The sequence below is a fragment of the Streptomyces sp. N35 genome, from assembly GCF_016464295.1.
GTDB lineage: Bacteria > Actinomycetota > Actinomycetes > Streptomycetales > Streptomycetaceae > Streptomyces.
This window is the reverse complement of sequence record NZ_JAEIMH010000013.1, coordinates 73,076-125,702: the sequence shown is the minus strand read 5'-3', so window position 1 is coordinate 125,702 and position 52,627 is coordinate 73,076. Positions and strand designations below refer to the sequence as shown.

Sequence of the window (52,627 nt, the reverse complement as noted above, 5' to 3'; positions counted from 1 at the left end):
CCCCGTTTGGGGGAGGGGGGGGGGGGGGGAAAGGAAAGGCCCCCCCCCCCCCACGGGGGGAAACGGGCCCCCCGGGCCGAGCCCGGGACGCCGACCTACCGCAGCCGAGCCATCAGCGCATGCTCGACCAGCGTGATGAGCGCCGACTTCGCATCCGCACGATGCCGCGCATCCGTCGTGATGATCGGAGTGTCCGGCCCGATCTGCAGCGCCTCACGCACCTCGTCCGGCTGATACGGCTGCTGGCCGTCGAAGCCGTTCAGGGCGATGACGAACGGCAGACCCGAGTTCTCGAAGTAGTCCACCGCCGGGAAGCAGTCCGCCAGACGACGGGTGTCCACGAGCACGATCGCACCGATCGCACCGCGCACCAGGTCGTCCCACATGAACCAGAAGCGGTCCTGACCGGGCGTACCGAAGAGGTACAGGATCAGGTCCTGGTCGAGCGTGATACGGCCGAAGTCCATCGCCACGGTCGTCGTCGTCTTGTCGCCGGTGTGCGTCAAGTCGTCGATCCCCGCGGACGCGGACGTCATCACGGCCTCGGTACGCAGCGGGTTGATCTCCGAGACGGCGCCCACGAACGTGGTCTTGCCCACGCCGAACCCGCCCGCCACCACGATCTTCGCGCTGGTGGTGGAGCGGGCCGCACCGCCGCTAGAGCTTTCGAAGTCCACTGAGCACCCTTTCGAGCAGTGTCACATCAGGCTGGCCGCCGGCGTTCTCGTCGCCGCCGGGCTGGTGAATGGCCACAAGACCGGCCTCCGCCAGGTCGGCGACGAGGATCCGGGCCACGCCGAGGGGGATGGAGAGAAGTGCCGAGACCTCGGCGACCGACTTGATCTCGTGGCACAGATTGCAGATCCGCTGGTGCTCGGGCAACTGGCCCTGGAGCTGGTGCGGCTGCGCGGTCGTGTGCACCAGGGCCTCGATGGCCAACTGGTACCTCGGCCGCGTCCGGCCGCCCGTCATCGCGTACGGGCGGACCAGAGGGTTGTGCGCGGCGCGGCCGGGCGCTGCCTCGGGCGAGCGGGGCGTGGGCTGCACCGGCTGGATCCGGGGCGCCCGCTGCTGCTCGTAAGGGTCACGCGGCCGCTGCGGCGGTGCGTACCGCTCCTGGTGGCTGGGCGCGGAGGGGAAGTTGTAGCGGTTGGGCGAGTTCTCGCCCTGGTCCTGGCCGTACGACCAGTTACCTGAAGACGAACCGTCTCGCGGTGTGGGACCTGCCACGTGCTTCCTCCTCCGAATTACCCGGAACCATCATGTGGAGCCGCGTCCCGAAACTTTAAGGCCCCGGGACGCGAATTCGCACTGCCTGTCTGTTAGTTGAGAAGGCTCCCCTGGAGCTCCGCACGCAGGTCCGGAGTGAGAACCGTGCCCGCGCGGTCGACCAAAAGGGCCATCTCGTACCCAATGAGGCCGATGTCCGCGTCAGGGTGTGCGAGAACGGCGAGCGACGAACCGTCCGAGATGGACATGAGGAAGAGGAATCCTCGCTCCATCTCCACAACGGTCTGGTTCACCAGGCCGCCTTCGAAGATCCGGGAGGCCCCCGCGGTCAGCGAGGTCAGACCGGAAGCGACGGCCGCCAGCTGGTCGGCTCGGTCGCGGGGAAAGCCTTCGGACATCGCCAGAAGGAGTCCGTCGGCGGAGACCACCACCGTGTGCGACACCCCGGGGGTGTTGTCCACGAAGTTGGTGATCAACCAGTTCAGGTTCTGCGCCGCCTGGCTCATCGGGCTCACACTAACGCTCCTGGTTGTAGTTGCTGCTGCCGGAGCCGAAGCCCTGGCCGTTCTGTTCTGGGGTGCCACCCGCGTCACGACCGCGCTGAACGCCGCGGCGCAGGTTGCTCAGCCTGCCCCGTACTTCCTCGGGGTCGCGGGAGACCTGGGGGCCGCCCTGCGGGGTCTGCTCCGCGGTGCCCTCGACCAGATTGGCCCGGGGCACCCGGCGCGGGAGGCCGGACTGGGTGACCCCGCCCGCCCTCGGCTGCTTGAGCTGCTCGGCCCGCTGCCAGCGCGCGTCGTTGGCGGACTGCCAGTCGTCGGAGCCGTTGCCCTCGGCGCTGTTGCCGTTGGCCGACGGACCGTCGGTCGGCGCGTTGCCGGCGAGCGGACGCTGCGGCAGCCCGCCCTGGCCCTGGCCCGAACTGCCCGGCCACTGCTGACCGTTGCCGCCGCCGGCGGTGCCGCGGCGCGGAAGGCCGGCGTCGGTGGTCTCGTGGACGGCGCTCGGGGACGGGCCCTGGGAGCTCTGCCGGTCGAAGCCTACGCGGTCGCGGTCGCCCGCGTCAGCGCCCGGAACAGATTCCGGTTCGGCCTGGTAGCCACCCTCGTACGGCTCCTGGTAGCCGCCCTGGTTCTGCCAATCGCCCTGGCCGTTGTAGTCGCCGTAGCCGTCCTGCTGCGCGCCCGCCGGGTCGGCGTAACCGGGTTCCGTATAGCCGGAGTCCTGGTAGCCGTCCTGGTTCGGGTACGCGCCCTGCGGGACCGGCTCGTAGGCGTCCTGCCGGCCGTAGCCGTTCGGGTCCTGGGCGTAGTTCTGGTTCTGGTCGTACGACTGGTCGTAGTCACCGCTTTGGTCGTACGCGCCCTGCTGCTCGTACGCGCCGTCGACCTCGTCGCGGAAGAGCGGTCGGCCACCGTCGCCGGCCGACGCCTCGAGCGCCGCGCGGCGCTCCTCGCGCATCAGCGAGCGGCCCACCGGGTCGAGTTCGCGGACGGCTTCCTCGGTGAGGGCCCCCGGGTCGTAGCGGGTGTCGTCGAAGCCGAGCTCCGCGGCGGTGCGCAGCGGAGCGGCCTCGTAGGACTGCTGCTGCGGGATCATCTGCGAGACGGTGAACTCGCTCTCGGGCAGCTGGGAGCCACCGCCACCGTGCGTGATGATGTCCGGCAGCATGACGAGCGAGGTCGTGCCGGCCTGCTCGCCCGAGGGGCGCAGCTGGACACGGACACCGTGCCGGTCCGCCAGCCGGCCGACCACGAACAGGCCCATGCGCTGGGAGATCGCGGCGTCCACGGTCGGCGGGTTGGCCAGCTTGTGGTTGATGTCCGCGAAGTCCTCGGCGGTGAGGCCGATGCCCTTGTCGTGGATCTCGATCATCACGCGGCCGTCGGGCAGACGGGTCGCGGTGACGCGGACCTTGGTCTGCGGCGAGGAGAACGTGGTGGCGTTCTCCAGGAGCTCGGCGAGCAGGTGCACGAGGTCGGTCACGGCGCGGCCGTGGATCTCGGCCTCCGGGACGCCGGTGAGCTCGATGCGCTCGTACTGCTCCACCTCGGAGGAGGCGGCGCGCAGCACGTCGACCAGCGGGACCGGCTGGTCCCAGCGGCGGCCGGGCTCCTCGCCGGCGAGGACCAGGAGGTTCTCGCCGTTGCGGCGCATACGGGTCGCCAGGTGGTCCAGACGGAAGAGGTTCTCCAGCTGGTCCGGGTCGGCCTCGTTGTTCTCCAGGTCCGTGATCAGGGTCAGCTGGCCCTCGATCAGGGACTGGTTGCGGCGCGACAGGTTGGTGAAGATCGCGTTGATGTTGCCCCGCAGGAGCGCCTGCTCGGCGGCGAGCCGGACGGCCTCGCGGTGCACCTGGTCGAAGGCGCGGGCGACCTCGCCGATCTCATCGGTCGTGGTGATCGGGATGGGCTGGACACGGGTGTCCACCCGGCCCGGCTCGGTGCGCGAGAGCTGGTCGACCAGCATCGGTAGACGCTGCTCGGCGACGTCGAAGGCGGCGGTGCGCAGGCGGCGCATCGCGCGCGACATCTGGCGGGCCATGAGCCCGGCGATGATGAACGCGGCGAGCAGGGCCACGACGACGATCGCACCGTTGATGTAGGCGTCGCGCTCGGCGTCGGAGGAGATCTGCGAGGCGTCGTCGACGGCCCGGTTGATCAGGTCGTCCTCGATGGCGCCGTAGCCCTCCATCTTCGCGGTGGCGAGCTTCTGCCAGGACTCGGCGCTGACGCCTGCCTTCTTGAGCGTACTGGCGGCCGTCTCAGGGGACTGAAGGGCCGTAGCCATCGCACCGAGCTGGAAGTCCATCACCGGCATGGCGCTGTACTGCCGCGACTGCTTCTGTCCGGCCTCGGCGCCGGGCGGCAGCTCGATGCCGGTGGACTTCTGCTGCTTCGTCATCTGCTCTTTGAGGGCCTTGGCGTCGGCCTCCGTACCGCTGGAGTTGTACTCGCCGATGGCGATGCCCTCCAGGTAGCGGTACGTGCTCAGCGACTGCAGCTGGCTGCGCAGGTCGGCCGGCTTCTGGCTCGGCCGGACGAGGATGTGCGTGCCGATGGAGCGCTGCAGCGAGGCGGAGGCCTTGGCGAGCGAGACGGCGTAGACGGTACGGCCGTAGCTCGTCACGTTGCCGGTGCCCAGGCTCAGCTCGTTGGCGAACTCCATCAGGAAGTGCTGGATGTCGGTGTACGCCTCTTCGGTCGTCAGCGGGTCCTGCGACCGCGTGTAGGCCTTCTTGCGTACGTCCTCGAGCTTGGACTCGTTCGCCTTGAAGAGCTTCAGCCGGCGCTCGAGGCCCTGGTTCGCGGGCATGTCCGCGACGGCGAGGTCGAACTTCTTCTTGGCCTCGGCCGTCTTGTCCCGGAGCTCCTTGACCTGAGCGGAGTCGCCCTCGCCGAGCAGCAGGGGAGCCGCGCTGAGGTCGCGCTCGTCGAGCAGCGCGTGGCTGTACTCGGCGGCCGCGCGCACGATGAGCGCCGTCTTCTCCGCGTCCTGCGCCTCGCTCCACGTGTCAATGGAGCCCTTCACCTGGAAGCCGCCCATGACGAGGGCGACCAGGGCGGGTATGAGGAGGATCGCGTTCAGGCGTACGGGCACACGCCAGTTGCGCGGGGACAGCCGTCCCCCGCCGCCGGCCGGCGCGGGGTCGGGGCCCTGCGTGGGCGCGGGAGCCATGACTTCCCGCTGGGGCGGGGTGAAGTTGCCCCGTGCCGACGGCTCGGGACTGCTCTTGCTTCGCCTCACTCGACCAACAACCTCTCGGCGTCGGCACGTACGTTGTGCCGCTGTCGTCTTCCAGCCCGGGTTCGGGGCAGTGCGTCCGGCCCGGTACTACTGGGCAGTTCAGCGCATTCCAGCACGTCAGCGCAGGCGATTCCAAACGTTCGGAAGAAATGATTCCGGGTGACCTGCGCCTCAGATAAAACGGTCATAAAGAGCGAGCCCCGCCAAAAGGCGGGGCTCTTGTGAGCGCAGCGATACCGAGTGACAGCAAGCGGTGTCGGTGGGCCCGGAATTCTCTGTCGAAACGTTATGAACACAGGGGCGGATCGTGTCAAAGGACACAGGGTGCTCACACAAGCCTCTAGACAACTTACGACAACTTCCGTATGTCCAGGACGACTTGATGCCCGTACGTGACTACTTCAGACGCGCCATCAGTGCGTGCTCGACGAGCGTGATGAGCGCGGACTTCGCATCCGCACGGTGGCGCGCGTCGGTCGTGATGATCGGGGTGTCCGGTCCGATCTGCAGCGCTTCGCGCACTTCGTCCGGCTGGTACGGCTGGTGGCCCTCGAAGCCGTTCAGGGCGACGACGAACGGCAGCCCGGAGTTCTCGAAGTAGTCCACGGCCGGGAAGCAGTCCGCGAGGCGGCGCGTGTCCACGAGGACCACGGCACCGATCGCACCCTTCACCAGGTCGTCCCACATGAACCAGAAGCGGTCCTGACCGGGCGTACCGAAGAGGTACAGGATCAGGTCCTGGTCCAGCGTGATGCGGCCGAAGTCCATGGCGACCGTGGTGGTCGTCTTGTTCCCGGTGTGCGTGAGGTCGTCGATCCCGGCCGAGGCCGAGGTCATCACGGCCTCGGTACGCAGCGGGTTGATCTCCGAGACGGAGCCGACGAACGTGGTCTTGCCCACGCCGAAGCCGCCCGCCACCACGATCTTCGCGCTGGTGGTGGAACGTACGGCCTCGCCGCTAGAGCTTGCGAAGTCCACTGAGCACCCTCTCGAGCAGTGTTACGTCAGGCTGGCCGCCGGCGTTCTCGTCGCCGCCGGGCTGGTGGATGGCCACGAAACCGGCTTCGGCCAGGTCGGCGACCAGGATCCGGGCCACGCCGAGCGGCATGGAAAGAAGCGCCGAGACCTCGGCGACCGATTTGACCTCACGGCACAGATGGCAGATGCGCTGGTGCTCGGGGAGCAGACCCTGCAGCTGCATCGGATCGGCCGTGGTGCTGACCAGGGCCTCGATGGCCAGCTGGTAGCGCGGCCTGGTCCGGCCGCCCGTCATCGCGTACGGGCGTACCAGCGGCTGCTCGGCCTCCATGCCGTAGTCGGTCTGAGCACCGTACGGATCGTGAGAGGCGGTGGGCGGGGTCATGAATCCTCCGGGCGGGACAGCAAGTTGTCGGTGCCGTCTGAAATGTGGCCGGTGGGGGGATCGCGGGGGCGGCCGGACGGAATCGGTTCGTTTGTACGCGGCCGTTAGTGCAGCAGGCTGCCTTGCAGTTCCGCGCGCAGGTCCGGGGTGAGGACCGTGCCCGCGCGGTCGACGAGCAACGCCATCTCGTAGCCGACCAGGCCGATGTCGGCGTCCGGGTGGGCGAGTACGGCGAGCGAGGAACCGTCGGAGATCGACATGAGGAAGAGGAAGCCGCGCTCCATCTCCACCACGGTCTGGGCGACGCTGCCGCCCTCGAAGATCCTCGACGCTCCCGCGGTCAGCGAGGTCAGACCGGAGGCGACCGCCGCCAGCTGGTCCGCGCGGTCACGCGGGAAACCCTCGGACAGAGCGAGCAGCAGTCCGTCGGCGGAGACCACCACCGTGTGTGACACCCCTGGGGTGTTGTCCACGAAGTTGGTGATCAACCAGTTCAGGTTCTGTGCCGCCTGGCTCATCGGACTCAACTATCGCTCCTGCTGGTGAGAGGGGCTGGGGAAGCTGCCGGTGTCACCGGAGCCCGCCTGCCGGCCCTGCTGAATGCCGCGCCGCAGATTCGTGAGCCGCCCGCGAACGTCGTCGGGACGGCGGGAGACCTGCGGGCCGCCCTGGTGCTGCTGCTGTTCGGCCGTGCCCGCCACGAGGTTGGCGCGGGGCACACGGCGCGGCAGACCGGAGGTGGTGACGCCGCCCGCGGAGGGCTGACGCACCCGCTCGGCCTGTCGGCCGAGCTCGTCATTGGGGGAGTTGCGCCAAGCGGTGCTCTGCGCCGGTGCCTGCTGGGGGCGCGGGGGCACAGGGGCCTGCGCCTGGCCCTGCTGCGGAGCCTGCGGCTGCGCCTGCTGAGGAGCCTGGCCCTGCTGCTGGCTCTCGCGGAACCAGTTCGTCTCCAACGTGTCGTACAGCGGAGTACGGCCGTCACCCGGACCGCTCGCCGGCGGCAGTGCCCAGGCGTCGCTGTCGGCCTGCTGCTGCGGCCGTGCGGGCGCCGGAGGCTGTACGGGCTGCTGCGGCTGCACCGGACGCGGGGCCGGCTGACGCGGCGCGGGAGGACGCGGTACGGCGAAGTCGGCGGTGTCCCGCTGACCCGCGCCACCGCGCGGCGCCTGCGGCCGCTCGGGCCCCGAGGGCTGACCGGGCTGCTGCGCGAACTGGCCGGTGGAGCCGGGACGCTGGAACTGACCGGTGCTGTCCTGGCCCTGGGGACGCTGGAACTGACCGGTGCTGTCCTGCCCCTGCGGCCGCTGCTGGGGGGCGGGGTTGGGCGGGTTGGGTATCCCGGCCGGACGCGGACCGTTGAAGTCCGGACGGTCGAACTGGGCCGTGGAGCCCGGTCCTTGCGTGTGCTGCCGGTCGTCGCGGCCCGCTCCGGGGCGCCCGAAGAGCCCGGTGGATTCCGGCTCCTCGTGTCCGCGCGGCTGCTCCTGCGGAATGTCCTTGCCCCAACTGGGCGTACGCGCCTGGGGGTTGCCACCGGGCAGCTCGGCACGCGGCCCGCCCATGGGCGGCAGCTGACGGCCGTCCTGGGGGCGGCCCTCGCCACGAGCGCGCTGGGGCTGCTGCTGGGGAGCGGCGGGCTGCTGCGGAGCGTTGCCGCCGCGGCCGGCCGGAGCACCACCGCGGGGCCCGCCGAAGCCGTTGCCCTGCTGCGGGTTGCCCTGCGGGGCGTTCGGCCGAGGTGCGGCCGGTCCGCCGTCGCGGCCGGGCAGGGCCGCCCGCGGGGCCGGGGCCGGGGCCTGGCCGCGCCGGCGGGGGGGGGGGGGCCGGCCCGGGGGCTGGGTGGGGGGCCGGCCCGCCGGCGCGGCGGGGCAGGCCCGCCCGCGGGCCGGAGCCCGCGCCCTGGCCGCGCGGCGGGGGAGCGGCGAGCCGTCCCGCGGACTGGTTGGCAGCCTGGTTGCCGGCCGTCTGCTGCCGCGCGGCCGCGGCACCGGCGGCCGCCTGGGCGATACCGCCGCCCGCACCCGCACCGGGAGAGGACGGGGCCTTCTTGCCGCCCTGGGCGACATCGACGGGCAGCATGACGAGCGCGGTCGTACCGCCGGAGTCCGAAGGACGCAGCTGGATACGGATGCCGTGACGCTGCGACAGACGGCCGACCACGAACAGACCCATGCGGCGCGAGACCGAGACGTCCACGGTGGGCGGCGACGCGAGCCGCTCGTTGATCGCCGCGAGGTCCTCGGGCGAGAGGCCGATACCGGTGTCGTGGATCTCGATCAGCACGCGGCCGTCGGGCAGCGCGTGACCGGTCACCTTGACCTTGGTCTGCGGGGAGGAGAACGAGGTGGCGTTCTCGAGCAGCTCGGCGAGCAGGTGCACGAGGTCGTTGACCACGCGGCCCGCGACCTCGGTCGCCGGCACGGAGGACAGCTCGATGCGCTCGTACTGCTCCACCTCGGATGCGGCGGCGCGGAGCACGTCGACCAGCGGGACCGGGCGGGTCCAGCGGCGGCCGGGCTCTTCACCGGCGAGAACGAGGAGGTTCTCACCGTTACGGCGCATGCGGGTCGCGAGGTGGTCGAGCTTGAACAGCGAGGACAGCTGGTCCGGGTCGGCCTCGCGCGACTCGAGCTCGGAGATGAGCGAGAGCTGACGCTGGATGAGGCCCTGCGAACGGCGCGAGAGGTTGGTGAACATCGCGTTGACGTTGCCTCGCAGCAACGCCTGCTCGGCGGCCAGACGGACGGCCTCGCGGTGCACGTCGTCGAAGGCCGCGGCCACCTGGCCGATCTCGTCCCGGGAGTGCACACCGACGGACTCGACGGAGGTGTCGATGTCCTGCGGGTCGGACTCGGACAGCTGCTTGACCAGCTCGGGCAGCCGGTCCTGGGCGACCTTGGTCGCGGTGTCCTGCAGGCGGCGCAGCGACCGGATCATGGACCGGGCCACGACGAAGGCGCCGACGAGGGATATGCCGAGGACGAGGAGGATCAGCGCACCGTTGAGGATGGCTTCCTGCTCGGAGTCCTGACGGAGCTCACGGGCGGTCTGCTCCATGTCGTCGAGCAGCTGCCGCTCGATCAGGCCCATGGCCACGATCTTGGTGCTGGCGTCGTCGCTCCAGTCCTTGTAGGAGCGAAACTCCTCGTTCTTGAGACCGTTCCCCGGCGCGAGGACGCGCCCCGCGTACTGGTTGGTCTCCTTGACGATGGGCTTGTTGTCGATCGGAGCGAGGAGTTCGACCGCGTCCTCGCCGGTGGCGGCGTATTCCCGCTTCACATTGCCGAGCGCGAGATCCTCGCCCTCGAGCGCCGCCTGGCCGTAAGCGCGGTCGGTCTCGGAGAGCTCGCCGCGCTCCTTGTTGCTGTCGGGCAGGGCGGCCGAGATGATGGCCCGCTGGATCGACGCGTACTCCTTGGCGGCGGAGAACGACGAGAGGATGCGGGTCCGCTCGATGATCGCCGGGCTGCTCGTGGCGAGCGCCATGTCGCGCGACAGGTCGAGCAGCTGCTCGATGAGCCGGTTGTACGCGCTGACCGTCTGCGAGCTGGAGGTGTCGTCCTGGTATGCGTCGTTCCGGATGTTCTTGATCTTGTTGAGCTGGCCCGCGATACGCGTGAGGTTGCTGCGGACCGTGTCCAGCGCCTTGTCGTCGCGATTCTCCTCGAACCCCTGCGTCGCCGACAGGAACTGCTTCTGAGCGGTCTCCGTCTTGTCGTAGAGGCCCAGGATCTCCGGCGATTCCTTCGGTGACCCGGTGGACAGCGGACCGGCCGTCTCGTCGCGCTCCTCCTGGAGCGCGTTGGCGAGCTCGGTCGCTTCCTTCGTCATCTCGGTCAGCAGCTTCATGCTGTCGAGCTGCTCGATCTCGTCCATGGACGAGTTGATGCGCAGCGCGCCGAGCGACGTGGCCGCGACCACGGGCAGCGCGAGCAGTGACACCAGACGCGTGGAGATACGCCAGTTGCGCAGGGCGATGCGCGGGCCGGGGCCCTTGCGCGCGGCGGCCAGGGCAGGTGTGGTCGCACCGCCTGCCGCGGCACCTCCCGCGGAGCGCTCGGCATCACCGGCAGGTGAGGAACCCGAGGCGTGCGGGGGTGCGGAGTTGCCTGTGGTGGGGCCGGTCCCGGCGCGCAGCTCCGGCTCGGCCACCCCTCCGGTCTGGCGGCCCTGGGCAGAGCCCGAGCCATCCCTCTTGAAACGTCCCTGCACTAGCGTCGCAACCTCTGGACCAGGCGTCCCTCCGCGCAAACGGCGGGACGGTGTCGGCGTTTTGGGGCGAGAAGGCCCCGGTGGTCGTCAGTGACCGGCGCGTCTCCCCCTTCTCCCGCCGCTGCTCGACGCTGCGTTGCGCCATGCGCGCCGGCTCATATCTGCGGCGGTCCCGGGAATTCCAGCACAGTGCAGGATCTCCAACAAGGGCCGGGTATCGGGCCGTGACCTGCGTGACGCCATGTGAGGACGGTGTCACCAGGTGTAGAGCGGGATCCATGGGATAGCGGACATTTCCTTAGGAACTGCTTACGGGGAGGGGGTGTCCCAGTCGCCATGATCAGAATCGGAATGATGGGTTCAGCTATGTAATGTCCGATCTTCGCTGGACAGTTGACACTCCGTTATGCCCGATTCATCCGCTCCCTGGTGAGCAAACTCACACGCTGATCAAGGCGGGAACCCGGCGGCGGGGGGAATTCGCATGTTTAGCCTGACGCTTTACAGGGATGGCCTGTTCGTCAAGCGGCCGCACAGGCAGCCGCATCCAGTAGAGACCCGAGGTCTGTTCAGCCGTGAAGAACGTGAAGACGACGCCGATGTTCCGTATAGCCAATCCGCGCCGCACGACCCTGATGCACCTCACGGACGCGTCGGATCTCGACACCGCCGCACTGCCGGCCGACCAGGCCGTCGAACTGCCCGCGAACACGGCCAACCCCCGCCGCACCATGCTGCACAACGCCCCGGCCACCCCGGAGCCGGTCGTGATCACTGTCGCGGGCGCGGTCGCGGCGAAGTAACGGACGCGGGCGCGGTCGCGGCGAAGTAACGGACGCGGTCGCGGTCGAGTAGACGTAGCCTTGTGGGGCTGCCGCCCCGCACCCCGCCCGGATTGTGGCGGCCGGCTGCGTTTTCAGTGCTGTGTGCGTGGCGCGCCCGTGGGGGCTGCGCCCCCACACCCCGCCAAGTCAGGAATCAAGAGGCTTCCGTGCGCATCGCCAGATTCTCCATCGACGGCAATGTCGCCTTCGGCGCGGTCGAGGAGGGCCCCGAGGGCCCCGTGCTCGACATCATCAAGGGCATCCCCTACGCGGACTTCGAGCTCAGCGGCGTCAAGGTCCCGCTCGGCAAGGTCCGCCTGCTGCCGCCGGTGATCGGCAACAAGATCATCGCGTTCGGCCGCAACTACGCGGACCACGCCAAGGAACTCGGCAACGAGCCGGCCGACGTCCCGTGGGCGTTCTTCAAGCCGACCACGTCGATGGTCGGCGACGGCGACCCCATCGAGTACCCGTCGTTCTCGAACGAGCTGCACCACGAGGCCGAGCTCGCCGTCGTCATCGGCCGCATGTGCCGCGAGGTCCCGCGCGAGCGCGTCAAGGACGTCATCTTCGGCTACACCTGCGCCAACGACGTCACCGCCCGCGACGTACAGAAGCGCGAGAAGCAGTGGGCCAGGGCCAAGGGCTTCGACAGCTCGTGCCCCATCGGCCCCTGGGTCGAGACCGAGCTCGACCCCGGCGACCTCGCGATCCAGTGCACGGTCAACGGCGAACAGCGTCAGCTCGGCTCGACGAGCCAGATGATCCATTCCATCGAGGATCTGATCGTCAACATCAGCGAGGCGATGACCCTGCTCCCGGGCGACGTCATCCTGACCGGCACCCCCGCGGGCGTCGGCCCCCTCAACGTCGGCGACGAGGTCGCCGTCACCATCCAAGGCATCGGCACTCTCACCAACAAGGTGATCAAGCGTGGCTAACTCCGCAAACGAAGCAGACGCCAACGTGCGCGTCCGCTTCTGTCCCTCGCCGACCGGCAACCCGCACGTGGGCCTGGTCCGCACCGCCCTGTTCAACTGGGCCTTCGCCCGGCACAACGGCGGCACCATGGTCTTCCGTATCGAGGACACCGACGCGGCCCGTGACTCCGAGGAGTCCTACGAGCAGCTCCTCGACTCGATGCGCTGGCTCGGCCTGACCTGGGACGAGGGCCCGGAGGTGGGCGGCCCGCACGCCCCGTACCGCCAGTCGCAGCGTATGGACCTCTACAAGGAGGTCGCGGCCAAGCTCATCGAGGGCAAGTACGCGTACCCCTGCTACTGCACCACCGAAGAGCTGGACGCCCGCCGCGAGGCCGCCCGCGCCGCCGGCAAGCCCTCCGGCTACGACGGCCACTGCCGCGACCTCACGGACGAGCAGAAGCAGGCGTACGAGGCCGAGGGCCGGAGCCACATCGTCCGCTTCCGCATGCCCGACGAGGCGACCACCTTCACCGACCTGGTGCGCGGCGAGATCACCGTCCAGGCGGAGAACGTCACGGACTACGGCATCGTCCGCGCCAACGGCGCCCCGCTCTACACCCTGGTCAACCCGGTCGACGACGCGGCGATGGAGATCACGCACGTCCTGCGCGGCGAGGACCTCCTCTCCTCGACCCCCCGCCAGATCGCGCTCTACAAGGCGCTGATCGAGCTGGGCTTCGCCAAGACGACCCCGGCCTTCGGCCACCTCCCGTACGTCATGGGCGAGGGCAACAAGAAGCTCTCCAAGCGCGACCCGCAGGCCTCCCTGAACCTGTACCGCGAGCGCGGCTTCCTGCCCGAGGGCCTCCTCAACTACCTGTCCCTGCTCGGTTGGTCGTTCTCGGCCGACCAGGACGTCTTCTCGGTCCAGGACCTGATCGAGAAGTTCGACATCGCGGACGTCAACGCCAACCCGGCCCGCTTCGACCTGAAGAAGGCCGAGGCGATCAACGCCGACCACATCCGCATGCTCGACGTGAAGGCCTTCACGGCCGCCTGCGAGCCCTGGCTGAAGGCCCCGCACGCCAACTGGGCGCCCGAGGACTTCGACCAGGCCAAGTGGGAGGCCATCGCCCCGCACGCGCAGACCCGTGTGCAGGTCCTCTCGGACATCACGGCCAACGTGGACTTCCTGTTCCGCCAGGAGCCGGTCGAGGACGAGGCCTCCTGGACGAAGGCGATGAAGGGCGACCCGGTGGCCCTGCTCACCACGGCCCGCGCCAAGCTCGACACCGCCGACTGGTCGGACCCGGAGTCCCTCAAGAACGCGGTACTCGCCGCCGGCGAGGAGCACGGCCTCAAGCTCGGCAAGGCCCAGGCCCCGGTCCGCGTCGCCGTCACCGGCCGCACGGTCGGTCTGCCGCTCTTCGAGTCCCTGGAGATCCTGGGCAAGGACAAGAGCCTGGCCCGCATCGACGCGGCCCTGGCGAAGCTGGCCGCGTAACTCCTTCTCGTACGCGGCGCTCGTACGTGAGCCCCGTACGCGAGGCGCGTACGCGCGTCCCGTATGCGAGCGAAAGGCCCGGAACCATCACGGTTTCCGGGCCTTTTCGCGTACGTTCGGGCCTGGACCGACCGACGAAGGAAGCCACGGGGAACGCATGATCAAAGCCATCGTCTGGGACATCGACGACACGATCTTCGACTACGCCTCGGCCGACACCGTCGGCATGCGGGCCCACCTCACCGCCGAAGGCCTCACCACCGGCACCCTCGACGACTGGAAGCGGATCACCCGCGAGCACTGGGCCCGCTTCGAGGCGGGCCTGGTCGGCTGGGAGGGCCAGCGCCGCGACCGCGTCCGCGACTTCACCGGGCGTACGCTCACCGACGCCGAGGCGGACGAGTGGTTCGAGCGTTACCTCGGTCACTACGAGGCCGCCTGGGCGCTCTTCCCCGACACGGTCCCCGCGCTCGACGCCCTGGCCGACATGTACCGGCACGGGGTCCTGTCCAACTCCTCGCTGCTCAACCAGGACCGCAAACTGCGCACCCTCGGCGTACGCGACCGCTTCGAGGCCGTCCTGTGCGCGGCCGAACTGGGGGTCGCCAAGCCGGAAGCCGCCGCGTTCCACGCCGCCTGCGACGCGCTGGGCCTCGCCCCGCACGAGGTCGCGTACGTAGGGGACCAGCCCGACACGGACGCGCGCGGAGCGGTCGAGGCGGGTCTCAAGGGCATCTGGCTGGACCGCTCAGGACAGGGCGGCCGGCCCGAACTGGTCCGGATCACCGGCCTCGACCAGCTCCCGGCCGTACTCGCGGGCCAAACCCGTTTTGGAGCGCCGGACACCTTCGGGTAATGTTCTTCCTGCGCCGCTCGCAGGGGGAAAGCCCGGCGGGAGACGCACACCACAGAACAAGATCCCTGACGGGGATTGCGTTTTGTTGGCCTATGGTGTAATTGGCAGCACGACGGTTTCTGGTTCCGTTAGTCTTGGTTCGAGTCCAGGTAGGCCAGCTCGCAGAGCTCATCTGCACCCGCGGATCATCGATCCGCAAGGCCCCCGTTGTGTAGCGGCCTAGCACGCCGCCCTCTCAAGGCGGTAGCGCCGGTTCGAATCCGGTCGGGGGTACGCAAACGAAAGGCCCTCCCTCCGGGGAGGGCCTTTCGCATTCCTGAATGCGGGCAATTTCGCGGAATCCAGCCATTTCGCTACGTATTCATAAAGCGGCGCCCCGATTCATCGGTCTCCGCGAGCCGGCGCAGACTGAGGAGTACCGGTTCATAGAGGACTGTCAGGGCGACCGCCGCCTCCACCCGCTCCTCCTCGGGGAAGCGTGCCACCAAGTCCAGCTCGTTCACCGAGAGTTGGGACACCGCGCGGGCGTACGGCAGCAACTCCTCGACCCCGCAGGGGTATCCGAGCCGGGTCAGCGCGGCGACGGCGGTCACCAGGGTTCCGTACGACGGTGAACTGGGCCCGGAGCCACGGGAGTCGTCCCAGTCGAGGCGCTCGAAGAGCTTCGCCACCTCGTGGCGTGCGTGCTCGGTCGCCGGATCGTCCTCGGCGGGCAGGGGTGCGTGGGGGAGTGCCTCGACCGCGACGCCGATCCGGCTGTGCTGGTCGAGGGAGTCGTCGCCAAGTGCGGAGAGCACCTCGCGGGTCGTGCTCACCGGGACGCGGCCCACCTGGATCAGCGCGCGCACGAGCCGCAGCCGGCGCAGGTGCTCCTCGCCGTACTCGGACTGGGTGGCGGTGATCCGGCGTCCTGGCTGCAACAGGCCCTCGCGCAGGTAGTACTTGATCGTGGCCGTCGAGACGCCGCTGCGCTCGCTCAGTTCCGCAAGTCTCATGAAGCCGTCGCGCCCTTCCGTAGCCCTTGCTACCCCCCTTGGAGAGTGGCACTATCTAAGCATGGATAGCGGCACTATCCGATGGGGTGATGCCGCCGGGCTTCATCGAGTGGCAGGGGGATGTCATGAGTGCCGAAGTGATCCAGGAGCGCAGGACCGCCGCCGCGGAGGGCGATGTGGTCGTCTTCCTCATCGGTATGCGGATCAACAAGCTGCGTCGGCTGAGGAGTTGGCTGCCGGTTTTCCGTGCGATGCCGCGCATGCTCCGTGAGCTTTCCCAGGACAAGGAGTCCGGGCTGCTCCACTACCGCCTCGTGCTCGGCGGGCCGAGGCTCTTCACCGTCATCCAGTACTGGGAGTCGAAGGAGAAGCTCCTCGCGTACGCGACGGATGCCGGAAAGGAGCACCGGCCGGCCTGGACCGCGTACAACCGCAGCGCGCGCAACGCCGGGGGAGCGGTGGGCATTTGGCACGAGACCTGTCTGGTGCCGGGGGGCCGTTACGAGAACGTCTAGGTGAACATGCCGGAGTTCGGTCTGGGTGCCGCTCACGGCACCCAGCCGGCCGCCCGTCGCGGGGACCGCGCGGCCGACCGGCTGAAGGTGGCTTGAGGGTTTTCGCTTGTAGGGGTCGTACGGGAAGCAGGGCGCCCCATGGACGGTGGGGCATCACATCGGAGGGTCCGCCGCGGCGTTGAGGCGGACCTTCCGTACGGACAGGGGTGGGCTCAGCCCGAGCGGCGCAGAGCTTCGCTGAGGCGGCCGGCCGCGTCGATGACGGCCTGGGCGTGCATACGGCCCGGGTGGCGGGTCAGGCGCTCGATCGGTCCGGAGACCGAGACGGCCGCGACCACGCGGTTGGACGGCCCGCGCACCGGCGCCGAGACCGAGGCGACGCCCGGTTCGCGCTCGCCGATCGACTGGGCCCAGCCCCGGCGCCGTACGCCGGAGAGTGCCGTGGCCGTGAAACGGGCGCCCTGCAGGCCGCGGTGGAGGCGCTCGGGCTCCTCCCAGGCCATCAGGATCTGCGCGGAGGAGCCGGCCTTCATGGTCAGCGTAGAACCGACCGGGACGGTGTCCCGAAGGCCGGACAGGCGCTCGGCCGCGGCGACGCAGATGCGCATGTCGCCCTGGCGGCGGTAGAGCTGGGCGCTCTCGCCCGTCACATCCCGCAGGTGGGTCAGAACCGGGCCCGCGGTCGCGAGCAGGCGGTCCTCACCGGCCGCCGCCGCGAGCTCGGAGAGCCGGGGGCCGAGAATGAAACGGCCCTGCATGTCACGCGCCACCATGCGGTGGTGTTCAAGGGCCACGGCAAGGCGGTGTGCCGTGGGTCGTGCGAGTCCGGTGGCCGCGACCAGCCCTGCGAGGGTGGCCGGACCGGACTCCAGAGCGCTCAAGACCAGAGCCGCCTTGTCGAGAACGCCGACGCCGCTAGAGTTGTCCATGCGTCGATATTCGCGTCTCACTCTGTGAAACGCAAGTTCAAATTTTCCGGGAACTTGCCACCCTGTACGGACGACGGGCCGGAAAGCACGGGCCCGGCGGTGGACGTCCGGTACGTGGGGAACGGACGTAGCCGCCACACATCTCTAGTTGAGCCGGGCGCTGATGGCCGGCCGGAGGGAAAGCGATGGGTAGGACACTCGCGGAGAAGGTCTGGGACGACCACGTCGTCCGGCGCGCCGAGGGCGAGCCCGACCTCCTCTACATCGATCTGCACCTGCTGCACGAGGTGACCAGCCCCCAGGCCTTCGACGGCCTCCGCAAGAGCGGCCGGCAGGTGCGGCGCCTCGACCTCACCATCGCGACCGAGGACCACAACACCCCCACCCTCGACATCGACAAGCCCATCGCGGACCCCGTCTCGCGCATCCAGCTGGAGACGCTGCGCAAGAACGCGGCCGACTTCGGCGTACGGCTGCACTCGCTCGGCGACGTCGAGCAGGGCGTCGTCCACGTCGTGGGACCGCAGCTGGGCCTGACCCAGCCGGGCACCACGGTCGTCTGCGGTGACTCGCACACCTCCACCCACGGTGCCTTCGGTGCCCTGGCGTTCGGCATCGGCACCTCGCAGGTCGAGCACGTGCTCGCCACGCAGACGCTGCCGCTCGCCCGCCCCAAGACCATGGCCATCACGGTCGAGGGCGACGAACTGCCCGACGGTGTCTCCGCGAAGGACCTGATCCTCGCCATCATCACGAAGATCGGCACCGGCGGCGGCCAGGGCTACATCCTCGAATACCGCGGCCCCGCCATCGAGAAGCTCTCGATGGAAGCCCGCATGACCATCTGCAACATGTCGATCGAGGCCGGTGCCCGCGCGGGCATGATCGCCCCCGACGAGACCACGTTCGACTACATCAAGGGCCGCGACCACGCCCCCGAGGGCGAGGACTGGGACGCCGCCGTGGCGTACTGGAAGACCCTGAAGACCGACGACGACGCGGAATTCGACGCCGAGGTCGTCATCAAGGCCGAGGAACTGGCCCCGTTCGTCACCTGGGGCACCAACCCCGGCCAGGGCGCGCCCCTGTCGGCGAACGTCCCCGACCCTGCTTCGTACGAAGACGCTTCGGAGCGCCACGCGGCCGAAAAGGCCCTGGAGTACATGGGTCTGGAGGCCGGGCAGGCGCTGCGCGACATCAAGGTCGACACCGTTTTCGTCGGTTCCTGCACCAACGGCCGTATCGAGGACCTGCGTGCGGCCGCCGCGATCGTCGAAGGCCGCAAAATCGCCGACGGCGTACGGATGCTGGTCGTCCCCGGCTCCGCCCGGGTGGGCCTGCAGGCCGTATCCGAGGGCCTGGACAAGGTCTTCAAGGAGGCCGGCGCCGAATGGCGGCACGCGGGCTGCTCGATGTGTCTGGGCATGAACCCGGACCAACTCGCCCCCGGCGAGCGCTCCGCGTCCACCTCCAACCGCAACTTCGAGGGCCGGCAGGGCAAGGGCGGCCGCACCCACCTGGTCTCGCCCCAGGTCGCCGCCGCCACCGCGGTCCTTGGCCATCTGGCCTCGCCCGCCGACCTGTCCGAAGCCGACGCCCGTACGCCCGCTGGAGTCTGATCAGCCATGGAAGCTTTCACCACGCACACCGGCCGGGCCGTACCGCTGCGCCGCAGCAACGTCGACACGGACCAGATCATCCCCGCGCACTGGCTGAAGAAGGTCACGCGCGACGGATTCGAGGACGGGCTCTTCGAGGCCTGGCGCAAGGACCCGGAGTTCATCCTCAACAAGGAGGAGCGCGAGGGCGCCACGGTGCTGGTCGCCGGACCCGACTTCGGCACCGGTTCCTCCCGTGAACACGCCGTCTGGGCCCTGCAGAACTACGGCTTCAAGACGGTCATCTCCTCCCGCTTCGCCGACATCTTCCGCGGCAACTCGCTGAAGAACGGCCTGCTGACCGTCGTACTCGACCAGAAGGTCGTGGACGCGCTGTGGGAGCTCACGGAGGCCGACCCGACGGCCGAAATCACCGTGGACCTGCAGGAACGCCAGGTGCGCGCCGAGGGAATCACCGCCGACTTCGAGTTGGACGAGAACTCCCGCTGGCGGCTCCTGAACGGCCTCGACGACATCAGCATCACGCTGCAGAACGAGCCCGACATCGCGGCCTACGAGGCGGGTCGCCCCGCCTACAAGCCGCGCACCGTCCAGGTGTGATGCGCCATTCGGGCACGTGAGCCCGGCAACTTTTCCGAACCGCGGTCTGCGTGAGGGGGGGGCCGGGCAGCGGGGTCCCTCTCGTTTTGGGGCGCGGAGGCCTCAAGTCCTCCTGAGTCGCGGCGAGTTGGCCCCCCCGGTCGGGCGCGCCACGGGGCCCGCGCGAGGAGCGACTTCAGGTCTTCGGCCGCCCCGAAATCCCCTTCTGCGCGGCACGCTGAGGCCTCGTGAGGCGACAACTCAGGCCAGATGGCACAATCGGTGCATGGAACGCGAACGCCAACTCGAGCTCTACGGCGAGGTCGCGGACCAGCTGAAAGAGGCGCACCGCAAGGTGCGTGAACTGCAAGTACCGGAGAGCGTACGGATGGCGCTGACCCGGAAGCTGCTGGTCATTACGGCCGCGGCCAAACACGATCTCGTCGATGCGGCAAGACGCCTTGGGCAGTTCATGGATGAGCTGGACGCAAGGGCCTTATCCGATGGCGGATCCACGGACGGAACTCCTTGAAGCCCCCAGTTTGCTGCGGTTGAAGGCCCAGTTCGCTGCGGCACGTGGGTGATTCGCCCGTTTCGTGTTTGATTTGCGGTATATATCTGCCTAACGTGCGAAAAAGCCAGAACAGATTCGTTCCGGCAATGTCTCCGAAGGGGAAGACGTGAACAAGGCGCAGCTCGTAGAAGCGATTGCCGACAAGGTCGGTGGCCGTCAGCAGGCCTCCGACGCCGTCGACGCCGTACTGGACGCCATCGTCCGTGCCGTTGTCAGCGGTGACCGCGTTTCGGTCACGGGCTTCGGCTCGTTCGAGAAGGTCGACCGCCCGGCCCGTTACGCCCGCAACCCGCAGACGGGTGAGCGCGTGCGGGTCAAGAAGACCTCGGTGCCGCGTTTCCGCGCGGGCCAGGGCTTCAAGGACCTCGTGAGCGGCTCCAAGAAGCTCCCGAAGAACGACGTGGCGGTCAAGAAGGCACCCAAGGGCAGCCTGTCCGGCGGCGCTTCCGCGACGGTCAAGAAGGCCGCTGCCAAGAAGGCCACCACCGCCAAGAAGGCGGCGGCGAAGAAGACCACCGCCAAGAAGACGGTCGCGAAGAAGACGACCGCCAAGAAGGCGACGGCGAAGAAGACCACGGCCAAGAAGGCGACTCCGGCCGCCAAGAAGGCCACGGCCAAGAAGACCACCGCCAAGAAGGCGGCCCCGGCCAAGAAGGCGACGGCGAAGAAGACCGCCCCCGCCAAGAAGGCCACGGCGAAGAAGGCGCCCGCCAAGAAGCCGCCGGCGCGCAAGACCACCGCCAAGAAGGCCACCGCCAGGAAGAAGTGACGGCAGCGGCGCCCCCTCCGGATGTCGCCGCGCCTCGCAGGGCTCACTCACGCGCCGGGCCGGTCCCCTCCCGGGGGGACCGGCCCGCGTGCGTTCAACAGCCCGAGGAGCGCCCGATACGCTGCGGTCATGCAGGCCACCGCGTACACCTACAATCCCGAGTCCCGCAGCGGCAGCGTCCTCCTGGACGACGGGACCCCCGTCGAGTTCGCCGCCGAGGCCTTCGACGCCGGCGGTCTGAGGCTGCTCAGGCCAGGTCAGCGCGTACGCATCGAGGTGGCGGGCGAAGGCGAGGGCCGGCGGATCACGCTGGTGACTCTGCAGACCTTCTGAACATCTCGGCACTGCGCGGCCCGAGGCCGAGACGGCTCGCGGTCCGCAGGTCCTCCCAGGTGTCCACGTCCTGACGGACGCTGTCGACGCCGGCCAGGGTGAGTTCGACCGCTCCGGACGCCGTGTGGCGGGCGCGTGAGGCGCCGCCGAAGGCCGGGGAGAGTTCCGTTCCGGGGCTCGCCGACAGCAGTGTCGTGCCGATTCCGGCGGCATCCGCGAGAAATGCGCGCGGGAATTGCGCGGCATTGTCGAGTACCGCGGTCAATTCGGCCGGGCGCAGCGCCGGCAGATCCGCGTTGAGCGCCGCTATCGCCGCCTTCGGCCGCAGCGCCCGTACGGCCCGCTCTCCGTGCGTGAGCGCGGCGTTCAGGCCCGTACCGGGTTCATCCCGCACGATCAGGGCGCCGAGCGCCGCGAGTTCCCGTCCGGCCAGCTCGTCGTCCGTGACGACCACCACATCCCGTACCGCAGGGCAGGCCGCCACCGCCGCCACCGTGTCCTGTGCGAACGCCAGGGCCAGCGAAGGGCGCAGCGGTGCCGTGCCCAGGGCGGAGAACGGCTCCACGAGCCTGCTCTTCGCCCGCGCCAGGGGCTTCAGGGGTATGACCAGGGTCCACGCGAGCGGAGTGGGCCGGCCGTTGTCGGTGCGCATCGCGCCCATTCTGGCCCGCGGGGCGGGGCTGTGGAGGCCCTGGGGTCACGAGGTGGCAAAGGCCTGTCCAGGGCGGGTGAGAGCACATAGGTCAGGAGGAGCGCGAAGCTCGATGCAAGGGCGGTGGCGGGTGACGGGTGGGCGTACGGTGTTCTCGACAGACCGGGGACCTGGGGCGACACTTGTGCGGCCGCCCACCCAGCCACACGCAGGTCCGTAGAGGAAGGTGTCCGAGTGCCCCGCCGCAGAATCGGCTTCTGGTACCGCCTTGCGGCGGTCATCGCCAAACCGCCGCTGATTGTTCTCCTCAAGCGGGACTGGCGCGGGATGGAACACATTCCGGCCGAGGGCGGATTTATCACCGCGGTGAACCACAATTCGCATGTCGACCCATTGGCATACGCGCACTATCAGTACAACACCGGACGTGTGCCGCGTTTCCTCGCCAAACACGGGCTTTTCAAGACCGGTTTTGTCGGCATGATGATGCGGGAGACCGGACAGATCCCCGTCTACCGCGAGTCCACGGATGCGCTGAGCGCGTTTCGCGCGGCCATCGCCGCGGTCGAGCGCGGGGAATGCGTCGCGTTCTATCCGGAGGGCACGATCACCCGTGACCCGGACCAGTGGCCGATGACCGCGAAGACCGGTGCCGCGCGGGTCGCGCTGCAGACCAAGTGCCCGGTGATTCCCGTCGCGCAGTGGGGCGCCAACGAGTTGCTCCCGCCGTACGCGAAGAAGCCCGATCTCTTCCCGCGCAAGACCAGCCGTGTACTCGCCGGGCCTCCGGTGGACCTGTCGGCCTTCTATGACCGCGAGATGACGCCCGAACTCCTGCAGGAGGCAACGGAGGTCATCATGCGCCACATCACCGCCCTGCTCGAGGAGCTGCGCGGTGAGAAGGCTCCCGACAAGCCGTACGACCCGCGTCTGGCGCGGATCGAGCAGCGGCGCAAGCTGGCCGAGGCGGCCAAGAGTGAAGGCGACCGCGAAGGCGAGGGCGAGAAGAAGTGACTGCACCGGTGAAGGCGGCCGTCTTCGGTACGGGTTCGTGGGGGACGACGTTCGCCATGGTGCTGGCCGACGCGGGCTGTGACGTGACGCTGTGGGGCCGCCGCCCGGAGCTGGCCGAGGCCATCAACTCCAGGCACAGCAACCCGGACTACCTGCCAGGCGTCGAACTACCTGAGGGGATCAGGGCGACCACCGACCCGGCCGAGGCCGCGGCGGGCGCGGAGTTCACGGTCCTCGCGGTCCCCTCGCAGACACTGCGTGGCAATCTCGCCCAGTGGGCGCCGCTGCTCGCGCGCGACACCGTGCTCGTGTCCCTGATGAAAGGTGTGGAACTCGGGTCCGCGATGCGGATGAGTGAGGTCATCGAAGACGTCACCAAGACCCCTGCCGACCGAATCGCCGTCCTCTCGGGACCCAACCTCGCCCGGGAGATCGCCGCCCGGATGCCGGCCGCGGCCGTGGTTGCCTGCCGGGACGAGTCCGTGGCGCAGCGGCTCCAGAAGGCCTGCCACACCCCGTACTTCCGCCCGTACACCGAAACCGACGTCGTCGGCTGTGAGCTCGGTGGCGCGGTGAAGAACGTGATCGGTCTCGCCGTCGGCATCGCGGACGGCATGGGCCTGGGCGACAACACCAAGGGTTCGCTCATCACCCGTGGTCTGGCGGAGACCGCACGGCTGGGTCTCGCCATGGGCGCCGACCCGCTGACCTTCTCCGGGCTCGCGGGCCTCGGGGACCTCGTGGCGACGGCGTCTTCGCCGTTGTCACGCAACCACACTTTCGGCATCAACCTCGGCAAGGGCATGACCCTCGAGGAGACCATCGCCGTCACCAAGCAGACCGCCGAAGGCGTCAAGTCCTGTGAATCCGTGGCCGATCTGGCCCGGCGGCACGGCGTGGAGATGCCGATCACGGACACCGTGGTGGACATCGTGCACAACGGGAAGCCGCCGCTGGTCGCGGTCAAGGAACTCATGTCGCGCAGCGCGAAGGCCGAGCGTCACTGACCTGCACGCCGCAGGGGCCGTTGACCGTCATGTCATAGCGGTGTCACGGTCCGTGACACCGGCCGGACCTGCGCGCCGGGGCTCCCAGGGGCACGGTCACGCAAGGTAGTCTCGACGCGATATGAGCAGCGAGACCACCTCCCAGAGCCCTGTTTCCGTGCCTTCCGGCGGGAACGTACGCAAGCCGCGTGTGGCCGTCGTGTTCGGCGGACGCAGCTCCGAGCACGGCATCTCGGTCGTCACGGCCGGTGCGGTCCTGAACGCCATCGACCGCACCAAGTACGACGTGCTGCCGATCGGCATCACGTCGGACGGCCGGTGGATGCTGACCGCCGACGAACCCGAGCGGATGGCGATCGCCGACCGCAAGGTGCCGACCGTCGAGCAGGTCGCGGAGAACAGCGAGGGCGGCGTCATCCTGCCGGTCGACCCCGCCAACCGCGAGGTCGTCTACACCGAGCCCGGCACCGTGCCCAAGGCGCTCGGCGAGGTCGACGTGGTCTTTCCGATGCTGCACGGCCCGTACGGCGAGGACGGCACCCTCCAGGGACTGCTCGAACTCTCCGGAACGCCCTATGTGGGCTCGGGAGTTCTGGCCTCCGCGGTCGGCCAGGACAAGGAGTACATGAAGCGCGTCTTCACCTCCTTCGGCCTGCCCGTCGGCCCGTACTTGGTGATCCGCCCGCGCGAGTGGGAGGCCGACCGGGCCGACGCCCGCCAGAAGATCGCCGAGTTCGCCGGTGAGCACGGCTGGCCGCTCTTCATCAAGCCGGCCCGCGCCGGCTCCTCCTTCGGCATCACCAAGGTCGACTCCTTCGACGGCCTGGACGAGGCCATCGAGGAAGCGCGGCGCCACGACCCGAAGTTCCTCGTGGAGGCGCTGCTCCGGGGCCGCGAGATCGAGTGCGGCGTCCTGGAGTTCGAGGACGGACCGCGCGCGAGCGTGCCCGCCGAGATCCCGCCGGTCACCGACCACGAGTTCTACGACTTCGAGGCCAAGTACATCGACTCGGCCTCCGGTCTCGTGCCCGCACCGCTGACCCCGGAGCAGACGGCGGAGGTGCAGCGCCTCGCGGTCGCCGCCTTCGACGCGGCCAGCTGCGAGGGTCTGGTGCGCGCGGACTTCTTCCTCACCGAGGACGGCGAGTTCGTGATCAACGAGATCAATACGATGCCGGGCTTCACGCCCATCTCCATGTACCCGCGCATGTGGCAGGAGAGCGGCGTCTCGTACCCGGAACTGGTGGACCCCCTGGTGCAGGCGGCTCGGCGGCGCCCCACGGGGCTGCGCTAGACCCGGGTCCCGCCCGCGAGCGGCACCCCGTACGCGCAGAAGAGCCGGACCCCTTGCTGCGGGGTCCGCCTCTTCCTTGCGTGCAGGAGCATGCGCACGCAGATCAGGTCGCGATGCCTTCGGGCACCGTCTTCTTGATCACGCGCCCGAGGTCCACGAGCGAGCCCGCCCCCTGCTTCGCGTGCTCCTTACTGATGGTGACCTCGACGTAGGCCTCGCGCAGTGCGCTCGTAAAGCGGTACGAACCGTCCCCCGGCTCCTCGACGAGCCAGCCGAGCCCGTCCACCGTGGTGGACGGCGGGTTCTTCTCCAGCATCTTCGGGGGCTGCGGAACACCGCAGCGCAGTATGATCGCCGAGCCTCCCCACCCCGCGGTGAACTCCGAGCTCGGCTCGGGATCACTCCGGTCGAGGCCGTCCAGCTGCCCGGGCAGTGCCTCGTGCAGGTTCCGGCAGTGGCCGGACGTCCGGGAGTCGGGGGAGGGAACCACAGCCGTCACCGTGTCGTCCGTCCATGAGCAGCCTGTGGCGAGCAGCAGCGCGCCGAGGGTGGGGAGCTGGACGAGCCGGCGACGGAAAAAGTTCACCGGCCAAGCGTAAACGGGGGCTACAAGTGCACGACCGGGCAGGTCAGAGTGCGGGTGATGCCGTCCACTTGCTGGACTTTGGCAACCACCATGCGACCGAGGTCGTCGACCGTGTCCGCCTGAGCGCGCACGATGACATCGTAGGGACCGGTGACGTCCTCGGCCTGGATCACTCCTGGGATCTTGCCGATCAGATCGGCGACGGTCGACGCCTTGCCGACCTCGGTCTGGATCAGGATGTACGCCTGTACCACGGAACCTCCAGGGCGGCCACGAGGATCATCGCGGGGATCGCGGGGATCATGCGGGGAGAAAGGACGCCACGGTATCGCGTTGCCGCATCCCACGGGGAGACCCGCGGGGCCGCAGGTACGTACGCCGGGGCGGATGCAGCTGCGCGTGCCTCGGCGTGCGCGCATAAGAAGTTGACGTATTCGTTGACGGTACCCGCGGCCGATCGGGCCCGCTACCGCAAGGGCACTGGCGCAGAAAGGGCGATGGGATGAAGGGCACCGTGGGGGAGCTCGGCGAGTTCGGGCTCATCAGAGAGCTCACCTCCCGGCTCACGACGACTCCGGCGGTCAGGATCGGCCCCGGCGACGACGCCGCGGTCGTGTCCGCGCCGGACCGCAGGGTCGTGGCGAGCACCGACATCCTGCTCGAGGGGCGGCACTTCCGCCGCGACTGGTCCACGGCGTACGACGTCGGCCGCAAGGCGGCCGCGCAGAACCTCGCCGATATCGCCGCGATGGGCGCCGTACCGACCGCGCTGCTTCTCGGACTTGTGGTGCCCGCGGATCTCCCGGTCACGTGGGCAACGGAGTTGATGGACGGACTGCGCGACGAATGCCAGGTCGCGGGTGCGGCCGTGGTGGGCGGCGATGTGGTCCGCGGCGACACGATCACCGTGTCGATCACGGCACTTGGCGATCTGCGCAACCACGAGCCGGTGACCCGCGGCGGCGCACAGCCCGGCGATGTCGTCGCGTACACGGGCTGGCTGGGCTGGTCGGCCGCCGGGCACGCGGTGCTTTCGCGGGGCTTCCGTTCGCCGCGCGCGTTCGTCGAGGCGCACCGCCGGCCTGAGCCGCCGTACCACGCGGGCCCCGCCGCGGCCGGGCTCGGAGCGACCGCGATGGCGGACGTCAGCGACGGTCTGATCGCCGACCTCGGCCATATCGCCGAGGCCAGCAAGGTCCGTATCGACATCAAGTCCGGTGCGATGGACGTGCCTTCGCAGATGAACGACATCGGTCAGGCCGTCGGCGTGGACCCGCTGCAGTGGGTGCTCTCCGGCGGCGAGGACCACGCGATCGTGGCGACCTTCCCCCCGGACGTGAAGCTCCCGGCCCGCTGGAAGGTGATCGGCGAGGTCCTCAACCCCTCCGCGCTGCCCCATGTGACGGTCGACGGTGCGCCCTGGACCAGCAAGGGCGGTTGGGACCACTTCGGCGGGGAGCTCGAGTCGTGAGTGCCTCTGCGATACGCCCGCCCCTGGTGCTCACCGTGGCCGGTTCGGACTCCGGCGGCGGCGCGGGCATCCAGGCGGACCTCAAGACGATGCTCGCGCTCGGTACGCACGGGATGAGCGTGCTCACCGCGGTCACCGCGCAGAACTCGGTGGGCGTCCAGGGCGTTTGGGAACTTCCGGTCGAGGCGGTGCGCGCCCAGTACCGCAGCGTGGCCGACGACATCGGCGTACAGGCCGTGAAGACCGGCATGCTGGCCTCGGCCGAACTGGTCGAGACGGTCGCGGAGTTGCTGGCCGGCACGGACGCCCCCGCGGTGGTCGACCCGGTCGGCGTCTCCAAGCACGGCGACTCGCTGCTCGCCCAGGCGGCGCTCGATTCCGTACGCACGAAACTGCTGCCGGTCGCCACGGTCGCCACTCCGAATCTGGACGAGGTGGCTCAGCTCACAGGCGTACGGGTGTCGGCGGAGGCGGACCTCAGGCGGGCCGCCGCGGCGCTCCTGGAATTCGGCCCGCGGTGGGCGCTGATCAAGGGCGGGCATCTGCCGGGGGAAGCGGTGGATCTGCTGACCGACGGGTCCGAGGAGATCTGGCTGCGCGCCCCGCGCCACGACAACCGCCACACGCACGGCACCGGCTGCACCCTGGCCAGCGCGATCGCCTCGGGGCTCGCGAAAGGTCTCGAGGTGCCGGAGGCGGTCCGGCAGGCGAAGGACTACGTCACGGGCGCGATCGCGGCCGGGTTCGCGCTCGGCGCGGGCATCGGGCCGGTCGACCATGCGTGGGCGATGCGCAAGGCGTGACCCGGATACGTGGAGGGGGCCTGAGCTCATCCGCTCAGGCCCCCTCCACGTATCCGCTCATGGAGAGCACGTACGCGTCATGGAGATCACGTATCCGCGTCCCCGCGTCACGGAAAAGCGAGAAGCCGGTCCGCCCGAAGGCGAACCGGCTCTGCAGCAACCAGCTAGGTGGCCGCGCTGCGATTAGCGCGAGACCTTGCCGGCCTTGATGCACGAGGTGCAAGCGTTCACGCGCTTCGGCGTCCCGCCGACCACGGTACGAACGCGCTGGATGTTCGGGTTCCAGCGGCGCGGCGTACGGCGGTGCGAGTGCGAGATGTTGTTGCCGAAGCCCGGGCCCTTGCCACAGACGTCGCAGTTGGCAGCCACGGGTCACTCCAAAGACTTCAGATGCTCTTACGGTTGAAACCCGGCATGCCGAGTCGAGTTCCGTTAAGGATCTGAGTGGCTTGCCAGGGAATGGCCCGATCCGAATCGGGCAACCGAAGCAGCATACATCGGCTGCGTCGGTACAAGAAAACTACCATGTCCCGCCCGCCCCCAGCTCCGGGCCCTGCTCCGCTGCGGCACCGGTCAGCACTAGTCTGCGAATGATCCCGCTGCTCACAGGAGGCACCGTGCCGCAGACCCCCGACGCACTCGTGGTGCGCGGCTGGTGCGGACTCGCGCTGGACGCCCTCGGGCGGGCCCGCGAGGAGATCGACGCCATCAACGTCTATCCCGTGGCCGACTCGGACACGGGCACGAACCTCTATCTGACGGTGGAATCGGCGGCCCGCGCGGTGGAGGCGATCTTCGCCGCGCACGAGGCGGCCGACTCCCCTGACGGCCCCTCGCTCGCCGAGGCGGTACGGGCGATGGCCCATGGCGCCCTGATCGGGGCGCGGGGCAATTCGGGGACGATCCTGGCGCAGCTGCTGCGGGGGATGTCCCAGGTGCTCGCGGGGGAGGGTGACCTTTCTCACGAGGCGTCCGAGCCGGCCGGGCACGAGGCGTCCGAGCCGACCGAGCAGGAGGCCTCCGGGCTGCGGGCCCGGCGCCTGAAGAAGGCGCTCGGCCATGCCGCCGCGTCCGGGTACCAGGCGGTGGCCCACCCCGTGGAGGGCACGGTCCTTTCCGTGGCGACGGCCGCCGCCGAGGCGGCCGAGGCAGCCCCCGACGACTGCTCCGCCGTGGTGCGGGCCGCGTACGACGGAGCCTGTGCCGCGCTGGAGCGGACGCCGCAGCAGCTGGCCGTGCTCGGGCGCGCGGGAGTGGTCGACGCCGGCGGGCGTGGGCTCGTCGCGGTGCTCGGGGCGCTGGTGGAGGCGGTGTCGGGGCAGGTGGTCGCGGCATACGCGACGGTGGGCGCCGTCACACCGGCGGGCTCCTCCGAGGACCGGCCGCGCGGGGAGGCGCAGGGCGACTCCTGCGGCCATGAGGCGGCGAGCGGTCCCGCCTTCGAGGTGATCTACCTCCTGGAGGCCGACGACGAACGGGTCGAGCGCCTGAAGACCCGCCTCGACGGGCTGGGCGACTCCCTGGTCGTGGTCGGCGGCGACGGCCTGTGGAACGTCCACGTACATGTCGACGACGCGGGCGCAGCGGTCGAGGCGGGAGTGGAGGCCGGGCGGCCGTACCGGATCCGCATCACGCACTTCGGGGCCGAGGACGCGCACAGCGCCGGCTTCGTACCGCCTGTGCGCGAGAAGGCGCAGCGCGCGATCGTGGCCGTCGTACCGGGCGAGGGCCTCGCCGGTCTGTACGCCGAGGCCGGCGCGACCACCGTGCTCGCGCGCCCGGGGGAGCCGCCCGCGAGCGGGGAACTGGTGGAGGCGATCCGGCGCGCGCACGCGCGTGAGGTGGTGCTGCTGCCCAACGACGCCGATCTGCGGCACACGGCAGCGGCGGCCGCGGAACAGGCGCGTACGGAAGGCGTACGGGTCGCCCTGATCCCGACCCGCTCGGCGGTCCAGGGCATCGCGGCGCTCGCCGTGCACGAACCGGAGCGGCGCTTCGACGAGGACGTGGTCGCGATGACGGCTGCGGCCGGCGCGACCCGCTACGGCGAACTGGCCGTGGCGGAACGCCAGTCGTGGACCATGGCCGGCATCTGCCAGGCCGGGGACATGCTCGGCCTGATCGACGGGGACGTGGCCGTGATCGGCGCGGACCTCACCGCCACCGCCCGCTCGGTCCTCGACCGGATGCTGTCGGCGGGCGGCGAGATGGTGACCCTGGTGGTCGGCGACGAGGTGCCCGAGGACGTGGCCGCGACGCTCGAGGAGCATGTCCGCGAGGCGTATCTGGCCGTGGACACGGTGGTGTACCGGGGCGGGCGGAAGGCGGCGTTGCTGCTGATCGGGGTCGAGTAGGCCAGCCGCGTCCGGCGCCGGGACGGGAGGTGTCCACAGGCCGTGCGCGTACGGCACCGCGGCCGCAGTTGTCCACAGGTCGCCCCGCCTGTCAGTCCCGTGGTGTGCAATGGACCGCGTGCCCGTGCTCGAAGAACCGCTGAAGAAACTGCTCGGCCCCGCCACCGCGAAGGTGATGGCCGAGCATCTCGACCTGCACACCGTCGGCGACCTGCTGCACCACTATCCGCGGAGGTACGCGGAGCGCGGTGAGCTCTCCACGCTCGCGGACCTGCCGCTCGACGAGCATGTGACGGTCGTCGCCCAGGTCGCCACCGCCCGCATCCTCAAGTTCAACAACGGTCGCGGTCAGCGCCTCGAAGTGACCATCACCGACGGCAGCGGCCAGCTCCAGCTGGTGTTCTTCGGCCGAGGTATCCACAAGCCGCACAAGGATCTGCTGCCCGGCACCCGCGCGATGTTCGCGGGCAAGGTCTCGGCCTTCAACCGGAAGCTCCAACTGGCCCACCCCGCATACGAGTTGCTGCGCGGTGACAGTACGGAGGCCGTGGACACCTGGGCCGGAGCCCTGATCCCGATCTATCCGGCCACGGCGAAGCTGGAGTCCTGGAAGATCGCCAAGGCCGTGGACGCGGTCCTCCCGAGCGCGCAGGAGGCCGTGGACCCGCTGCCCCGCTCGCTGCGCTCCGGCCGCGGACTCGTGACCCTTCCCGAGGCACTGCTCAAGATCCACCGCCCGCACGGCAAGGGCGATGTGGCCGAGGCCAAGGACCGCCTCAAGTGGGACGAGGCCTTCGTCCTCCAGGTCGCGCTGGCCCGCCGGCGGTACGCGGAGACCCAGCTCCCCGCCGTGGCCCGCAAGCCGCAGCCGGACGGGCTGCTCGACGCCTTCGACGCGAAGCTCCCGTTCACCCTGACCGAGGGCCAGCAGAAGGTCACCGCGGAGATCTTCGACGACCTGGCCACCGAGCACCCGATGCACCGCCTGCTCCAGGGCGAGGTCGGATCGGGCAAGACCATGGTGGCGCTGCGCGCCATGCTCGCCGTCGTCGACGCGGGCGGGCAGGCCGCGATGCTCGCGCCCACCGAAGTCCTCGCCCAGCAGCACCACCGGTCGGTGACCGAGATGATGGGCGAGCTGGCCGAAGGGGGGATGCTCGGCGGTACGGAGCACGCCACCAAGGTGGTGCTGCTCACCGGCTCCATGGGGGCGGCCGCACGCCGTCAGGCCCTGCTCGACCTGGTCACCGGCGAGGCGGGGATCGTGATCGGCACGCACGCGCTGATCGAGGACAAGGTGCAGTTCCATGACCTCGGCCTGGTCGTGGTCGATGAACAGCACCGCTTCGGTGTGGAGCAGCGCGACGCCCTGCGCTCCAAGGGCAAGCAGCCGCCGCACCTCCTGGTGATGACCGCGACGCCCATTCCGCGCACGGTCGCCATGACCGTCTTCGGTGACCTGGAGACCTCGGTCCTCGACCAACTGCCCGCCGGGCGTTCGCCGATCGCCAGCCATGTGGTGCCGGCCGCCGACAAGCCCCACTTCCTCGCGCGCGCCTGGGACCGGGTGCGCGAGGAGGTCGAGAACGGGCATCAGGCGTACGTGGTCTGCCCGCGCATCGGCGACGACCTCGACGACAAGGCGGCCGCCAAGAAGAAGTCCGCCGAGGACGAGGCGGAGAAGCGCCCGCCGCTCGCCGTCGTCGAGGTGGCGGAACAACTCACCGCAGGCCCGCTCGCGGGCCTGCGCGTGGAGATCCTGCACGGCCGGATGGCACCGGACGACAAGGACGCCGTGATGCGCCGTTTCGCGGCGGGCGACGTCGATGTCCTGGTGGCCACGACGGTGATCGAGGTGGGGGTGAACGTGCCGAACGCCACCGCCATGGTGATCATGGACGCCGACCGTTTCGGCGTCTCGCAGCTCCACCAGCTGCGCGGCCGTGTGGGCCGTGGCTCGGCGCCCGGCCTGTGCCTTCTGGTCACCGAGATGCCCGAGGCCAGCCCGGCCCGCGGCCGCCTGAGCGCGGTCGCCTCGACCCTCGACGGCTTCGAGCTCTCCCGTATCGACCTGGAACAGCGCCGCGAGGGCGACGTCCTCGGCCAGGCCCAGTCCGGCGTCCGCTCCTCGCTGCGGGTTCTCACGGTGATCGACGACGAGGAGGTCATCGCGGAGGCCAGGGAGGAAGCGGTCACGCTGGTCTCCAAGGACCCGGACCTCGTGCACTATCCCGAACTGCGCACGGCCCTGGACGCACTGGTGGACAAGGAACGGGAGCAGTACCTGGAGAAGGGGTGAGCACGTCAGCCCCTGCGGCGTTCGAGCAGATCCGAACGGAGTTCGGATGAAGGGGTCCGGGGCGGGGCCCCGGTTTCGGGAAGGGGCGGGTAGGGGAAATCCGCCCACCGCAGGCACCCACCCGCACCTGGCACCGAACCTGCCGAGCTGCCGCACGGGACCCGCTGAGCTCCCGCACGGGACCCGCCGAGCTCCCGCACGGGACCCGCTGAGCTGCCCCACCGCTCCCGCCATATCGTGGACACAACAGCTGCCGAGCCCTCAAGGACCCACATGACCCGCGTGATCGCCGGCACCGCCCGCGGCCGCAGGATGGCCGTGCCGCCGGGCAACGGCACCCGTCCCACGTCCGACCGCGCCCGCGAGGGCCTCTTCTCGACGTGGCAGTCGCTCAACGGCGGCTCGCTCGACGGCGAGCGCGTGCTCGACCTGTACGGGGGCTCCGGCGCCGTGGGCCTGGAGGCGCTCTCCCGCGGCGCCGCCCACGCCCTGCTCGTCGAGGCCGACGCCAAGGCCGTCCGCACGATCCGCGAGAACGTGAAGTCCCTGGGCCTGCCCGGCGCCGAGGTCAGGGCGGGCAAAGCGGAGCAGATCGTCGCGGGACCGGCGCCGGCGGACCCGTACGGCATCGTCTTTCTCGACCCCCCGTACGCCGTCACGGACGACGATCTTCGGGAGATCCTGCTCACACTCGCCGCCCAGGGCTGGCTCGCGGACGATGCGCTCGTCACCGTGGAACGCAGCACCAGGGGCGGTGAATTCGGCTGGCCGGACGGCTTCGAGGGGCTCAGGTCCCGGCGTTACGGCGAAGGCACGTTTTGGTACGGTCGCGCCGCCTCGACCAGCGAGGACACGGATTCCCCGGCCGCCGAGGCTGTATCCGCGAGCAAAGACACGCACTCATGACCGCCCGGTCCGGACCGGAGAGCGAGGGACACCAGTTGCGCCGCGCCGTCTGTCCGGGGTCGTTCGACCCCATCACCAACGGACATCTCGACATCATCGCCCGCGCCTCCAAGCTGTACGACGTGGTGCATGTGGCCGTGATGATCAACAAGTCCAAGCAGGGCCTGTTCACCGTCGACGAGCGGATCGAGCTGATCCGCGAGGTCACCGCGGAATTCGGCAATGTCGAGGTGGAGGCCTTTCACGGTCTGCTCGTCGACTTCTGCAAGCAGCGCGACATCCCGGCCATCGTGAAGGGCCTGCGCGCGGTCAGCGACTTCGACTACGAGCTGCAGATGGCCCAGATGAACAACGGCCTCTCGGGCGTGGAGACCCTCTTCGTGCCCACCAACCCCACCTACAGCTTCCTGTCCTCCTCGCTCGTCAAGGAGGTCGCGACCTGGGGCGGCGACGTGGCCCACCTCGTACCGCCGGTGGTTCACGAGGCGCTGCGCGACCGTCTCACCAAGGACGACGGGCCCGCGCAGTAGCTGACGGTGCGTCAGTTTGTGTCGCGGGCGCACCCCGTGGCCGTACAGTCGTGCCGTCCGTCTCCCAACAAGTTCTAGAGAGTGGCGAGCCACGGTGGACGTGCAGAAGAAGCTGGACGAGATCGTCGGGTCGGTCGAGGGCGCCAGATCGATGCCCATGTCGGCCTCGTGCGTGGTCAACCGCGCCGAGCTGCTCGCGCTCCTCGAAGAGGTGCGCGGCGCGCTGCCCGGTTCGCTCGCCCAGGCCGAGCAGGTCATCGGCGGCAGCGAGCAGCTGGTCGAGCAGGCCCGGCAGGAGGCCGAGCGGATCGTGCAGTCGGCGCAGGCCGAGCGCGGTTCGCTGATCTCGGACACCTCGATCGCCCGGCAGTCCCAGGAGGAGGCCGAGCGGATCGTCGCCGCGGCCCGCCAGGAGGCCGAGGAGATCAAGGCGGAGGCCGACGAGTACGTCGACTCCAAGCTCGCCAACTTCGAGGTCGTCCTCACCAAGACCCTCGGCTCGGTCGGCCGCGGCCGCGAGAAGCTCCTCGGCACGGGCATGGGCCTGGACCCGCAGGGTTATGAGGACCCGGACTTCACCGAGGCTCCCGAGCGCAGCCACGACCCCGAGACCCAGCGCCAGCGGGCGGACGAGTACGTGGACGGCAAGCTCGGCGCCTTCGAGGCGGTCCTGGCCAAGACCCTGGAGGCGGTCGGCCGCGGCCGGCAGAAGCTCCAGGGCCGGATCGCCAGCGATGACCTCGGCAGGCTCGACGCCCTGCCGCAGCAGCAGACGACGGACGCGGACTTCCTCGCGGACATCGCCGAGCCGGAGGCCCCGCAGCAGCAGAGCCCCCAGCGCCAGGCCCCACAGCAGCCGCCCGCCTTCCCGCAGCAGGACGCGTACCAGCAGCAGCCCGATCCGTACGCGTACCAGCAGCAGCCGCACCAGCAGCCGGACCCGTACGCCTATCAACAGCAGGGCTACGACCACAACGGCTACCCGACCGGCGGCGGCCAGGCCGACCCGTACGGCTACCAGCAGCAGGACCCGTACCCCGGTGCGGGCACCGGCTCCACCGGAGCGGCTTACGCCGCGCCCTCCTATGGGCAGCAGGGCTACGACCAGAGCGGCGGCTACGGCGAGAACAGTGGCTACCCGGCGGCCGACGACCAGCAGGCCGCGGCGGCGCTCGACGAGACCAGCCTGTTCGACACCAGCATGATCAGCATCGATCAGCTGCGTCAGTACGAGCAGGGGCGCGGCGGCCAGGGCTGAGGCGGCTCCCGGCTCGCCCGGCCGGCCGGAGGCCCCGGAGAACAGGGGCCTCGGGGACCGGATTGGGCCGAGAGCGAAAGGTCCAGTATCCTGGCTCTTCGGTCGCGCATACGCCCGCGATCACGGCTGCCCACTCGAATGTGTCGGCAGCCGCCTTCTCGACTGCCATGATTTCGAAAGCAGGAAAAAGCCCTGAACGGCCGCCTCGACCATCGCAACCCTCTCGTGTTCGACACACACGAGCTGGGGCGGCGTCCTGGTGCCATGCAGCGCGTTTCCCGCTCTGTGGAGGCACCCGCCAAGGACGAGATCCTCGGCATCCAGGGTGTCATCGGAGTGCCCGCGGGCGCCCCGGTGGAGCTCGAGCTCCGCCTCGAATCGGTCATGGAAGGGGTGCTTGTCACAGGCACCGCCCGTGCACGGGCCGAGGGGGAGTGCGTAAGGTGTCTGGAGCCGGTCGAGCAGCAGCTCGATACGGACTTCCAGGAGATGTTCTCGTACCCCGACGCCGACGACCGGGGCCGCAAGCATGCGGAACCGGGCGACGACGCCGAGGACGACGAGGAGATCATCCCCCTCGAGGACGGACTTTTCGACCTCGAACCCGTGCTGCGTGATGCGGTGGTGCTCGCACTGCCGATGCAGCCGGTGTGCCGGGAGGACTGTGCAGGTCTTTGTTCCGAGTGCGGAATGAACCTGAACGACAATCCGGGCCACCACCATGACGTCGCCGACATTCGTTGGGCGGCATTGCAGGGACTCGCCGGTTCGCTCCAGAGCGGCGAGAAGGACGAGATGAGCGGCGCCGAAGCTGAAGCGGGCGTCGACGAGAAGCAGGAGAAGTAGCCGTGGCTGTTCCGAAGCGGAAGATGTCGCGCAGCAACACGCGCCACCGCCGGTCGCAGTGGAAGGCTGCGGTCCCCGTCCTGGTTTCGTGTGAGCGTTGCCAGGAGCCCAAGCTGCAGCACATCGCGTGCCCGTCTTGCGGCACGTACAACAAGCGCCAGGTCCTCGAGGTCTGAGCGGCTGGTGAGAGGCACGATGTCTGAACCGTCGAACAAAAAGCAGACGGAGAACACGGCCTCGTCCCACACGCTTCTGGAAGGGCGGCTCGGCTACAAGGTCGAGTCCGCCCTTCTGGTGCGTGCTCTGACCCACCGTTCCTACGCATACGAGAACGGCGGTCTGCCGACCAACGAGCGTCTGGAGTTCCTCGGGGACTCCGTGCTCGGCCTGGTCGTCACGGACACGCTGTACCGCACCCACCCCGACCTGCCCGAAGGCCAGCTGGCCAAGTTGCGGGCCGCGGTGGTCAATTCGCGTGCGCTGGCGGAGGTGGGCCGTGGGCTCGAACTCGGCTCCTTCATCCGGCTCGGCCGGGGTGAAGAGGGCACGGGCGGCCGGGACAAGGCGTCCATTCTCGCCGACACCCTTGAAGCGGTGATCGGCGCGGTCTATCTCGATCAGGGTCTGGATACGGCTTCCGAGCTGGTCCACCGGCTTTTCGACCCGCTGATCGAGAAGTCCTCGTCCCTCGGTGCCGGCCTGGACTGGAAGACCAGTCTCCAGGAGCTCACCGCGACCGAAGGGCTCGGCGTACCCGAGTACCTGGTCTCGGAGACCGGCCCCGACCATGAGAAGACCTTCACAGCTGCCGCCCGCGTCGGAGGCGTCTCGTACGGCACCGGCACCGGCCGCAGCAAGAAGGAAGCGGAGCAGCAGGCCGCGGAGTCCGCATGGCGCGCCATTCGTGCCGCCGCGGATGAGCGGGCCAAGGCGGCTGAGGTCGAGGCTCAGGCCTCGGCTGAGGCTGACGCCGCTACCGCTTGAGTTTTACGCGTACGACGGTCCGTCCCCGGTTTCGGGTGACGGGCCGTCGGCGTTTTCTGCCTTACGTGGCAACAGTCGATGCATCGGGCAGGCGTGCCGTACCCGGGGGGCCTGCGCCCACCCGTGCCGCCCTGCGGCACGACTGCCCGCAGGAGTTGAGTGAGTGTGCCTGAGCTGCCCGAAGTAGAGGTCGTACGCCGAGGACTCGAGCGCTGGGTCTCTGGCCGTGTCGTGACGGGTGTCGAGGTACTCCATCCCCGGGCCGTGCGTCGGCACCTCGCCGGCGGGGCGGACTTCGCCGCTCGGCTCAAGGGGCACCGGATCGGGCTCGCGCAGCGGCGGGGCAAGTACCTCTGGCTGCCGCTCGCGGACCAGCCCCTCTCCGTCCTCGCCCACCTCGGCATGAGCGGACAGCTGCTCGTCCAGCCCCAAGACGCTCCCGACGAGAAGCACCTGCGCATCCGTATCGGCTTCGACGACGAGCAAGGCACCGAGCTGCGTTTCGTCGACCAGCGGACCTTCGGTGGACTGTCGCTGCACGAAAACACCGCCGACGGGCTTCCCGACGTCATCGCCCACATCGCGCGCGACCCGCTGGACGAGGCCTTCGACGACGCCGCCTTCCACGAGGCGCTGCGCCGCAAGCGCACCACCATCAAGCGCGCGCTGCTCGACCAGTCCCTGATCAGCGGCGTCGGGAACATCTACGCCGACGAGGCGCTGTGGCGCGCCAAGCTCCACTACGAGCGCCCGACCGCGACCTTCACCCGCCCCCGTACTGCCGAACTCCTCGGCCACGTCCGGGACGTGATGAACGCGGCGCTCGCCGTCGGCGGCACCAGCTTCGACAGCCTCTACGTGAATGTGAACGGGGAGTCCGGCTACTTCGAGCGCTCCCTTGACGCGTACGGCAGGGAGGACGAGCCCTGCCGCCGGTGCGCGACACCGATGCGCCGGCGCCCGTGGATGAACCGCTCCAGCTACTTCTGCCCGAAGTGCCAGCGGCCGCCTCGCCCGTAACCCCTGTGCTCAGGGTGCCGGTGGATTGCGGTCGTGCCACTGTGGAAGAAGGGTGAGCCGTTTCGCGCGTTCGGTCGACGCCTGGCTCTGCCCGCTAGGAGGCCGACATGGCCCGTGACGCAGTTCCACCCGCAACGGGTGAGGTGAATCCACGGCCGTGGCACGCGGCCGCGTCGGGTACGACCGTCCTCGCAGCAGCACTGATGATCGTCGGTGGCGCGATGGCGGCCTTCGAGGGAATCGCCGCCCTCGCGGACGACGAGCTGTTCGTCGTGACCCGCCACTACGTGTTCGAGTTCAGCCTGGCGGGCTGGGGCTGGGTGCACCTGCTCCTGGGCATCGCCCTGGTCGTCGCCGGGTGCGCGCTGTTCGGCGGGGCGCTGTGGGCACGGTTCTTCGGCGTCTTCGTGGCAGGGCTCAGCGCCATTGCCAACTTCCTGTGGGTGCCGTACTACCCGCTGTGGGCCCTGACCCTGGTCGCCGTCAACCTCTTCATCGTCTGGGCTCTGTGCACGGGTATGCACAGAGAGGCCCACGCCGAATAGCCGACCTGCGGTCGGTTCAGAACCCGAAGTCCTGCGTCCACCAAGGGCCGCCCGAGCCGAAGTGGGCGCCGACGCCGAGGGTCTTGTACTCGCAGTTGAGGATGTTGGCGCGGTGACCCGGGCTCTTCATCCAGGAGTCCATGACCGACTGGGCGTTGGCCTGGCCGCGGGCTATGTTCTCGCCGCCGAGGTTCGCTATGCCGACCGCGTCCGCGCGGTCCCAGGGGGTGTCGCCGTCGGGGTCGGTGTGGTCGAAGAAGCCGCGGGCGGCCATGTCCGCGCTGAAGTCCGAGGCCAGTTCGGCCAGTTCGGCGTCGGCCTCCACCGGCTGGCAGCCGGCCTGCGCGCGCTCCTGGTTGACCAGGGTCAGGACCTGCGCCTCGGCGCCGGACTGCGTGTCCGGGGTACTGGGGGCCGCGGGCTTCTCGGGAGCCTGGGTCTTCTCCTCGGCCGGCTTCTCCTGCTTGCCGCCGGAGTCCTTCTCGGACGAGCCGGAGTCCTCGGTCGTACGCGAGGGAGTCGGCGTCGGCTTCTCGGCGGACTTCGAGGGGGTGGCCGAGGGCGAGGTGCGCTCCTCGTCACGGCTGGCCTCGCTCGCCTGGCGCTCCGGCGTCTTCGAGGTGCCGCCCTGCGACTGGACGTCGCCGGTGACATCGGCGGCCTGCACCTTGTCCGGGGCGTCGTTGCCGAAGCGGTAGTTCTCGGTGCCGGGCAGTACGCCCGAGGCCACGGCCACGGCGCCCAGGGCGACGGCCGCGGAGACACCGAGCAGACCCGTGCGTACGGGCTTCGCGGCGGCGCGCTTCCTGCGACGGTGCGATCCGCCGTTGCCAGTCGTCGCCCTGAGCTGCTGCTGCTCATCGGCGGCGACGCGTCGGTGGCGTCCCATCTCCCGGCCTTCCCTGCTGTGACTCAGTCTTGCGGTCAACGTGACTCACCCGAACGGGTGAGGCTCATCTTTCGCGACTGTACGCGATGACAGATGGGGGCGAAGTGCTCGATGAGGAATTGGCCGGTTAGCTTTCCCACATGAATGAGGAAGTACGCATGATCGCCTGGGTGCGCGGGCGAGTTCAGGGAGTGGGTTTTCGCTGGTTCACCAGGGCGAAAGCACTGGAGATCGGCGGCCTGGTGGGATTCGCGCTCAATTTGGACGACGGCCGCGTGCAGGTCGTGGCGGAGGGAACACGGTCCCGGTGCGATCAGCTCCTGGACTGGCTGCAGAACGGCGACACACCCGGGAGGGTCGACGGAGTGACCGAGATCTGGGACACACCGCGGGGGATCTACGAGACGTTCCTGATCCGCTGAGGGTCTCGGCGCTCCGACCTGGAAGTGGGCCCGCAGCAGATGCCAGTGGCAACTGTGCGGGGCAGAAATGACCTGGTGGTTGCCAACAACTGCATGTCGTGCAAGGCTGCCCGATAACGAAGATCTCCGAGCCCCCAGGGCCCCGATGGAGAGCACCGCCAGAAGGTTCGAGGCGCTGTGCCCCCGGGTTTGCCCGCCAATACGGGGTGTGATCGTGTTGACCGTCAAACATTTTGGTGAGACGCTGGAAGCCCCGCGCACCCCTAGCTGTTTGGCATGTGAGAACGGCAGCACGACAAGCAGTGCCAGCCAGCCGCGGGTGCGATTCCCTCACGACCCACACCGCTTCGGTCGGTCACTCAGTGTGGAGGACCATCCATCATGGCAAAGGCGCTTCTCGGTTACGTCGGCGGTTCCGACCCGCGACTTCTCGCCGAGATGCGACGGCTCCAGCAGCGCGTCCAGGACCTGGAATCCGAGCTCGGACGGATCCAGGCCGAGAATGACGCGCTGACGGCTACTGCTGTCGCTTCCCACAGCGAGCTTCTCGACGTACCCCAGGCGGAGCCTGCGCTCACCTGATCTTCTTCGTCTGCTGCGAGACAGAGATCAGGCTGCCCATGTCAGCCGCTTGAACAAGAAATGCAAGGGACGCTTCGGCGTCCCTTTTTTCTTTTCCGTACGGATTGCCGCCGACCCCCGCCGTGTCTCTCACGTCTGATGTGCCCTGCATCTTCCTGGGCGAAACCGCAAGTTCATCCAGGGAACGCTGCGCCGCAGCGGGACTTGCCCCCTGTCCCACGGCCCCCGCCCGGTAAAGTCCGTCGGCGTGCACCTCAAGGCCATGACCCTGCGCGGGTTCAAATCCTTCGCCTCGGCGACGACGCTCAAGTTCGAGCCGGGAATCACGTGTGTCGTGGGACCGAACGGCTCCGGCAAGTCCAATGTGGTGGACGCGCTGAGCTGGGTCATGGGCGAACAAGGGGCCAAGTCGCTGCGCGGCGGCAAGATGGAGGACGTCATCTTCGCCGGCACCACCGGGCGTCCGCCGCTCGGCCGGGCCGAGGTGTCGCTGACCATCGACAACTCCGACGGGGCGCTGCCCATCGAGTACGCCGAGGTCACCATCACGCGGATCATGTTCCGCAACGGCGGCAGCGAATACCAGATCAATGGCGATACATGCCGATTGCTGGATATCCAGGAGTTGTTGTCCGACTCCGGTATCGGCCGCGAGATGCATGTCATCGTCGGCCAGGGGCAGCTCGACTCCGTACTGCATGCCGATCCAATGGGGCGGCGTGCCTTCATCGAGGAGGCCGCGGGCGTCCTCAAGCACCGCAAGCGCAAGGAGAAGGCGCTGCGGAAGCTGGACGCGATGCAGGCCAACCTCGCGCGCGTGCAGGACCTCACGGACGAGCTGCGGCGGCAGTTGAAGCCGCTCGGGCGGCAGGCCGCTGTCGCACGCAGGGCCGCGGTGATCCAGGCCGATCTGCGCGACGCCCGGCTGCGGTTGCTCGCCGACGATCTCGTACGGCTGAAGGAAGCCCTCAGGACGGAGATCGCGGACGAGGCCGAGCTGAAGCGGCGCAAGGAGTCCGCCGAGGCGGATCTCAAGGCGGCGCTGGCGCGCGAGGCCGACCTGGAGGACGAGGTACGGCGGCTGACGCCTCGGCTGCAGCGGGCGCAGCAGACCTGGTACGAGCTGTCGCAGCTGGCCGAGCGGGTGCGCGGCACCATCGGGCTCGCCGATGCCCGGGTGAAGAGCGCGACGTCGGCTCCTGTGGAGGAGCGGCGGGGGCGCGAACCCGAGGACATGGAGCGGGAGGCCGCGCGGATCCGCGAGCAGGAGGCCGAGCTGGAGGCCGCCCTCGAGGCGGCGCAGCGCGCGCTCGACGACACCGTGGCGCACCGGGCCGAGCTGGAGCGGGAGCTGCAGGTCGAGGAGCGGCGGCTCAAGGACGTGGCGCGGGCCATCGCCGACCGGCGCGAGGGACTCGCGCGGCTGACCGGGCAGGTCAACGCAGCCCGCAGCAGGGCCGCTTCGGCGCAGGCCGAGATCGACCGGCTCGCCCTGGCAAGGGACGAGGCCGATGAGCGGGCGGTCTCGGCACAGGAGGAGTACGAGCAGCTCAAGGCCGAGGTCGACGGGCTCGATGCCGATGACTCCGAGCTCGGTGAACAGCACGACGCCGCCAAGCGGGCGCTGGCCGACGCGGAGGCCGCGCTCACCGCGGCCCGTGAGGCGGCCACCGGGGCCGAGCGGAAGAGGGCCGCTGTGGCCGCGCGGCGCGAGGCGCTGGCGATGGGGCTGCGGCGCAAGGACGGTACGGGCACGCTGCTCGCCGCGAAGGAACGGTTGACCGGGCTCCTGGGGCCGGCCTCCGAACTGCTCAGCGTCGCCTCCGGGTACGAAGTCCCCGTCGCCGCGGCCCGGGGTGCCGCGGCGGACGCGATCGCCGTGTCCAACCCCGCGACCGCCGCCGAGGCGATCAGGCTGCTCCGCAAGCAGGACGCCGGGCGCGCGGCCATACTGCTCGGCGGCGGCCCCGATGGCGTACGCGACGAGCAGCGGCAGGACGGGCCGCCGTACGCGGCCGATCTCGTGCGCGGGCCCGATGAGCTGCTGCCCGCCGTACGGCGCCTTTTGCGCGGGATCGTGGTCGTCGGAACCCTTGAGGACGCCGAGGATCTGGTCTACGCGCAGCCGGAGTTGACGGCGGTGACCGCCGAGGGCGATCTGCTCGGGGCGCATTTCGCACAGGGTGGTTCGGCGGGTGCGCCGAGTCTGCTCGAAGTGCAGGCCTCCGTGGACGAGGCCGCGGCGGAGCTCGAGGAACTGGGCGTCCGCTGCGAGGAGTTGGCCGAGGCGCAGCACGCGGCGACCGAACGGCGCCGTGAGTGTGCCGCGCTCGTCGAGGAGCTGGGGGAGCGCCGCCGGGCCGCCGACCGCGAGAAGTCGACCGTGTCGCAGCAGCTCGGGCGGCTCGCGGGACAGGCGCGCGGGGCCGCCGGTGAGGCGGAGCGGTCCACGGCCGCCGCGGCCCGTGCCCAGGAGGCGCTGGACAAGGCGCTGATGGACGCGGAGGAGTTGGCCGAGCGGCTCGCCGTCGCCGAGGAACTGCCCGTGGAGGAAGAGCCCGACACCTCCGTACGGGACCGTCTGTCGGCCGACGGCGCCAATGCGCGGCAGACCGAGATGGAGGCCCGGCTCCAGGTGCGCACGCACGAGGAGCGGGTCAAGGGCCTTGCGGGGCGTGCCGACGGCCTCGACCGGGCCGCGCGCGCCGAGCGCGAGGCCCGCGCCAGGGCCGAGCAGCGGCGCAGCCGGATGCGGTACGAGGCGAACGTGGCCGAGGCCGTCGCCTCGGGTGCGCGTCAGCTGCTCGCGCATGTGGAGGTCTCCCTCGTACGGGCGCAGCAGGAGCGCGACGCCGCGGAGCGGGCGAAGGCCGAGCGGGAGCTGGAGCTGACCGCCGCGCGCGGTCAGGGCCGCGATCTCAAGGCGGAGCTGGACAAGCTGACGGACTCGGTGCACCGCGGCGAGGTGCTCGGTGCCGAGAAGCGGATGCGGATCGAGCAGCTGGAGGCGAAGGCCCTCGAGGAGCTGGGCGTGGAGCCTGCGGGACTCGTCGCCGAGTACGGGCCCGACCAGCTCGTGCCGCCCTCGCTCGCCGCCGAGGGTGAGGAGTTGCCGGAGGATCCCGAGCATCCGCGCAACCAGCCCGTTCCCTTCGTACGGGCGGCGCAGGAGAAGCGGCTCAAGGCGGCCGAGCGCGCGTACCAGCAGCTCGGCAAGGTGAACCCGCTCGCGCTCGAGGAGTTCGCGGCCCTCGAGGAGCGGCACAAGTTCCTCAGCGAGCAGCTCGAAGACCTGAAGAAGACCCGTGCCGATCTGCTGCAGGTCGTCAAGGAGGTCGACGAGCGGGTCGAGCAGGTCTTCACCGAGGCCTACCGGGATACGGCCCGGGAGTTCGAGGGCGTCTTCAGCCGGCTGTTCCCGGGTGGTGAGGGGCGGCTGATTCTGACCGACCCGGACAACATGCTCACGACCGGTGTGGACGTCGAGGCGCGGCCGCCGGGCAAGAAGGTCAAGCGGCTCTCGCTGCTCTCCGGCGGCGAGCGGTCGCTGACCGCCGTGGCCATGCTGGTGTCGATCTTCAAGGCCAGGCCGAGCCCGTTCTACGTGATGGACGAGGTCGAGGCGGCGCTCGACGACACCAACCTGCAGCGGCTGATCCGGATCATGCAGGAGCTCCAGGAGTCCTCTCAGCTGATCGTGATCACGCACCAGAAGCGCACGATGGAGGTCGCCGACGCGCTCTACGGCGTCTCCATGCAGGGTGACGGAGTCTCGAAGGTGATCAGCCAGCGCCTGCGCTGACCTGCGCGCCGAGTGCTGGCCTGCCCATCAAGAGCTGACCCGCGCACCGAGAGCTGACCTGCCTACCAAAAGTGGTGGCGGTCTCGGAGATGTGCGCCACTGGACAGGTGACCAGCACACACGCGCGTGAAGCCGCTCCGGACCATCTCGGCCATGTCATCTTCATCACGGCCGCCGCCGCGATGGGCGGCTTCCTCTTCGGCTACGACAGTTCCGTGATCAACGGTGCCGTCGAGGCCATCCGCGACCGCTTCGATGTCGGCTCCGAGGCCCTGGCCCAGGTGATCGCCGCCGCGCTGATCGGCTGTGCCATCGGCGCCGCGATCGCGGGCCGGCTCGCCGACCGGATCGGCCGTATCCGCACGATGCAGATCGCTGCCGTGCTGTTCACTGTGAGCGCCATCGGCTCGGCGCTGCCCTTCGCGCTGTGGGACCTCGCGATGTGGCGTGTGCTCGGCGGTGTGGCCATCGGCATGGCCTCCGTGATCGGCCCGGCGTACATCGCCGAGGTCTCGCCGCCCGCGTACCGAGGCCGGCTCGCCTCCTTCCAGCAGGCCGCCATCGTCATCGGCATCGCGATCTCGCAGCTGGTCAACTGGGGCATCCTGAACGCCGCCGGCGGCGATCAGCGCGGCAAGATCATGGGCCTCGAGGCCTGGCAGGTCATGCTCGGCGTGATGGTCGTCCCGGCCGTGCTCTACGGTCTGCTGTCCTTCGCGATCCCCGAGTCGCCGCGCTATCTGATCTCCGTCGGCAAGCGGGAGAAGGCCAAAGAAGTGCTGCGGGAGGTCGAAGGCGACAAGATCGACCTGGACGCGCGCGCCGACGAGATCCAGCTGGCGATGCGCCGCGAGCACAAGTCGACCTTCCGCGATCTGATGGGCCGGCGGGGCTTCCTGCCGATCGTCTGGATCGGTATCGGACTCTCGGTCTTCCAGCAGCTGGTCGGCATCAACGTGATCTTCTACTACAGCAACGCGCTGTGGCAGTCGGTCGGAATCGACCCCGCGAGCTCGTTCTTCTACTCGTTCGAGACCTCGATCGTGAACATCATCGGTACGGTCATCGCGATGGTCCTGGTGGACCGGATCGGCCGTAAGCCGCTCGCCCTGATCGGTTCCGTGGGCATGGCGATCTCGCTCGGACTCGCCGCCTGGGCCTTCTCGTACAAGGAAGGCACCGGCGACGACATCACGCTGCCCGATCTGCAGGGCACCGTCGCGATCGTCGCCGCCAACTGCTTCGTGCTCTTCTTCGCCCTCTCCTGGGGTGTGGTCGTCTGGGTGCTGCTCGGCGAGATGTTCCCCAACAAGATCCGTGCCGCCGCGCTGGGTGTGGCGGCGGCCGCCCAGTGGATCGCCAACTGGGTGATCACGGTGTCGTTCCCGACGCTGTCCGACTGGAACCTCTCGGGCGCGTACATGATCTACACCGCCTTCGCCCTGCTCTCGATCCCGTTCATCCTCAAATGGGTGCCGGAGACGAAGGGCAAGGCGCTGGAGGAGATGGGCTGACGCCAGGCCGGCGCGGTGTCGTACGGCACGTCGCCGGTCAGAGCTTGCAGTTCGGCAGGACCCGTTCGGTGAACAGGTGCAGGCTGCGCCAGCCCTCGTCGATCGGCATGCCGCCGCACAGCGGGTGCAGGACCAGGTTGCCCAGCGAGGTGTCGGCGGCGGTGACGCACTCCTCGGGCGTGAGGATCCGGTAGACGCCCTCCGCGCGCAGCTCCTCGACCGTGCTCGCGCCCGAGCTGACCGCCGACTTGATGTCCTTGCTCTGCCATGACTTGTACATCTGCGCCTCGTGCAGGAAGTGGTGCCCGTACTCGGCCCAGGTGCGGTCCGGGTCCTCCGAGATGTGCAGCAGCGGAGTCTCCTCGCCCGGCATCAGCATCCAGCCCTCGGTGCCGTACTCGGCGAGCTTCTCGTTGTAGTACGTCTCCAACTCGGGCAGGTGGGCGCTCGGGAAGAACGGCAGCCCGAGCCGGGCCGCGCGCCGGGCGGCGGGCTTGGAGGAGCCGCCCACGACCAGCATCGGGTGCGGATCGGTGTACGGGCGCGGGGTGACCCGCACGGTGCGGCCCTCGTATTCGAAGGGCTCGCCGGTCCAGGCCTTGAGCAGGGTTTCGAGGAGGTGGTCCTGGAGTTTGCCGCGCCGGCCCCACTCGACGCCGAACATCTCGTACTCCTCGGGCCGGTAGCCGATGCCCGCCACCGTCATCAGACGGCCCTTGCTCATCAGGTCGAGGACCGCGATCTCCTCGGCGATCCGCAGCGGGTCGTGCAGCGGGCCGAGGATCGCGGAGATGGTGACGGCGATGTTCCGGGTCGCACCGAAGACGCCGGCCGCGAACGTGAACGGGGAGGGCAGCCAGTTGTTGTCCGTCCCGTGGTGCTCCTCGGTCTGGATCATGGTCATGCCCGCGCCGTCCGCGAATCGGGCCATCTCCAGCGCGGCCGTATAGCGGTCGGCGAGCTGCGCGGGTGTGCCTTCGGGGTCGATGAGGTTGAAGCGTGCGACCGAGACGGGCATGTCGGGCGTCCCCTTTGTCGACAGTGGTCGGGTGGGGGCGCGGCGAACGCGAACGTCCCCCTTCGGGCCGTGGTTCCGGCGAAGGGGGACGTTAGCTGACGTGACGTCAGATGGACAGGGGCGGGAGCTCGTCAGATGGACAGGGCCGGGACTCGCTCTTCCTCGGCGGCCTTCGGGGCGCCCTCGATCACCGGCTCGGCGGCGGCTGCGGGCTTCGTCCGCGGAAGCACCGCGTACAGCGCGGCCGCCACGACGATGGTGACCGCCCAGCCCAGGCCGTTCTGTCCGAGCCAGGTCGAGGACAGCGGACCGGCGAACCAGTCGACCTTGGTGAAGGCGAGACCGGTGAGCAGCGCCACGCCCCACGCGACCATCGCCTGCCAGGCGAAACCGCCCTTGTACCAGTAGGCGCTGGTGCGCGTGGTGTCGAGCAGCGCCTTCGCGTCGTACGCCTTACGCGTCAGCATGTCGACGCCGAAGACGCCGATCCACGCGGAGAACGCGACCGCGAGCAGCGTCAGGAACGAGATGAACGAACCGATGAAGCTGGTCGCCACGACCATGAGCAGGAAGCCGAAGACCAGGCTGATCACGGCGTTCACGGAGACCGCCCAGTGGCGCGGGACCTTGATGCCGAGGGTCTGCGCGGTGAAGCCGGCCGAGTACATCGACATCGAGTTGATCAGCAGCATGCCGACCAGGGCGATCAGCAGGTACGGCACCGCGATCCACATCGGAAGCAGGGTGCCGATGAAGGACACCGGGTCCTGCGCGTTGGCCAGGTCCGGGGTGCCGACCGCCATCACCGCGCCCATGAGGACCATCGGGAGCACGACGATGCCGGCGCCGCCGATCGTCGTGGAGACCATCTTCGGGGCGGAGGCCGTACGCGGCAGATAGCGCGTGAAGTCGGGGGCCGAGGGCACCCAGCTGATGCCGCCCGCGCCGATCATGCCGATGCCCGCGACGACCATCGCGGCCGAACCGGCCGGCTTGTCGAAGACGGCGGACCAGTCGGTGTTCGCGATCAGATAGACCAGAACGAGGACGCTGAAGGCGCCGAAGAGGTACGTGGACCACTTGCTGCACACGCGCAGGGCGTTGATGCCGAGGCCGGAGACCACGAAGGTCAGGGCCACGAAGACGAGAAGGGTGACGACGATCAGCGCGGTGTTGGACTTGATGCCGAAGAGCAGGTCGAGCACCGTCAGGATCGCGTACGCACCGGTGACCGCGTTGATGGTCTCCCAGCCCCAGCGGGCGACCCAGATCAGTGAGCCGGGGAAGAGGTTGCCGCGCTGGCCGAAGACCGCGCGCGAGAGGGCCATGCCCGGGGATCCGCCGCGCTTGCCCGCGATCGAGATCAGGCCGACGATGCCGTACGAGACGATCGGCGCGACCGCGGCGACGATCAGGACCTGCCAGAAGTTCAGACCGTTGAAGACCACCAGGCCGGCGCCCATGGTCAGGAGCAGCACGCTGATGTTGGCCGCGACCCAGGTCGGGAACAGCTCGCGTATCTTGCCGGTGCGCTCGTTGTCGGGGACCGGTTCGAGGCCCCGGGTCTCTATCGCGCTCTCGCTCTGCGGGGCGGCGGTGGCGCTCTTGGACGCGGACATGCACATGCTCCGTGGGGGAGGGGGATGCCACAGCAACGTCGGGTGGCTGGGGTGGGGAGTCGCCCATCATCGTACATTCGCCCGAAAAAGACCAAATAGAGGCCTTGGTCCTTGGTGGGAACCTACAGGCGGTGGCCTCGCGCAGTCCGTGGCTGATACTGGACGGGTTATGGAAATCGTCATCCTTGCTGTAGTCATCGCCCTGGTCGCGGTCGGTGCGATCAGCGGGCTCGTGGTCAGCGGCCGCAAGAAGAAGCGGCTGCCGCCCTCGTCCCCGTCGACCACGCCGACCATCACCGCGCCCCCGGCCGAGCCGCATGTCGGCGAAGAGGCCGCGGAGCCGCGCGAAGAGCCGCGCCGCACGATCGAGGAGGTGGAGCTCCCCAAGGCCGAGGCCCCCGCCGAGGTGGCCGAGCCGGTCGTCGAGGAGCTCGAACCCACCCCGGAGATCGAGGTCCCGGAGCCCACCGCCGGACGTCTCGTCCGGCTGCGCGCCCGGCTCGCCCGCTCCCAGAACTCGCTCGGGAAGGGGCTGCTCTCGCTGCTCGCGCGCGAGCACCTCGCCGACGACACCTGGGAGGAGATCGAGGACACCCTGCTCACCGCGGACGTCGGTGTCGCGCCCACCCAGGAGCTCGTCGAGCGCCTGCGCGAGCGCGTGAAGGTGCTCGGCACCCGTACGCCCGAGGAGCTGCGCGCCCTGCTGCGCGAGGAGCTGCTCACGCTGGTCGGCCCCGACATGGACCGTGAGGTCAAGACCCACAACGACCGGGAGACCCCGGGCATCGTGATGGTCGTCGGTGTCAACGGCACCGGAAAGACCACCACCACCGGCAAGCTGGCCCGCGTCCTGGTCGCCGACGGCAACACCGTCGTCCTCGGCGCCGCCGACACCTTCCGTGCCGCGGCCGCCGACCAGCTGCAGACCTGGGGCGAGCGCGTCGGTGCCTACACCGTACGCGGGCCCGAGGGCGGTGACCCGGCCTCCGTCGCGTTCGACGCGGTCAAGGAGGGCAAGGAGATGGGCGTCGACGTGGTGCTCATCGACACCGCGGGGCGCCTGCACACCAAGACCGGACTCATGGACGAGCTCGGCAAGGTCAAGCGCGTCGTCGAGAAGCACGCCCCGCTGGACGAGGTGCTGCTCGTGCTCGACGCCACCACCGGCCAGAACGGGCTGGTCCAGGCCCGCGTCTTCGCCGAGGTCGTGGACATCACCGGCATCGCGCTCACCAAGCTGGACGGCACCGCCAAGGGCGGCATCGTGGTCGCGGTGCAGCGTGAACTCGGCGTCCCGGTCAAGCTCGTGGGCCTCGGTGAGGGTCCGGACGACCTGGCACCGTTCGAGCCCGAGGCATTCGTCGACGCCCTGATCGGCGACTAGCCCAGACCCCCGTACGCGTGGATGGCCCCCACCCCCCGGCGGGGGGGCCCCCCCCCCCCCCGCGGGGGGGCGCCCCACCGCCGCGTCCGGGGGACCTAATGTCTGGCGCAAGCTGGACAAAAGGGATGCACCCGGAGACAAATGGTCCCCGACTCACTAGCCGCTCAGCCCAGCGGGCGCGGCCCCGTCCGATGCGACGCGTACGCCAGCGCCCCGAGCACAAGCCGTGCCTGTGGCGGATTCGACGCCGAGTCGAGGGCCGGGGCGCGCAGCCAGCGGACCGGGCCGAGGCCGGCGCGGTCGGACGGGGGAGCGGTGATGAAGTCGCCGTGGCCCAGGCCCCGCAGGTCCAGGTCGGCGTCGTCCCAGCCCATCCGGTAGAGCAGTGAGGGCAGTTCGGCGGCGGCGCCGGGGGCCACGAAGAACCACGCGCGCCGGTCCGGGGTGGAGATCACCGGACCGAGGGGCAGGCCCATCCGCTCCAGGCGGATCAGGGCGCGGCGGCCCGCCGACTCGGAGACCTCGAGGACGTCGAAGGTGCGGCCGGCCGGGAGCATCGCGGCGGCGCCGGGGAACTCGCCCCAGGCGCGGGTGACTTCGTCGAGGGTGGCGCCCGCGGGCAGCTCGCCGGCGAAGCTCAGCGGATGCGCGCCGGGTGCCGCGCACCGCGTATCACCGCAGGAGCAGCTGCCGGATGCGGCACGGGCGCCCGGGACGACCGCCCAGCCCCACAGCCCGGTGAACTCGGCCACGGCCGTGCACTCGGACGTGCGGCCGCGTCGCCGCGCACCGGTGCGGGTCTCGCGGATGCCGCGGCTGCCGCCGATAGTGAAGCCCATGCCCCCTCCAACGGGTCGAGCACGTCCATGGTTACGAGCCGGAGTGCGGCCCTGACTCTCCGTATAACGGCGCCCCATGGTCGAGTGCGGCGCCAGGGATGGTCAGGGGTGGTGCGGAGAGGGGTGCGCGCCCCGGCGTGCATCGCTCCGCCCACTCCGGTCCGTCCTGTGTCAAGTGAATCGCGTGTAGCCGCAACTGAGTTCATTCGAAGGGGTGGCGAAAGGTGGCGTTTCTTGGAACGCCCTCGCCGGAGGGGTGATCGTAGGATTACTTTCAGTGCACAAGCCCGGGGCGTACGCGACCGTGGGTATGCCGGGGGCAAGTCGGTTTCCTGTTCGACGGGTGAGCAAGTGCCGGACAGGGAGACTCAACTCCCGGCATCCTGTAAGGACTTGAAGTGTGTACGGCCCGAGTCGGGTGGTAGGCGTACGGCTCGGTGTCCGGCGGTATCGGCGACATCAGGGATGGGGGCGTTCCAGTGGGCGGCACGGGAGGCGGCGGCACGCAGGCCGAGAAGCGCCCCAACGAGCAGCTGACGTCCTGGTTCGTGCGCAGCGGCTGGTCCAAGGGTGAGCTCGCGCGCCAAGTCAACCGTCGCGCGCGCCAGATGGGCGCCAACCACATCTCCACCGACACCTCGCGCGTACGCCGCTGGCTCGACGGCGAGCAGCCCCGTGAGCCGATCCCGCGGATCATGTCGGAGCTCTTCTCCGAGCGTTTCGGCTGTGTGGTCGCCGTCGAGGACCTGGGACTGCGCTCGGCGCACCAGGCCCCCTCCGTGTCCGGCGTGGACCTGCCCTGGACCGGCGACCAGACCGTCGAGCTGATCAGCGAGTTCTCCCGCAGCGACCTGATGCTCGCGCGGCGCGGGTTCCTCGGCACCTCGCTCTCGCTCGCGGCAGGACCCGCCCTGATCGAGCCGATGCAGCGCTGGCTGGTGCCCACCCCGGCCGGCTCCGCCGTCCCCGAGGCGCCCGTGCCGATCCGGCGCAGCGGCCGGCTCTCCGGACCCGAGCTGGATCTGCTCGAGTCCACCACGGTGATGTTCCGGCAGTGGGACGCGCAGTGCGGCGGCGGTCTGCGGCGCAAGGCCGTGGTCGGGCAGCTGCACGAGGTGACGGATCTGCTGCAGGAGCCGCAGACCGAGGAGACCCGGCGCCGGCTCTTCAAGATCGCGGCCGAACTGGCCGAGCTGGCCGGGTGGATGAGCTATGACGTGGGCCTGCAGCCCACCGCGCAGAAGTACTTCGTGCTCGCCCTGCACGCCGCCAAGGAAGGCGGGGACAAGCCGCTCGGCTCGTACGTCCTGTCGGGGATGAGCCGGCAGATGATCCACCTCGGCCGGCCGGATGACGCCCTGGAGCTCATCCACCTCGCGCAGTACGGCAGTCGGGACTGCGCCACCCCGCGCACCCAGGCGATGCTGTATGCGATGGAGGCCCGGGCGTACGCCAATATGGGCCAGCCCAGCAAGACCAAGCGGGCCGTACGGATGGCCGAGGACACCTTCGCCGACGCCCTCGAGGCGCATGAGCCCGAGCCGGACTGGATCCGCTTCTTCTCCGAGGCGGAGCTCAACGGGGAGAACGCGCACTCGTACCGCGACCTCGCCTATGTCGCAGGACGCAGCCCCACCTACGCCTCGCTCGCCCAGCCCGTCATGGAGCGCGCGGTCGAGCTCTTCGCCAAGGACGCCGAGCATCAGCGTTCGTATGCGCTGAATCTGATCGGCATGGCGACCGTGCACCTGCTGCAGAAAGAGCCCGAGCAGAGCGTGGCGCTTGCGGAGAAGGCGCTGGGTGTGGCCAGGAAGGTGCGCTCCGAACGGGTCAACACCCGGCTGCGCAAGACCCTCGACTCCGTGGTCCGCGAGTTCGGCGAGGACAACAAGCTCGTGGACCTGACCGACCGGCTCGCCCGGCAGCTGCCCGAGGCGGCGGAAGCCGTCTGGCCCCGCCGCCTTGGGCGGCACCCCCATGGACAAAGGCGCCGGCCGGGCCCCCCCGGGCACCCCCC

General features: G+C 69.6%; 47 protein-coding genes, 2 tRNA genes and 3 pseudogenes. 33 read left to right on the top strand and 19 right to left on the bottom strand.

Annotated elements, in window-relative coordinates; all coding sequences use genetic code 11:
• Positions 1–95: 95 nt before the first annotated feature.
• The 8 genes and pseudogenes from JAO81_RS10450 to JAO81_RS10415 all read right to left on the bottom strand — a co-directional run bounded on the left by JAO81_RS10450 (position 96) and on the right by JAO81_RS10415 (position 10,552).
• On the bottom strand, positions 96–677 hold the full coding sequence (locus JAO81_RS10450; protein ID WP_093607982.1) for an ATP/GTP-binding protein: 582 nt from the start codon (positions 675–677) through the stop codon (positions 96–98).
• Complete coding sequence (locus JAO81_RS10445; RefSeq protein ID WP_199547494.1) at positions 658–1,230, bottom strand: DUF742 domain-containing protein; 573 nt, start codon at positions 1,228–1,230, stop codon at positions 658–660. The genes JAO81_RS10450 and JAO81_RS10445 overlap by 20 nt, the downstream gene beginning before the upstream one ends.
• A 92-nt stretch (positions 1,231–1,322) precedes the next feature.
• The gene (locus JAO81_RS10440) at positions 1,323–1,736 is read right to left on the bottom strand and encodes a roadblock/LC7 domain-containing protein (protein ID WP_052579811.1); all 414 of its coding nucleotides are present in this window, start codon (positions 1,734–1,736) and stop codon (positions 1,323–1,325) included.
• Positions 1,737–1,746: 10 nt separating this feature from the next.
• Entirely contained in the window at positions 1,747–4,977 is a 3,231-nt protein-coding gene (locus tag JAO81_RS10435; protein ID WP_307813275.1) for a nitrate- and nitrite sensing domain-containing protein, read from the bottom strand.
• A gap of 396 nt (positions 4,978–5,373) precedes the next feature.
• Positions 5,374–5,955 carry an ATP/GTP-binding protein gene (locus JAO81_RS10430; RefSeq protein ID WP_165332561.1) on the bottom strand — a complete coding sequence of 194 codons (582 nt, stop codon included), beginning with the start codon at positions 5,953–5,955 and terminating at the stop codon, positions 5,374–5,376.
• Positions 5,936–6,340, bottom strand: coding sequence for a DUF742 domain-containing protein (locus JAO81_RS10425; RefSeq protein ID WP_199547492.1), 405 nt, complete (start codon positions 6,338–6,340; stop codon positions 5,936–5,938). Before JAO81_RS10425 ends, JAO81_RS10430 begins: the two co-directional genes overlap by 20 nt.
• A 104-nt stretch (positions 6,341–6,444) precedes the next feature.
• Positions 6,445–6,858, bottom strand: coding sequence for a roadblock/LC7 domain-containing protein (locus JAO81_RS10420; protein ID WP_165332563.1), 414 nt, complete (start codon positions 6,856–6,858; stop codon positions 6,445–6,447).
• Between the two features lie 9 nt (positions 6,859–6,867).
• Positions 6,868–10,552: pseudogene (locus JAO81_RS10415) on the bottom strand (nitrate- and nitrite sensing domain-containing protein).
• A 575-nt stretch (positions 10,553–11,127) separates the two neighbouring features.
• Between JAO81_RS10415 and JAO81_RS10410 the strand changes: the two are divergent.
• From JAO81_RS10410 to JAO81_RS10385, 6 genes are all read left to right on the top strand, one after another.
• Positions 11,128–11,355 (top strand): hypothetical protein, encoded by a 228-nt coding sequence (locus tag JAO81_RS10410; protein WP_374194279.1) that lies wholly within the window; start codon positions 11,128–11,130, stop codon positions 11,353–11,355.
• A 188-nt stretch (positions 11,356–11,543) separates the two neighbouring features.
• Positions 11,544–12,317 carry a fumarylacetoacetate hydrolase family protein gene (locus JAO81_RS10405; RefSeq protein WP_199547491.1) on the top strand — a complete coding sequence of 258 codons (774 nt, stop codon included), beginning with the start codon at positions 11,544–11,546 and terminating at the stop codon, positions 12,315–12,317.
• A complete protein-coding gene (gene gltX / locus JAO81_RS10400; RefSeq protein ID WP_199547490.1) occupies positions 12,310–13,803 on the top strand; it encodes a glutamate--tRNA ligase in 1,494 nt (497 codons plus the stop codon). The genes JAO81_RS10405 and gltX overlap by 8 nt, the downstream gene beginning before the upstream one ends.
• Positions 13,804–13,960: 157 nt before the next feature.
• Positions 13,961–14,659 carry an HAD family hydrolase gene (locus JAO81_RS10395; protein ID WP_199547489.1) on the top strand — a complete coding sequence of 233 codons (699 nt, stop codon included), beginning with the start codon at positions 13,961–13,963 and terminating at the stop codon, positions 14,657–14,659.
• A gap of 86 nt (positions 14,660–14,745) precedes the next feature.
• Positions 14,746–14,817: transfer RNA gene (locus JAO81_RS10390), tRNA-Gln, on the top strand.
• Between the two features lie 42 nt (positions 14,818–14,859).
• Positions 14,860–14,932, top strand: a tRNA-Glu gene (locus JAO81_RS10385).
• An 80-nt stretch (positions 14,933–15,012) separates the two neighbouring features.
• Here JAO81_RS10385 and JAO81_RS10380 read toward each other — a convergent pair.
• Positions 15,013–15,654 carry a MerR family transcriptional regulator gene (locus JAO81_RS10380; RefSeq protein WP_199547488.1) on the bottom strand — a complete coding sequence of 214 codons (642 nt, stop codon included), beginning with the start codon at positions 15,652–15,654 and terminating at the stop codon, positions 15,013–15,015.
• Between the two features lie 125 nt (positions 15,655–15,779).
• Between JAO81_RS10380 and JAO81_RS10375 the strand changes: the two are divergent.
• Positions 15,780–16,265: pseudogene (locus JAO81_RS10375) on the top strand (DUF4188 domain-containing protein).
• 116 nt (positions 16,266–16,381) lie between these two features.
• Here JAO81_RS10375 and ndgR read toward each other — a convergent pair.
• Positions 16,382–17,098, bottom strand: a complete 717-nt coding sequence (gene ndgR, locus JAO81_RS10370) for an IclR family transcriptional regulator NdgR (RefSeq protein ID WP_187742582.1) — start codon at positions 17,096–17,098, stop codon at positions 16,382–16,384.
• A 185-nt stretch (positions 17,099–17,283) separates the two neighbouring features.
• Here ndgR and leuC point away from each other — a divergent pair, with 185 nt between their 5' ends.
• The 5 genes from leuC to JAO81_RS10345 all read left to right on the top strand — a co-directional run bounded on the left by leuC (position 17,284) and on the right by JAO81_RS10345 (position 20,972).
• A complete protein-coding gene (gene leuC, locus JAO81_RS10365; RefSeq protein ID WP_199547487.1) occupies positions 17,284–18,717 on the top strand; it encodes a 3-isopropylmalate dehydratase large subunit in 1,434 nt (477 codons plus the stop codon).
• Positions 18,718–18,723: 6 nt separating this feature from the next.
• On the top strand, positions 18,724–19,317 hold the full coding sequence (gene leuD / locus JAO81_RS10360; RefSeq protein WP_199547486.1) for a 3-isopropylmalate dehydratase small subunit: 594 nt from the start codon (positions 18,724–18,726) through the stop codon (positions 19,315–19,317).
• Positions 19,318–19,582: 265 nt separating this feature from the next.
• Positions 19,583–19,828, top strand: a complete 246-nt coding sequence (locus tag JAO81_RS10355) for a hypothetical protein (RefSeq protein WP_165332571.1) — start codon at positions 19,583–19,585, stop codon at positions 19,826–19,828.
• Positions 19,829–19,976: 148 nt separating this feature from the next.
• Complete coding sequence (locus JAO81_RS10350; RefSeq protein WP_199547485.1) at positions 19,977–20,639, top strand: HU family DNA-binding protein; 663 nt, start codon at positions 19,977–19,979, stop codon at positions 20,637–20,639.
• A 129-nt stretch (positions 20,640–20,768) separates the two neighbouring features.
• The gene (locus JAO81_RS10345) at positions 20,769–20,972 is read left to right on the top strand and encodes a hypothetical protein (protein WP_199547484.1); all 204 of its coding nucleotides are present in this window, start codon (positions 20,769–20,771) and stop codon (positions 20,970–20,972) included.
• Here JAO81_RS10345 and cofC read toward each other — a convergent pair.
• Complete coding sequence (gene cofC / locus JAO81_RS10340; protein WP_199547483.1) at positions 20,944–21,624, bottom strand: 2-phospho-L-lactate guanylyltransferase; 681 nt, start codon at positions 21,622–21,624, stop codon at positions 20,944–20,946. The genes JAO81_RS10345 and cofC overlap by 29 nt on opposite strands.
• Positions 21,625–21,858: 234 nt before the next feature.
• Between cofC and JAO81_RS10335 the strand changes: the two genes are divergently transcribed.
• The 3 genes from JAO81_RS10335 (at position 21,859) to JAO81_RS10325 (ending at position 24,939) form a co-directional block, all read left to right on the top strand.
• On the top strand, positions 21,859–22,638 hold the full coding sequence (locus tag JAO81_RS10335; RefSeq protein ID WP_199547482.1) for a 1-acyl-sn-glycerol-3-phosphate acyltransferase: 780 nt from the start codon (positions 21,859–21,861) through the stop codon (positions 22,636–22,638).
• Positions 22,635–23,645 carry an NAD(P)H-dependent glycerol-3-phosphate dehydrogenase gene (locus tag JAO81_RS10330; protein WP_199547481.1) on the top strand — a complete coding sequence of 337 codons (1,011 nt, stop codon included), beginning with the start codon at positions 22,635–22,637 and terminating at the stop codon, positions 23,643–23,645. Before JAO81_RS10335 ends, JAO81_RS10330 begins: the two co-directional genes overlap by 4 nt.
• Positions 23,646–23,766: 121 nt before the next feature.
• On the top strand, positions 23,767–24,939 hold the full coding sequence (locus JAO81_RS10325; RefSeq protein WP_199547480.1) for a D-alanine--D-alanine ligase family protein: 1,173 nt from the start codon (positions 23,767–23,769) through the stop codon (positions 24,937–24,939).
• Between the two features lie 103 nt (positions 24,940–25,042).
• On the opposite strand, the gene JAO81_RS10320 is transcribed toward JAO81_RS10325, so the two are convergent.
• Together JAO81_RS10320 and JAO81_RS10315 are read right to left on the bottom strand one after the other, a co-directional pair.
• Positions 25,043–25,525 (bottom strand): DUF3515 domain-containing protein, encoded by a 483-nt coding sequence (locus tag JAO81_RS10320; RefSeq protein ID WP_199547479.1) that lies wholly within the window; start codon positions 25,523–25,525, stop codon positions 25,043–25,045.
• Positions 25,526–25,545: 20 nt separating this feature from the next.
• Positions 25,546–25,779 carry an Lrp/AsnC family transcriptional regulator gene (locus tag JAO81_RS10315; protein ID WP_052579718.1) on the bottom strand — a complete coding sequence of 78 codons (234 nt, stop codon included), beginning with the start codon at positions 25,777–25,779 and terminating at the stop codon, positions 25,546–25,548.
• A gap of 248 nt (positions 25,780–26,027) precedes the next feature.
• Here JAO81_RS10315 and JAO81_RS10310 point away from each other — a divergent pair, with 248 nt between their 5' ends.
• Together JAO81_RS10310 and thiD are read left to right on the top strand one after the other, a co-directional pair.
• Positions 26,028–26,996, top strand: a complete 969-nt coding sequence (locus tag JAO81_RS10310) for a thiamine-phosphate kinase (protein WP_199547478.1) — start codon at positions 26,028–26,030, stop codon at positions 26,994–26,996.
• The gene (gene thiD / locus JAO81_RS10305) at positions 26,993–27,799 is read left to right on the top strand and encodes a bifunctional hydroxymethylpyrimidine kinase/phosphomethylpyrimidine kinase (protein ID WP_199547477.1); all 807 of its coding nucleotides are present in this window, start codon (positions 26,993–26,995) and stop codon (positions 27,797–27,799) included. The genes JAO81_RS10310 and thiD overlap by 4 nt, the downstream gene beginning before the upstream one ends.
• A gap of 34 nt (positions 27,800–27,833) precedes the next feature.
• Here the strand turns inward: thiD and JAO81_RS43365 are convergent, their stop codons facing one another.
• Complete coding sequence (locus tag JAO81_RS43365; protein ID WP_267913000.1) at positions 27,834–27,959, bottom strand: hypothetical protein; 126 nt, start codon at positions 27,957–27,959, stop codon at positions 27,834–27,836.
• 23 nt (positions 27,960–27,982) lie between these two features.
• On the bottom strand, positions 27,983–28,168 hold the full coding sequence (gene rpmB / locus JAO81_RS10300) for a 50S ribosomal protein L28 (RefSeq protein ID WP_004924906.1): 186 nt from the start codon (positions 28,166–28,168) through the stop codon (positions 27,983–27,985).
• A 221-nt stretch (positions 28,169–28,389) separates the two neighbouring features.
• Here rpmB and JAO81_RS10295 point away from each other — a divergent pair, with 221 nt between their 5' ends.
• The 10 genes from JAO81_RS10295 (at position 28,390) to JAO81_RS10250 (ending at position 38,541) form a co-directional block, all read left to right on the top strand.
• The gene (locus tag JAO81_RS10295) at positions 28,390–30,153 is read left to right on the top strand and encodes a DAK2 domain-containing protein (protein ID WP_199547476.1); all 1,764 of its coding nucleotides are present in this window, start codon (positions 28,390–28,392) and stop codon (positions 30,151–30,153) included.
• A 109-nt stretch (positions 30,154–30,262) separates the two neighbouring features.
• Positions 30,263–32,452: an ATP-dependent DNA helicase RecG gene (gene recG, locus JAO81_RS10290; RefSeq protein ID WP_199547475.1), complete on the top strand. Its 2,190-nt coding sequence runs from the start codon at positions 30,263–30,265 to the stop codon at positions 32,450–32,452.
• 273 nt (positions 32,453–32,725) lie between these two features.
• Positions 32,726–33,358, top strand: a complete 633-nt coding sequence (gene rsmD / locus JAO81_RS10285; protein ID WP_199547474.1) for a 16S rRNA (guanine(966)-N(2))-methyltransferase RsmD — start codon at positions 32,726–32,728, stop codon at positions 33,356–33,358.
• A 35-nt stretch (positions 33,359–33,393) separates the two neighbouring features.
• Positions 33,394–33,888 carry a pantetheine-phosphate adenylyltransferase gene (gene coaD, locus JAO81_RS10280; protein ID WP_199547506.1) on the top strand — a complete coding sequence of 165 codons (495 nt, stop codon included), beginning with the start codon at positions 33,394–33,396 and terminating at the stop codon, positions 33,886–33,888.
• 94 nt (positions 33,889–33,982) lie between these two features.
• A complete protein-coding gene (locus JAO81_RS10275) occupies positions 33,983–35,146 on the top strand; it encodes an ATP synthase F0 subunit B (RefSeq protein WP_199547473.1) in 1,164 nt (387 codons plus the stop codon).
• Between the two features lie 192 nt (positions 35,147–35,338).
• Positions 35,339–35,992: a DUF177 domain-containing protein gene (locus JAO81_RS10270; protein ID WP_199547505.1), complete on the top strand. Its 654-nt coding sequence runs from the start codon at positions 35,339–35,341 to the stop codon at positions 35,990–35,992.
• Between the two features lie 2 nt (positions 35,993–35,994).
• The gene (rpmF, locus tag JAO81_RS10265; RefSeq protein ID WP_052579726.1) at positions 35,995–36,168 is read left to right on the top strand and encodes a 50S ribosomal protein L32; all 174 of its coding nucleotides are present in this window, start codon (positions 35,995–35,997) and stop codon (positions 36,166–36,168) included.
• Positions 36,169–36,187: 19 nt separating this feature from the next.
• Positions 36,188–36,976: a ribonuclease III gene (gene rnc, locus JAO81_RS10260; RefSeq protein WP_199547472.1), complete on the top strand. Its 789-nt coding sequence runs from the start codon at positions 36,188–36,190 to the stop codon at positions 36,974–36,976.
• Between the two features lie 165 nt (positions 36,977–37,141).
• Positions 37,142–37,996, top strand: coding sequence for a bifunctional DNA-formamidopyrimidine glycosylase/DNA-(apurinic or apyrimidinic site) lyase (mutM, locus tag JAO81_RS10255; protein WP_199547504.1), 855 nt, complete (start codon positions 37,142–37,144; stop codon positions 37,994–37,996).
• A gap of 107 nt (positions 37,997–38,103) precedes the next feature.
• Positions 38,104–38,541: a hypothetical protein gene (locus JAO81_RS10250; RefSeq protein ID WP_199547471.1), complete on the top strand. Its 438-nt coding sequence runs from the start codon at positions 38,104–38,106 to the stop codon at positions 38,539–38,541.
• A gap of 16 nt (positions 38,542–38,557) precedes the next feature.
• On the opposite strand, the gene JAO81_RS10245 is transcribed toward JAO81_RS10250, so the two are convergent.
• On the bottom strand, positions 38,558–39,430 hold the full coding sequence (locus JAO81_RS10245) for a CAP domain-containing protein (RefSeq protein ID WP_199547470.1): 873 nt from the start codon (positions 39,428–39,430) through the stop codon (positions 38,558–38,560).
• 140 nt (positions 39,431–39,570) lie between these two features.
• Here JAO81_RS10245 and JAO81_RS10240 point away from each other — a divergent pair, with 140 nt between their 5' ends.
• The 4 genes from JAO81_RS10240 (at position 39,571) to JAO81_RS10225 (ending at position 45,750) form a co-directional block, all read left to right on the top strand.
• Positions 39,571–39,852 (top strand): acylphosphatase, encoded by a 282-nt coding sequence (locus JAO81_RS10240; protein ID WP_199547469.1) that lies wholly within the window; start codon positions 39,571–39,573, stop codon positions 39,850–39,852.
• A gap of 381 nt (positions 39,853–40,233) precedes the next feature.
• Complete coding sequence (locus JAO81_RS10235) at positions 40,234–40,434, top strand: hypothetical protein (protein WP_165335399.1); 201 nt, start codon at positions 40,234–40,236, stop codon at positions 40,432–40,434.
• A gap of 247 nt (positions 40,435–40,681) precedes the next feature.
• Positions 40,682–44,236 (top strand): chromosome segregation protein SMC, encoded by a 3,555-nt coding sequence (gene smc, locus JAO81_RS10230; protein WP_199547468.1) that lies wholly within the window; start codon positions 40,682–40,684, stop codon positions 44,234–44,236.
• An 89-nt stretch (positions 44,237–44,325) separates the two neighbouring features.
• Positions 44,326–45,750: a sugar porter family MFS transporter gene (locus tag JAO81_RS10225; RefSeq protein WP_199547467.1), complete on the top strand. Its 1,425-nt coding sequence runs from the start codon at positions 44,326–44,328 to the stop codon at positions 45,748–45,750.
• A 37-nt stretch (positions 45,751–45,787) separates the two neighbouring features.
• Here JAO81_RS10225 and JAO81_RS10220 read toward each other — a convergent pair whose 3' ends face one another.
• Both JAO81_RS10220 and JAO81_RS10215 read right to left on the bottom strand, forming a co-directional pair.
• Positions 45,788–46,768 carry an LLM class flavin-dependent oxidoreductase gene (locus JAO81_RS10220; RefSeq protein WP_199547466.1) on the bottom strand — a complete coding sequence of 327 codons (981 nt, stop codon included), beginning with the start codon at positions 46,766–46,768 and terminating at the stop codon, positions 45,788–45,790.
• A gap of 131 nt (positions 46,769–46,899) precedes the next feature.
• Positions 46,900–48,387: a cytosine permease gene (locus tag JAO81_RS10215; protein WP_199547465.1), complete on the bottom strand. Its 1,488-nt coding sequence runs from the start codon at positions 48,385–48,387 to the stop codon at positions 46,900–46,902.
• Positions 48,388–48,556: 169 nt separating this feature from the next.
• Between JAO81_RS10215 and ftsY the strand changes: the two genes are divergently transcribed.
• Positions 48,557–49,771, top strand: coding sequence for a signal recognition particle-docking protein FtsY (gene ftsY, locus JAO81_RS10210; protein ID WP_199547464.1), 1,215 nt, complete (start codon positions 48,557–48,559; stop codon positions 49,769–49,771).
• A gap of 164 nt (positions 49,772–49,935) precedes the next feature.
• Here ftsY and JAO81_RS10205 read toward each other — a convergent pair whose 3' ends face one another.
• Positions 49,936–50,610 (bottom strand): bifunctional DNA primase/polymerase, encoded by a 675-nt coding sequence (locus JAO81_RS10205; protein WP_199547463.1) that lies wholly within the window; start codon positions 50,608–50,610, stop codon positions 49,936–49,938.
• A gap of 479 nt (positions 50,611–51,089) precedes the next feature.
• Here JAO81_RS10205 and JAO81_RS10200 point away from each other — a divergent pair.
• Positions 51,090–52,559, top strand: a pseudogene (locus JAO81_RS10200) (hypothetical protein); the annotation flags it as partial.
• Positions 52,560–52,627: the final 68 nt, after the last annotated feature.

Coding starts and splice junctions, on each gene's coding strand:
- JAO81_RS10440 (WP_052579811.1), bottom strand. CDS start 1,736: ATGAGCCAGGCGGCGCAGAACCTGAACTGGTTGATCACCAACTTCGTG.
- JAO81_RS10425 (WP_199547492.1), bottom strand. CDS start 6,340: ATGACCCCGCCCACCGCCTCTCACGATCCGTACGGTGCTCAGACCGAC.
- JAO81_RS10420 (WP_165332563.1), bottom strand. CDS start 6,858: ATGAGCCAGGCGGCACAGAACCTGAACTGGTTGATCACCAACTTCGTG.
- JAO81_RS10395 (WP_199547489.1), top strand. CDS start 13,961: ATGATCAAAGCCATCGTCTGGGACATCGACGACACGATCTTCGACTAC.
- JAO81_RS10380 (WP_199547488.1), bottom strand. CDS start 15,654: ATGAGACTTGCGGAACTGAGCGAGCGCAGCGGCGTCTCGACGGCCACG.
- ndgR (WP_187742582.1), bottom strand. CDS start 17,098: ATGGACAACTCTAGCGGCGTCGGCGTTCTCGACAAGGCGGCTCTGGTC.
- leuC (WP_199547487.1), top strand. CDS start 17,284: ATGGGTAGGACACTCGCGGAGAAGGTCTGGGACGACCACGTCGTCCGG.
- leuD (WP_199547486.1), top strand. CDS start 18,724: ATGGAAGCTTTCACCACGCACACCGGCCGGGCCGTACCGCTGCGCCGC.
- JAO81_RS10355 (WP_165332571.1), top strand. CDS start 19,583: ATGGAACGCGAACGCCAACTCGAGCTCTACGGCGAGGTCGCGGACCAG.
- JAO81_RS10345 (WP_199547484.1), top strand. CDS start 20,769: ATGCAGGCCACCGCGTACACCTACAATCCCGAGTCCCGCAGCGGCAGC.
- cofC (WP_199547483.1), bottom strand. CDS start 21,624: ATGCGCACCGACAACGGCCGGCCCACTCCGCTCGCGTGGACCCTGGTC.
- JAO81_RS10325 (WP_199547480.1), top strand. CDS start 23,767: ATGAGCAGCGAGACCACCTCCCAGAGCCCTGTTTCCGTGCCTTCCGGC.
- JAO81_RS10310 (WP_199547478.1), top strand. CDS start 26,028: ATGAAGGGCACCGTGGGGGAGCTCGGCGAGTTCGGGCTCATCAGAGAG.
- JAO81_RS10295 (WP_199547476.1), top strand. CDS start 28,390: ATGATCCCGCTGCTCACAGGAGGCACCGTGCCGCAGACCCCCGACGCA.
- recG (WP_199547475.1), top strand. CDS start 30,263: ATGGACCGCGTGCCCGTGCTCGAAGAACCGCTGAAGAAACTGCTCGGC.
- rsmD (WP_199547474.1), top strand. CDS start 32,726: ATGACCCGCGTGATCGCCGGCACCGCCCGCGGCCGCAGGATGGCCGTG.
- rnc (WP_199547472.1), top strand. CDS start 36,188: ATGTCTGAACCGTCGAACAAAAAGCAGACGGAGAACACGGCCTCGTCC.
- JAO81_RS10250 (WP_199547471.1), top strand. CDS start 38,104: ATGGCCCGTGACGCAGTTCCACCCGCAACGGGTGAGGTGAATCCACGG.
- JAO81_RS10245 (WP_199547470.1), bottom strand. CDS start 39,430: ATGGGACGCCACCGACGCGTCGCCGCCGATGAGCAGCAGCAGCTCAGG.
- JAO81_RS10240 (WP_199547469.1), top strand. CDS start 39,571: ATGAATGAGGAAGTACGCATGATCGCCTGGGTGCGCGGGCGAGTTCAG.
- JAO81_RS10235 (WP_165335399.1), top strand. CDS start 40,234: ATGGCAAAGGCGCTTCTCGGTTACGTCGGCGGTTCCGACCCGCGACTT.
- JAO81_RS10225 (WP_199547467.1), top strand. CDS start 44,326: ATGTGCGCCACTGGACAGGTGACCAGCACACACGCGCGTGAAGCCGCT.
- JAO81_RS10220 (WP_199547466.1), bottom strand. CDS start 46,768: ATGCCCGTCTCGGTCGCACGCTTCAACCTCATCGACCCCGAAGGCACA.
- JAO81_RS10215 (WP_199547465.1), bottom strand. CDS start 48,387: ATGTCCGCGTCCAAGAGCGCCACCGCCGCCCCGCAGAGCGAGAGCGCG.
- ftsY (WP_199547464.1), top strand. CDS start 48,557: ATGGAAATCGTCATCCTTGCTGTAGTCATCGCCCTGGTCGCGGTCGGT.
- JAO81_RS10205 (WP_199547463.1), bottom strand. CDS start 50,610: ATGGGCTTCACTATCGGCGGCAGCCGCGGCATCCGCGAGACCCGCACC.